The organism is Edaphosphingomonas haloaromaticamans, from assembly GCF_001853345.1.
Classification (GTDB): domain Bacteria; phylum Pseudomonadota; class Alphaproteobacteria; order Sphingomonadales; family Sphingomonadaceae; genus Sphingomonas_E; species Sphingomonas_E fennica.
This window is the reverse complement of sequence record NZ_MIPT01000001.1, coordinates 1,296,214-1,337,148: the sequence shown is the minus strand read 5'-3', so window position 1 is coordinate 1,337,148 and position 40,935 is coordinate 1,296,214. Positions and strand designations below refer to the sequence as shown.

General features: G+C 67.8%; 36 protein-coding genes, 1 tRNA gene, 1 pseudogene and 1 riboswitch. Of the genes and pseudogenes, 19 read left to right on the top strand and 19 right to left on the bottom strand.

Features of this window, described 5'->3' with window-relative positions:
• From BHE75_RS06205 to BHE75_RS06180, 6 genes are all read left to right on the top strand, one after another.
• The coding region (locus BHE75_RS06205; RefSeq protein WP_191225153.1) for an autotransporter family protein at positions 1-1,017 on the top strand (1,017 nt) is incomplete at its 5' end.
• A 351-nt stretch (positions 1,018-1,368) separates the two neighbouring features.
• Positions 1,369-2,271 (top strand): ATP-grasp domain-containing protein, encoded by a 903-nt coding sequence (locus tag BHE75_RS06200; protein ID WP_070933138.1) that lies wholly within the window; start codon positions 1,369-1,371, stop codon positions 2,269-2,271.
• Positions 2,271-3,287 (top strand): LLM class flavin-dependent oxidoreductase, encoded by a 1,017-nt coding sequence (locus tag BHE75_RS06195; RefSeq protein ID WP_070933135.1) that lies wholly within the window; start codon positions 2,271-2,273, stop codon positions 3,285-3,287. The genes BHE75_RS06200 and BHE75_RS06195 overlap by 1 nt, the downstream gene beginning before the upstream one ends.
• Before the next feature lie 47 nt (positions 3,288-3,334).
• The gene (locus BHE75_RS06190) at positions 3,335-4,015 is read left to right on the top strand and encodes a methionine ABC transporter ATP-binding protein (RefSeq protein WP_302622700.1); all 681 of its coding nucleotides are present in this window, start codon (positions 3,335-3,337) and stop codon (positions 4,013-4,015) included.
• Entirely contained in the window at positions 4,012-4,677 is a 666-nt protein-coding gene (locus BHE75_RS06185) for a methionine ABC transporter permease (RefSeq protein WP_070933132.1), read from the top strand. The genes BHE75_RS06190 and BHE75_RS06185 overlap by 4 nt, the downstream gene beginning before the upstream one ends.
• Before the next feature lie 14 nt (positions 4,678-4,691).
• Positions 4,692-5,486: a MetQ/NlpA family ABC transporter substrate-binding protein gene (locus tag BHE75_RS06180; RefSeq protein WP_070933130.1), complete on the top strand. Its 795-nt coding sequence runs from the start codon at positions 4,692-4,694 to the stop codon at positions 5,484-5,486.
• A 439-nt stretch (positions 5,487-5,925) separates the two neighbouring features.
• Here the strand turns inward: BHE75_RS06180 and BHE75_RS06175 are convergent.
• A tRNA-Ala gene (locus BHE75_RS06175) sits at positions 5,926-6,001 on the bottom strand.
• Positions 6,002-6,098: 97 nt separating this feature from the next.
• Positions 6,099-6,416: a TIGR02300 family protein gene (locus BHE75_RS06170; protein WP_015459819.1), complete on the bottom strand. Its 318-nt coding sequence runs from the start codon at positions 6,414-6,416 to the stop codon at positions 6,099-6,101.
• Positions 6,417-6,529: 113 nt separating this feature from the next.
• On the opposite strand from BHE75_RS06170, the gene aroA reads away from it, so the two are divergent.
• The 4 genes from aroA (at position 6,530) to rpsA (ending at position 11,410) form a co-directional block, all read left to right on the top strand.
• Entirely contained in the window at positions 6,530-7,906 is a 1,377-nt protein-coding gene (gene aroA, locus BHE75_RS06165; RefSeq protein WP_070933128.1) for a 3-phosphoshikimate 1-carboxyvinyltransferase, read from the top strand.
• A gap of 14 nt (positions 7,907-7,920) precedes the next feature.
• Positions 7,921-8,892, top strand: coding sequence for a proline iminopeptidase-family hydrolase (locus BHE75_RS06160; protein ID WP_254684373.1), 972 nt, complete (start codon positions 7,921-7,923; stop codon positions 8,890-8,892).
• Positions 8,889-9,533 (top strand): (d)CMP kinase, encoded by a 645-nt coding sequence (cmk, locus tag BHE75_RS06155; RefSeq protein WP_070933126.1) that lies wholly within the window; start codon positions 8,889-8,891, stop codon positions 9,531-9,533. Before BHE75_RS06160 ends, cmk begins: the two co-directional genes overlap by 4 nt.
• Before the next feature lie 176 nt (positions 9,534-9,709).
• Positions 9,710-11,410, top strand: a complete 1,701-nt coding sequence (rpsA, locus tag BHE75_RS06150; protein ID WP_070933124.1) for a 30S ribosomal protein S1 — start codon at positions 9,710-9,712, stop codon at positions 11,408-11,410.
• A 107-nt stretch (positions 11,411-11,517) separates the two neighbouring features.
• Here rpsA and BHE75_RS06145 read toward each other — a convergent pair whose 3' ends face one another.
• The gene (locus BHE75_RS06145) at positions 11,518-11,889 is read right to left on the bottom strand and encodes a c-type cytochrome (RefSeq protein WP_254684372.1); all 372 of its coding nucleotides are present in this window, start codon (positions 11,887-11,889) and stop codon (positions 11,518-11,520) included.
• A gap of 246 nt (positions 11,890-12,135) precedes the next feature.
• On the opposite strand from BHE75_RS06145, the gene BHE75_RS06140 reads away from it, so the two are divergent.
• A complete protein-coding gene (locus tag BHE75_RS06140; RefSeq protein WP_015459813.1) occupies positions 12,136-12,414 on the top strand; it encodes an integration host factor subunit beta in 279 nt (92 codons plus the stop codon).
• Positions 12,415-12,862: 448 nt separating this feature from the next.
• On the opposite strand, the gene BHE75_RS06135 is transcribed toward BHE75_RS06140, so the two are convergent.
• On the bottom strand, positions 12,863-14,191 hold the full coding sequence (locus BHE75_RS06135) for an acetyl-CoA hydrolase/transferase family protein (RefSeq protein ID WP_070933120.1): 1,329 nt from the start codon (positions 14,189-14,191) through the stop codon (positions 12,863-12,865).
• A gap of 153 nt (positions 14,192-14,344) precedes the next feature.
• Here BHE75_RS06135 and BHE75_RS06130 point away from each other — a divergent pair, with 153 nt between their 5' ends.
• Both BHE75_RS06130 and BHE75_RS06125 read left to right on the top strand, forming a co-directional pair.
• Positions 14,345-15,970: an acyl-CoA dehydrogenase family protein gene (locus tag BHE75_RS06130; RefSeq protein ID WP_070933118.1), complete on the top strand. Its 1,626-nt coding sequence runs from the start codon at positions 14,345-14,347 to the stop codon at positions 15,968-15,970.
• A gap of 106 nt (positions 15,971-16,076) precedes the next feature.
• A complete protein-coding gene (locus tag BHE75_RS06125) occupies positions 16,077-16,928 on the top strand; it encodes an ABC transporter substrate-binding protein (protein WP_070933115.1) in 852 nt (283 codons plus the stop codon).
• Between the two features lie 166 nt (positions 16,929-17,094).
• Here the strand turns inward: BHE75_RS06125 and cobO are convergent, their stop codons facing one another.
• From cobO to BHE75_RS06060, 13 genes are all read right to left on the bottom strand, one after another.
• Positions 17,095-17,697, bottom strand: coding sequence for a cob(I)yrinic acid a,c-diamide adenosyltransferase (gene cobO / locus BHE75_RS06120; protein ID WP_070933113.1), 603 nt, complete (start codon positions 17,695-17,697; stop codon positions 17,095-17,097).
• 6 nt (positions 17,698-17,703) lie between these two features.
• Complete coding sequence (gene cobN, locus BHE75_RS06115) at positions 17,704-21,438, bottom strand: cobaltochelatase subunit CobN (RefSeq protein ID WP_070933111.1); 3,735 nt, start codon at positions 21,436-21,438, stop codon at positions 17,704-17,706.
• Positions 21,438-22,472, bottom strand: coding sequence for a cobalamin biosynthesis protein CobW (cobW, locus tag BHE75_RS06110; protein WP_070933109.1), 1,035 nt, complete (start codon positions 22,470-22,472; stop codon positions 21,438-21,440). Before cobW ends, cobN begins: the two co-directional genes overlap by 1 nt.
• Positions 22,469-23,527: a HoxN/HupN/NixA family nickel/cobalt transporter gene (locus tag BHE75_RS06105; protein WP_070933107.1), complete on the bottom strand. Its 1,059-nt coding sequence runs from the start codon at positions 23,525-23,527 to the stop codon at positions 22,469-22,471. The genes cobW and BHE75_RS06105 overlap by 4 nt, the downstream gene beginning before the upstream one ends.
• Positions 23,524-25,026, bottom strand: a complete 1,503-nt coding sequence (locus BHE75_RS06100; protein WP_070933105.1) for a PepSY domain-containing protein — start codon at positions 25,024-25,026, stop codon at positions 23,524-23,526. Before BHE75_RS06100 ends, BHE75_RS06105 begins: the two co-directional genes overlap by 4 nt.
• 14 nt (positions 25,027-25,040) lie before the next feature.
• Entirely contained in the window at positions 25,041-27,020 is a 1,980-nt protein-coding gene (locus BHE75_RS06095; RefSeq protein ID WP_070933103.1) for a TonB-dependent receptor plug domain-containing protein, read from the bottom strand.
• A gap of 173 nt (positions 27,021-27,193) precedes the next feature.
• A riboswitch (cobalamin riboswitch) is annotated at positions 27,194-27,439 on the bottom strand.
• Positions 27,440-27,540: 101 nt separating this feature from the next.
• Positions 27,541-27,963 carry a hypothetical protein gene (locus BHE75_RS06090; protein WP_070933101.1) on the bottom strand — a complete coding sequence of 141 codons (423 nt, stop codon included), beginning with the start codon at positions 27,961-27,963 and terminating at the stop codon, positions 27,541-27,543.
• Positions 27,960-28,871, bottom strand: a complete 912-nt coding sequence (locus BHE75_RS06085) for a sterol desaturase family protein (protein ID WP_015459802.1) — start codon at positions 28,869-28,871, stop codon at positions 27,960-27,962. The genes BHE75_RS06090 and BHE75_RS06085 overlap by 4 nt, the downstream gene beginning before the upstream one ends.
• Positions 28,872-28,895: 24 nt before the next feature.
• Positions 28,896-29,585: a TetR/AcrR family transcriptional regulator gene (locus tag BHE75_RS06080; RefSeq protein WP_015459801.1), complete on the bottom strand. Its 690-nt coding sequence runs from the start codon at positions 29,583-29,585 to the stop codon at positions 28,896-28,898.
• Positions 29,586-29,715: 130 nt separating this feature from the next.
• On the bottom strand, positions 29,716-30,903 hold the full coding sequence (locus BHE75_RS06075) for a tyrosine-protein phosphatase (RefSeq protein ID WP_070933100.1): 1,188 nt from the start codon (positions 30,901-30,903) through the stop codon (positions 29,716-29,718).
• Between the two features lie 21 nt (positions 30,904-30,924).
• The gene (locus BHE75_RS06070; RefSeq protein ID WP_070933098.1) at positions 30,925-31,701 is read right to left on the bottom strand and encodes an SDR family NAD(P)-dependent oxidoreductase; all 777 of its coding nucleotides are present in this window, start codon (positions 31,699-31,701) and stop codon (positions 30,925-30,927) included.
• Positions 31,702-31,846: 145 nt separating this feature from the next.
• On the bottom strand, positions 31,847-32,899 hold the full coding sequence (locus BHE75_RS23100) for a metallophosphoesterase family protein (RefSeq protein WP_084652958.1): 1,053 nt from the start codon (positions 32,897-32,899) through the stop codon (positions 31,847-31,849).
• Positions 32,900-32,910: 11 nt separating this feature from the next.
• Entirely contained in the window at positions 32,911-35,073 is a 2,163-nt protein-coding gene (locus tag BHE75_RS06060; RefSeq protein ID WP_254684371.1) for a TonB-dependent receptor, read from the bottom strand.
• A 196-nt stretch (positions 35,074-35,269) separates the two neighbouring features.
• Here BHE75_RS06060 and BHE75_RS06055 point away from each other — a divergent pair, with 196 nt between their 5' ends.
• Positions 35,270-35,905 (top strand): TetR/AcrR family transcriptional regulator, encoded by a 636-nt coding sequence (locus BHE75_RS06055; RefSeq protein WP_070933093.1) that lies wholly within the window; start codon positions 35,270-35,272, stop codon positions 35,903-35,905.
• Positions 35,905-36,354 carry a 3'-5' exoribonuclease gene (locus tag BHE75_RS06050; protein WP_015459795.1) on the top strand — a complete coding sequence of 150 codons (450 nt, stop codon included), beginning with the start codon at positions 35,905-35,907 and terminating at the stop codon, positions 36,352-36,354. Before BHE75_RS06055 ends, BHE75_RS06050 begins: the two co-directional genes overlap by 1 nt.
• Before the next feature lie 89 nt (positions 36,355-36,443).
• On the opposite strand, the gene BHE75_RS06045 is transcribed toward BHE75_RS06050, so the two are convergent.
• Positions 36,444-36,719 carry an HU family DNA-binding protein gene (locus BHE75_RS06045; RefSeq protein ID WP_015459794.1) on the bottom strand — a complete coding sequence of 92 codons (276 nt, stop codon included), beginning with the start codon at positions 36,717-36,719 and terminating at the stop codon, positions 36,444-36,446.
• 199 nt (positions 36,720-36,918) lie between these two features.
• Between BHE75_RS06045 and BHE75_RS06040 the strand changes: the two genes are divergently transcribed.
• From BHE75_RS06040 to BHE75_RS06025, 4 genes are read left to right on the top strand one after another with little or no spacing between them, the layout of a single operon-like run.
• On the top strand, positions 36,919-38,481 hold the full coding sequence (locus BHE75_RS06040; protein ID WP_070933091.1) for a peptide ABC transporter substrate-binding protein: 1,563 nt from the start codon (positions 36,919-36,921) through the stop codon (positions 38,479-38,481).
• Complete coding sequence (locus BHE75_RS06035) at positions 38,478-39,941, top strand: ABC transporter substrate-binding protein (RefSeq protein WP_070933090.1); 1,464 nt, start codon at positions 38,478-38,480, stop codon at positions 39,939-39,941. Before BHE75_RS06040 ends, BHE75_RS06035 begins: the two co-directional genes overlap by 4 nt.
• Before the next feature lie 60 nt (positions 39,942-40,001).
• The gene (locus BHE75_RS06030; protein WP_070933088.1) at positions 40,002-40,430 is read left to right on the top strand and encodes a DUF4112 domain-containing protein; all 429 of its coding nucleotides are present in this window, start codon (positions 40,002-40,004) and stop codon (positions 40,428-40,430) included.
• Between the two features lie 7 nt (positions 40,431-40,437).
• Positions 40,438-40,686, top strand: coding sequence for a hypothetical protein (locus BHE75_RS06025; protein WP_070933086.1), 249 nt, complete (start codon positions 40,438-40,440; stop codon positions 40,684-40,686).
• 4 nt (positions 40,687-40,690) lie between these two features.
• Here the strand turns inward: BHE75_RS06025 and BHE75_RS24395 are convergent.
• Positions 40,691-40,935: pseudogene (locus tag BHE75_RS24395) on the bottom strand (ribonuclease T2 family protein); the annotation flags it as partial.

Here is a 40,935-nt window from a genome sequence, read left to right as displayed (position 1 = left end):
CCCACCCCGACCCCAACGCCGACACCGCACTATCGGCAGGAAACCTCGGTCTACGCCGCGGCACCGGCGATGATGGCGATTTACGGACGACAGATTCTCGACACGCTGCACGAACGCGTCGGCGAGGAAGAACAGATCCGCGGCAATCCCGCGCTCGCCGATTCCGATAAATGGGCCAACGGCCTCTGGGGCCGGGTGATCCTGCGCCATGGCAAGTCCGATGGCGATCCGCTCGGCGTCTATGGCGACGGACCGTCCTACAAGTCCGATCTCGCCGCCTTCCAGATCGGCTTCGACGTCTATCGCGAACAGCAGAAACGCGACGACGGCACCGAGGCCGATCGCGATCATGCCGGCATCCTCGCCACCTATGGAACCATGGATGCCGATGTCGATCACAACCTGCTCGAACAGCGGTTCCGCGCCGGCAAGGTGAAGATGACCAACTATTCCATCGGCGCCTACTGGACGCACTTCGAGCCCGACGGCGCCTATCTCGATGCCGTCGTCCAGGCGACCTGGTACAATATGAAGCTGCGGTCATTGCGCCTGCCCGCCATCAAGACCGACGGCTTCGGCTTCGCCGCGTCGCTCGAGGGCGGCTATCCCATCCGCTTTGATGAGGATTGGCGGCTCGAGCCCCAGGCCCAGCTCATCTATCAGGCGCTCAGCATCGATAGCTTCGATGATCCCGGCGCCCACGTCCGCTTCCACGATCTCGATTCCCTTACCGGGCGGATCGGCCTCCGGCTCGCCAATTCGGGCGATCTGCAAGGCTGGCTGCGGGGCAATATCTGGCACGAGTTCCTCGGCAATTCGAAAACCGAATTCTCGTCTGCCGATGGCTTTGTTCCCTTCCGATCCGATCCGCCCGTCACCTGGTGGCAGATCGGCCTCGGCACCAGCCTGCTCGTCGATCCGAAGCTCACCATCTTCGGCCAGGGCAGCTACGAATCCGCCTTCGATGGCGACAGCCACGCCTGGCAGGGCAAGATCGGCGTCAGAATCAATTGGTGATGGCCCGCGGATGCGGGTCGGGAGGCCACTTTCGCCCTCGGGCCGGCGCCTGGGCCAGCCCGGCTCGCCATGTGCAGCGCTGATGGCCAAGCCCGTGGGTCACTCGAGCGCCGATTTCCCATGAAGCCACCACGGTTTCGCCCTTTTGCTTTACCTGATGCGCCAGATGGCGCGGATTCACTTCAGGCACCCTATCGGAGGACCCTCGCCCGCGACGGAGGGCGATAGAATTTCTTGATTGCCTACCAATATGATTAAAAATAGGTGCAACTCCTCCACCCGACGAGGCCAGTTTCGCATGGCATTCCCACCGCTGTCCGGCCAGGCAGCCAAGCCCGCATCGACGGCTGCATGACCGACCTCACCATCGTTTACGAACATGACCAATGGTTCGAGCCGCTTTTCGCGGCCCTGCAGCGGCGCGGCCTCCCTTATTCGGCGATGCGCGCGGGCGGGAGCTTCGACCCCAACTGCCCGGCGCCGTCGCGGGTCGTGCTGAACAGAATCGCGATGTCCGCCATTCTCCGCAGCGCGGAGCAGCCGATCTTCTGGGGATTGGCATTGTTCGACGCCTGGGAAAGGGCCGGCGCTCACGTGCTCAATGGCACCGCCACCCTGGCGGTCGATACATCCAAGGCGCGCCAGCTCTCGCTAATCGCATCGCTCGGGCTGGCCATCCCCCGCACGCGCACCGTTCATCGCGTCGCTGATGTGGCGCAAGCGGCGGAAGCGATTGGATTTCCCCTCGTGGTGAAGGCCAATATCGGCGGAGCCGGGGCAGGAATCGCGCGCTTCGACGATCGGGACGCTCTCCGCGCGGCCATTGCGGACCGGACGCTTCCCGGCAGCATCGACGGGACGCTTCTGGTGCAGGACTACGTGCCTGCGCGCGATGGCAGGATCATGCGGATCGAGACGCTGGACCGATCCTATCTCTATGCCCTCGACATTGCCGGCGCCGGTGCTTTCGATCTTTGCCCGGCGGATGCCTGCCAGCGTCCCGATGGCGCGATCCGGATGAATGCGGTCGAGCCCGTCGAACCGCTGCGCACCGCCGCCGAAGCCATTGCCCGCGCGGCGCATCTGGATGTCGGCGGGGTCGAGGTGATGATCGACGATCGCGACGGGACACCGCGTTTCTACGATATCAACGCGCTGTCCAATTTCGTTGCGAAGCCGCTGGATGTGCTGGGCTGGGACCCGCACGAGAAGCTCGTCGACAGGCTCGAGGCCTGGATCGCGGAATCCCGCTGATGCGCTATGGCTACTGGATGCCCGTATTCGGCGGCTGGCTTCGTAATATTCCCGATGAAGGGATGGAGGCCAGCTGGGATCATTGCCGCCGCTTGACGCAGGCATCCGAACGCTGGGGCTATGATCTTGCGTTGATCGCCGAACTCAATCTCAACGATATCAAGGGTATCGAACAACCCGCGCTCGATGCATGGTCGACGGCGGCAGCTCTTGCGGCGGTGACCGAGCGTATCGAGCTGATGGTTGCGGTCCGCCCCAATTTTCACCATCCGGCGCTTTTCGCGAAAGCCGCGGCCAATATCGATCATATCTCGGGCGGGCGGCTGGCGCTCAATGTCGTGTCGTCATGGTGGGCGGACGAGGCGCGCCAATATGGCCTGCAGTTCGACGAGCATGACGATCGCTATGCCCGCACCGAAGAATGGCTCACGGTCGTGGAAGGGCTTTGGACCGAGGATCGCTTCAGCTTCGAGGGCAGCCACTATCGCATGGAGAACGCCATCTGCATGCCCAAGCCGTTGGGCAGGCCGACAATATATGCAGGCGGCGAAAGCGATCGCGCCAAGGCGATGATTGCGCGGCAATGCCACGCCTATGTCATGCATGGCGATCCGGTATCCACGATCGCCCCCAAGATCGCGGATATGCGCGCGCGTCGCGCGAAGATCGGCGGCACGCCGATGAAGTTCGGCATGGCGGCCTACGCCATCGTTCGGGACAGCGAGGCGGAAGCCCTGCGCGAGCTGGAGCGCATCACGAACATGGGCAACTTGCCCGCCGGCTATGCCAATTTCGACCAGTGGCTGTCGGGCACGCAATTGGAGAGGGATCTGAAGCTCAGGGAATATGCGGTCTCCAATCGCGGCCTACGCCCCAATCTGGTCGGAACCCCGGAGCAGATCAGGGAACGGATCGCCGAATATGAACATGCGGGTGTCGATCTGCTGCTTCTCCAGATGAGCCCCCAGGCCGAGGAGATGGAACGCTTCGCCGCGCAGGTAATGGGTACGATATGATCCGCCTCGAAAATGTCGCGAAACGATTTGGCGACGGCACCGCCGCCTTGAGCGCGATCGACCTCGAAATTCCCCGTGGCGCGATCTTCGGCATCATTGGCCGGTCCGGCGCGGGCAAATCCACGCTGCTGCGCCTTATCAACGGGCTGGAGCATCCGAGCGAGGGCAATGTCCTTGTCGACGGGGCCTTGGTCTCGCGCTTGAGTGAAAGCGGATTGAGGAAGCTGCGCCGGCGTATCGGCATGATCTTCCAGTCGTTCGGGTTGCTGGCCAATCGGACGATCGCGGCGAATGTTGCCCTTCCCCTCGAACTGGATGGGGTGGCGCGATCGGACCGCGAGGCCCGTGTCGCCGAGCTTCTGGAGCGTGTCGGCATTGCCGACAAGGCATCCAGCTATCCCGCTGAACTTTCGGGAGGGCAGCGCCAGCGCGTCGGCATCGCGCGCGCGCTCGCGACCCGGCCGGAGATCCTGCTGTGCGATGAGGCGACGAGCGCGCTCGACCCGGAAACCACGCGATCGGTGCTGGCGCTGCTGGCGGATCTCAGCCGCGAAATGGGCCTGACCATCGTCCTTATTACCCATGAGATGGAAGTGATCCGGGCCATCTGCAGCCACGTCGCCGTGCTGGACCACGGGCATCTGGTCGAAGTGGGGCCGGTCGAGACGGTCTTCACCGCATCCACGCGGCAAGCGACGCTGGCTTTGCTCGGGGATGAGCGGAAATGATCGACTTCTTCCATAATATCGTCTGGGCCGATATCGGCCAGGCGACGTTCGATACGCTTCTCATGCTGGGCGGTTCGTTCGCCCTGACCCTGGTGCTGGGCATCCCCCTCGGCGTCCTGCTGTTCCTGACCGACCGTGGCCAGATCAGCCAGAATATCGCGGTGAACCGGCTGCTCGGCTTTTCCGTCAACATCCTGCGCTCGATCCCCTTCGTGATCCTGCTGATCATGATGATCCCGCTTACATTGGCCCTCGTCGGGACATCGCTCGGCGTCGCGGGAGCCATCCCGCCGCTGGTCGCAGGCGCGGCGCCCTTCTACGCCCGGCTGGTCGAGTCTGCCTTGCGGGAGATTCCGCGCTCCACGATCGAGGCCGTCCAGGCGATGGGGGCAACCCGCATCCAGATCATCACCAAGGTCTTGGTGCCCGAGGCGCTGCCCGGCATCGTATCCGGCGCGACGATTACGGCCATCGCGCTCGTTTCCTTCACCGCCATGGCGGGCGTGGTGGGAGCCGGCGGACTGGGAGATCTGGCGATCCGCTACGGCTATCAGCGGTTCCAGGGGGACGTCATGCTGGTGACCGTTGCGCTGTTGATCGTCCTCGTCCAGCTTATCCAGTTTGCCGGCGATCGGCTCGCCGGGGCCGTGGACCATCGCTGAGGGAGTTTTGTTCGATGCGTCGTCGATCGCTTGTCGCGCTCATGTCCGTGCTGCTGCTCGCCGCCTGCGGGGGGGCCAAGTCGTCCGATCCCGGAACGCTCAGTATCGCGGCGACGGCGGTCCCGCATGCCGAGATTCTGGAGCATGTGCGCCCCACGCTGGAGAAGCAGGGTCTCAAGCTCCAGATCCGGGTCTTCAACGACTATGTCCAGCCCAACCTCCAGGTCGATCAGGGGCAGATCGACGTCAACTATTTCCAGACCAGGCCCTACCTCGACGAATTCAACGCGGCGCGGCATACCAAGCTCGAACCCATTGCCGGCATCCATATCGAGCCGCTGGGCGCCTATTCCCGGAAATGGCGGGACCTCGCACAATTGCCGTCGGGCGCGACCGTCGCCATCCCCAATGAAGCGAGCAATGGCGGACGCGCGCTGCTCCTCCTGCAGAAGGCCGGGCTGATCCGCCTGAAACAGGTGGACAATCCGCTTTCGACCGTCCGCGACGTGGTCGAGAATCCACGCAACCTCCACTTCCGCGAACTGGAATCCGCAACCTTGCCCCGAATGCTCGGCGAGGTGGATCTGGCGCTGATCAACACCAATTACGCTCTCGATGCCAAGCTCAATCCCGTCCGGGACGCGCTGGCGATCGAGGATGGCAAATCGCCTTACGTGAACTTCGTCGTCGGCCGCCCAGGCAGCAGCAAGGACCCGCGCGTCGTCAAGCTGATCGCAGCTCTCAGAAGCGACGACGTGAAAGCCTATCTCGCCTCCAAATATCAAGGGGCCGTGCTTCCCGCCTTCTGACCCGCCAGGTTTGAACAAGGCCGCGATCCGACCATTCCGGACATGGACGGATCGCACCGATGCGCGGGCGGCTGGAGCGTCCGCAATGATCAACCGCCAGAGGCGATCTGCTTTGAGCAGAGCGTTGGCTGTAACGATTCGCTTTCGCATGACCGCAGCGACGGCGACCATGGCAGGTTTTTCGGCGGTGACCATCTGCCGATACTATACCTAAAGGTCGGGGTTGAAGCGCGCGGCGATCGGCGCCGGCGTGAAGAACTGCCGCCACCTGCGACCGGAGTATCTCCGGGAATTTATCGCCGGTGTGGAAAGATATTGGCGGCGGACATACAGGCATATGACCGCCTGCCTACGATACCGCATGATGCCAATGTGATTATATCAGCGGCCAAGCCCGCCGCCTGGGCATGAAAAAAGCGCGGCAAGCCGGGCTTTGAAATGGTGGAGCCGAGGGGGATCGAACCCCTGACCTTCGCAATGCCATTGCGACGCTCTCCCAGCTGAGCTACGGCCCCATCTCATTCATCCGCCGGTTGGGCCCGGCGGGGAGGCGCTCCTCTAAGCGGGCTCGCCTCCCCCTGCAAGATGCTTTTTTTACGAATATCGCATTTTTTAATTTTCGTCGTCGTCGCCACCCGTCGCGACGCCGATATCGTCGTCGCCGCCCAGATCGACGTCGTCGTCGGGGCTCGGCTCGGCATCCTCGTCGATGTCCAGATCCTCTTCGGACAGGTCGGCATCGACCTTCTCGGGATCATCCGCCTTCTTGGGCGCATCGAACGGCAGCGGCTGCTTGGACTTCAGGATGGGATCGGGTTCCCACGCCGTCCCGCATTCAATGCAGGTGACGGGATCTTCCTTGCCAAGATCGTAGAAGCGGGTGCCGCATTTCGGGCAGGTCCGCTTGGTGCCCCATTCAGGTTTCACCACGGCTATGAGACTCCACGGAAAGGAATTGGATAAACACCCCCGCGCCACCGGCACGCGAGCGAAACGCCGGGCGCCTTGCCATAGCGGGGAGCCGCTGTCAAAAGCCGCGTCCGATGAACGCCTCCTCCCCTTCCGTTCCGCCCGCATCCGCATCCTTCCACGCGCCGGGGCCGCTTGCCGGCGCCGTCCGCGTGCCGGGGGACAAATCGATCTCGCACCGTTCGCTGATGCTTTCCGCGCTGGCCGTGGGCGAAAGCGTGGTGGAAGGGCTGCTGGAGGGCGAGGATGTGATCGCCACCGCCGCCGCGATGCGGGCGATGGGCGCCGATATCGCACGGGGCGAGGACGGCCGCTGGCGCATCCACGGCGTCGGCGTGGGCGGGCTGCTCCAGCCGCGCGAGGCCCTCGACATGGGCAATTCCGGCACGTCCACCCGGCTGCTGCTGGGCCTCGTCGCCAGCCACCCGATCACCGCCACCTTCATCGGCGATGCCTCGCTGTCGAAGCGGCCGATGGGCCGCGTCACCGATCCGCTGGGGCTGATGGGCGCGGAATTCACCGCCAGCCCCGGCGCCGGCGGGAGCCAGTGCCTGCCGCTGATGGTGCGCGGCATCTGCCCGGCGGTGCCGATCGAATATCGCCTGCCGGTGGCATCGGCGCAGGTGAAGTCGGCCATATTGCTCGCCGGCCTCAACACGCCCGGCGAAACCCGCGTGATCGAGCCGGTGCCGACCCGCGACCATAGCGAGCGCATGCTGCGCGGCTTCGGCGCCGATCTTTCGGTGGAGGAGGACGGCCAGGGCGCCCGCATCATCTCCATCCGGGGCGAGGCGGAGCTGAAGCCGCAGGCGATCACCGTGCCGGGCGATCCTTCCTCCGCCGCCTTCCCCGTGGTCGCGGCGCTGCTGGTGCCGGGATCGGTGGTGACGGTGGAGAATGTGGGCCTCAACCCCACCCGCGCCGGCCTCTATCAGGTGCTCCGCGCCATGGGCGGCGACATCGCCTTCACCAATGAGCGCACCGTCGGCGGCGAGCCGGTGGCCGATCTCGTCGTCCGCCACTCCGCGCTTTCGGGGATCGACGTCCCGCCCGATGTCGTGCCGAGCATGGTGGACGAGTTCCCGGTGCTGTTCGTGGCGGCCGCCCTCGCCCGGGGCCGCACGGTGATGCGCGGGCTGGAGGAGCTCCGCGTCAAGGAATCGGATCGCATCCGGGTGATGGCCGAAGGGCTCGCCGCGATCGGCGCTCGGGTGGAAGAACTGGAGGATGGGCTGATCGTCGACGGCACCGGCGGCGATCCGCTTGCCGGCGGCGCCACCGTCGCCGCCCATCTCGATCACCGCATCGCCATGAGCTTCGCCGTGGCCGGACTGGTCGCGCGCAAACCCGTCGTCATCGACGATATGGCCCCCGTCGCCACCAGTTTCCCCGGCTTTGCCGCCATGCTAGCCCGTCTGGGTGCCGAGATTCGGCCCGCCCAGCGCGATTGAACCGGGATATGGAAATGGATCGCCGGACAACGCTGGCCATGGCCGGCGCCACCTTGCTCTCCCCGGCAACCGCGCTTGCCGAAACCGCGCCGCGCCTCGCGCCCGATCGGGAATTGATGGTCCCCGTTCCCGGCGGCCGCGCTTACGTGCGGATCAACGGCGATCTGGCGGGCGCCCGCCCCCCGGTCGTGATGGTCCATGGCGGCCCCGGCGGCTCGCACGGCGCCTTCCTGCCGGCCCTGCCGCTGGCGCGGGATCGCGCGGTGATCCTTTACGACCAGCTCGATTGCGGGCTTTCCGAAAAGCCGGGCGATCCCGCCAACTGGCAGGTCTCCCGCTTCGTGGAGGAACTGGAGGCGATCCGCGCCGCGCTGGGCGTCGATCGCTGGCATGTGCTGGGGCATAGCTGGGGGGGCACGGTCGCGCTGGAATATGCGGCGCGGCAACCGGAGGCGCTAGTCAGCCTGATCCTTCAGGGGCCGCTCATCTCCACCCGCGCCTGGATGGCGGATGCGGCGACGCTCCGCGCGAAGCTGCCGGCGGACGTGCAGGCCGCGCTCACCGCCTGCGAAGGCGCCAGCCCGCCCCCTGTCGCCGCCTGCACCGCCGCGGTCGATGCCTTCTATGCCCGTTTCTGGCGGCTGCGCCCGGCCCCGCAATGGGCGATCGACTATGAGCAGGCGCACGGGCTGAAGCTCGCTGCCAATCTCTATAATCACATGTGGGGTCCCAACGAATTCCGCGCGACCGGCACGCTCAAGGATTATGATGGCGAGCCGCTGCTGAAGCGCGTCGCCGCGCCCACCCTCTTCCTGATCGGCGATTCGGATGAGGTGACGCCCGAAACCGCGCGCCGCTTCACCGCGGAAATCCCCGGCGCCCGGCTGGAGATCATCGCCGGTGCCGCGCACCGCACCCAGTCCGACCAGCCGGAAGCCTATAATGCCGCGCTCTCCACCTGGCTCGCGGGGCACGACCCGAAATGATCATCGCCGTCGACGGACCCGCCGCATCGGGCAAGGGCACCATCGCCCGCGCGCTCGCCGCGCATTTCGGCCTCCCCTGCCTCGATACCGGGCTGCTTTACCGCGCGGTCGGCGTGCAGGTGCTGCGCGACGGCGGCGATCCGGAGAATGAGGCGGATGCGCTCGCCGCCTGCGCCTTCGACGACGCCCTCCTCGCCGATCCCGAGCTGAAGACGGAGATTGCCGGCGCCGCCGCCTCGCGCGTTTCAGCCATTCCGGCGGTGCGCGCGGCGCTGGTCGCCCGACAGCGCGCCTTCGCCGCCCAGCCCGGCGGCGCGGTGCTGGACGGGCGGGATATCGGCACGGTCATCGCGCCCGATGCCGATGCCAAGCTGTTCGTGAAGGCCACGCCCCATGTCCGCGCGCGCCGCCGGCATGACGAGCTGGTTCGGCTGGGGCATGACGATATCAGCTTCGACAGGGTGCTCGCCGATATCCGCGCGCGCGATCTTCGGGACAGCACCCGCGCCGCCGCGCCGCTCCGCCCGGCGGACGATGCCGCCTTGCTGGACACGAGCTATATGGATATAGACGCAGCCGTCGATCGGGCGATTTCGCTCGTGGAAGACCGGCTCGGGATCGGCCGCGCGGCCACCCGGTAGAGCGCGCATGGGGCACTGGCGGAACGACGCCGGGGCCTTTCTGCGCGCTTTCGGCTTTTCGCGGAAGAAGCGTCGGAAAGATGCTGCACGGGCATGGGGCTCGTGCGGCGGTTCGGCCAAAAGACCTCCGGAATCAACCGGATGGCCGGAAACCGTCAGTCAGGAAACACATACACATGGCCACTACGGCAAACCCCACCCGCGATGATTTCGCGGCGCTCCTCAACCAGACGCTCGGCGACGAGCAGGGCTTCGAGGGCCGCGTCGTCAAGGGCACCGTCACCGCGATCGAAAACGACATGGCCGTCATCGACGTCGGTCTGAAGTCGGAAGGTCGAGTCGCGCTGCGCGAATTCGCGCCGGCGCCGGGCCAGAAGGCCGATCTCAAGGTCGGTGACGAAGTCGAGGTCTATGTCGACCGCGTCGAGAATTCGATGGGCGAAGCGATGCTGTCGCGCGATCGCGCCCGCCGCGAAGCCGCGTGGGACAAGCTCGAGACCGAATTCGGCCAGGGCGCCCGCGTCGACGGCGTCATCTTCGGCCGCGTCAAGGGCGGCTTCACCGTCGACCTCAACGGCGCCGTGGCCTTCCTGCCGGGCAGCCAGGTCGATATCCGCCCCGTGCGCGACGTCACCCCGCTGATGGACATTCCGCAGCCCTTCCAGATCCTCAAGATGGATCGCCGCCGCGGCAACATCGTCGTGTCGCGCCGCGCCGTGCTGGAAGAGACCCGCGCCGAACAGCGCACGGGCCTGATCCAGTCGCTGCATGAAGGCCAGGTGATCGAGGGTGTCGTCAAGAACATCACCGATTACGGCGCCTTCGTGGATCTGGGCGGCATCGACGGCCTGCTCCACGTCACCGACCTCAGCTACAAGCGCGTCGGCCACCCGAGCGAGATGATCAACATCGGCGATACCGTCCGTGTCCAGATCATCCGCATCAATCGCGAAACCCAGCGCATCTCGCTCGGCATGAAGCAGCTCGAGAGCGATCCGTGGGAAGGCGCCGCCGCCAAGTATCCGATCGGCGCGAAGTTCACCGGCCGCGTGACCAACATCACCGAATATGGTGCCTTCGTCGAGCTGGAGCCGGGCATCGAGGGCCTCGTCCACGTCTCCGAAATGAGCTGGACCAAGAAGAACGTCCATCCGGGCAAGATCGTCTCCACCAGCCAGGAAGTGGACGTGGTCATCCTCGAGGTCGACGCCGACAAGCGCCGCATCTCGCTGGGCCTGAAGCAGGCGATCAGCAATCCGTGGGAAGCCTTCGCCGAGAAGCACCCGGTCGGCTCCACCGTTGAGGGCGAAGTCAAGAACGCCACCGAATTCGGCCTGTTCATCGGCCTGGATGGCGACGTGGACGGCATGGTCCACATGTCGGACATCGCCTGGGGCGTTTCGGGCGAGGAAGCCCTGGCTCTGCATCACAAGGGCGAGACGGTGCAGGCCGTCGTGCTCGACATCGATCCGGAGAAGGAGCGCATCTCGCTCGGCATGAAGCAGCTTGAGCGCGGCGGCGTCGTGGCCACCGGCGGCGACAAGCTCAACAAGAACGCGATCGTCACCGTCACCGTCCTCTCGGTCGGCGATGCGGGCCTCGACGTGCAGGCCGGCGACGACGGCGCGGTCGGCTTCATCAAGCGCGGCGATCTCGGCCGCGACCGCGACGAGCAGCGTCCGGAGCGCTTCCAGGTCGGCCAGAAGTTCGACGCGATGGTCACCGGCTTCGATCGTTCGAAGAAGCCGACCTTCTCGATCAAGGCGATGCAGATCGCCGAGGAGAAGCAGGCCGTGGCGCAGTATGGCTCGTCCGACTCGGGCGCGTCGCTGGGCGACATCCTCGGCGCGGCGCTGAACAAGGCGCGCGGCGAATAATCGCTCCGCCTTCACGGGCGAACGAAAAGAGGGCGCGGATCGCAAGGTCCGCGCCCTTTTTCTTGGTCCGGCAGCAGGAAGAGCGGGCGCGGCGCCGGCGCGTGCGCCTATTTCAGCGACAGCATATAATCCGCGAGCGCGGCGGCGACCGCCGGGTCCTTCTGGCCCGCATAGGCCATCCGGTTGCCGGGCGCGATCTTGCGCGGATCGGTGATGAAGGCGATCAGCGTCGCGCGCGTCCACGGCTGCTGTAGCTTCTGCAGGGCGGGGGAAAAGGTGTAACCCGTAAGGCTAGCGGGCTTTCTTCCGCCCACGCCCCACAGGTTCGGCCCCATCGGCGATGATGCGCCGGGCTGGGTCTTGTGGCAGGCGGCGCACATCGCGAAGGCCGGCGGGCGCGGCAAAGGCGCAGCAAAGGCCGGGATCGACAGGGTCGCGGCCAGCCCCGCCGCCAATGATTTCCGAAAGCCCATCCTCATCCCGCTTCCCTTTCCCGCAGTCCGGCCCCTGGTGGCGACAAGCGATCGATCCATACAAAGGACCGTCGCTTTCCTCTTCGTTTTGCTGCATAATGCCGGAGTCCGGCAACCGAAAGGCCGCCGGACCGTTGCGGGTGCGGCGATCGTTTCGAAGGCATGGGACCGTGGGGGTCTCCGGCCGGAAAACGAAACGGCGGCGTATTCGCGGCGCGGACGGTCCGTGGGCATCAACTTGGGGGGAGGCCAATGATCAGATCGGAACTCGTACAATTACTCTCTAAGGATAATCCGGGTCTTTCGGCTGCGGAAGTCGAACGGATAGTCAGCATCTTCTTCGAGGAGATCGCTGAACGACTGAAGGAAGACGGGCGCGTCGAGCTGCGCGGCTTCGGTGCCTTTTCCACGCGCGCGCGCGTTGCTCGCACCGGCCGCAACCCCCGCACTGGGGAATCGGTGAAGGTGGATGCCAAGCGCGTGCCCTATTTCAAGCCGGGCAAGGAGATGCGCGCGCGCCTCAATGTGTAGGCGCGTGCAAATTCCGGCTTGACCGCAAACGCGGCTTGCGGCCTTTGGGCGCAAGCCGCGGACGTGGCGAAATCGGTAGACGCAGCAGACTTAAACAAATTGAGTGCCCATGGGGAAACCCATGGCGTAGAACCGCTCAAATTCGGGGAAAGCTACGGCCGGCCCATGCCTGCCATGCCGATCCCGAGCCAAGCCCTCCCCGCCCCGGCGGGAAGGGAAGGTGTAGAGACTGGACGGGCGGCGCCTTCGGCTTCCTTCAAAGGGGCCATGGCGAAGGGACAGTCCGGACCACGAACGGCTCGGCCTCCAGGGCCTGCCGGCGGCGAAAGCCGAAGTGGTGCGAAAATCTGCTTTTCTTCGTGAAAGTGCGGGTTCGAGTCCCGCCGTCCGCACCAGCTTTCCCGCGAAAGCCTCCGATCGGAAAGCCACCGCAAAGCGGGCCCGGCGATCAGCCGAATATCAGCCCCTGTTCCCGCGCCGCGCGGGCCAGTTCCTCACGGAATTGCGGCGCCGCGATCGCGATCAGGGCACAGGCCCGCTCCTCGCTGGTCAGCCCGCGCAGATTGGCCACGCCATGTTCGGTCACGATATGGTGCACATCGTTGCGCGGCGTCGTCACCGGCCCGTCCAGCCGCGGCACGATGCGGGATGCCGTGCCCCTGGCCGCCGTCGCATGGCAGGCGATGATCGATCGCCCGCCCGGCGAGGCCGATGCCCCGCGCACGAAATCCAGCTGCCCGCCGGCCGCCGTATATTGCCGCCCGTCGAGAAATTCCGAACAGCAGGCCCCCGTCAGGTCCACCTGCAGCGTCGCGTTGATCGAGACCATCTTCGCATTGCGCGCGATCACCGCCGGATCGTTCACATAGCTTACGGGATAGGCTTCCAGATCGGGATTGCCGTCGATGAAGTCGTAGGTCGTCCGGTCGCCCATGGAAAAGGTGAAGATGCCCTTGCCGGGATGCAGCGTCTTGCGCGCATTGGTGATCGCGCCCCTGCGCATCAGCTCCACCGGCCCCGGCGTCAGCATCTCGGTATGCAGCCCCAGGTCGCGATGCCCGGCCAGCGCCTCGCACACCGCATCCGGCACCGCGCCGATGCCGAGCTGCAGCGTCGCTCCATCCTCCACCAGCCCGGCGATCAGCGCGCCGATCGCCCGGTCCTCGGGCCGCAGCGCGGCGCGCGGCGCCTCGATCAGCGGCGCCGCATGCTCGACGATCGCCGCCACCTGCGAAACATGCAGCCGCGAATCGCCGAAGGTGCGCGGCATGTGCGGATTGACCTCGACGATCACGCGCCCCACCCGATCCGCGACAGGCTTGGCATAATCGGTGTTGGTGCCGAAGCTGAACCAGCCTTCCGCATCCATCGGCGAAACGGTGCAGACCAGGCTGTCCACGCCCACCTCGTCGCACATCAGGCGCGGCACCTGCTGGAAGCTCGTCGGGATGAAGCGCACGCCGCGCCGTCCGGCCTCGGCCGCGCGCCTGTCGATCGCGCGCTCCACCGGCCCGTGGAACAGGCTGTAGGGCTGGATGCGATCGGCCAGTTCCTCGCGCAGCACGGTCTCCCCGGCGATCGCGGTCGACAGCAGGTAATAGAGGCGGATATCGCCCGCCAGCCCCTGCTCCGCCCGCCGGGCGAGCGCCGCCAGCAGCGCCGGCGGCTGGGATACGCCCATGCCCATCGCCAGCTTCGCGCCGGAAGGGATCAGGGCGGCGGCCGCCTTGGCGCTCAGCAGTTTTTCCCGATACGCCGCTTCGAACTCCGATGCCATGCGCCGTCCGCCATCCTCTGCCCGCCGCCCGGTCGCGGCCCGCCCTGCCTAACCGCCCGCTCCCCGGCCATCAATCGTCCCGGATTCGGCCTGCGCCGGATATCGGGCTATCGATAGGCCAGCCGCCACCACAGCCAAGGGACGCGCCGCGCCATGCCGATCCTCCGCCCGATTGCCGAGCTCGATACCCATGATGTGTTCAACCAGCCGCCGCCGTTCGAGGATGTGGACCTGTTCAGCGGCGATCGCGCGCTCGCCGAAGCCGTGGCGGATGCGGGCGGCACCCGGCATTTCGATCGGCTCGGCGCCCTCGGCCGCCGCGTCGGCTCGGCGGAGGTGATCGACTGGGGTGTCGAGGCCAATCGCAATCCGCCCGTGCTGGAAGGCTTCGATCGCTACGGCCGGCGGATAGACGAGGTGCGTTTCCACCCCGCTTATCATCAGCTTATGGCGCTCGGCATCGAAAGCGGCCTCTGTTCCGTGGCGTGGAACGGCACGCCCGCCGGCCATGTCGCCCATGCCGCGATCCTGTTCCTCACCGGCCAGGCGGATTCGGGCACGAGCTGCCCGATGACGATGACCTATGCCGCCGTCCCCGCGCTCATGGCCGAACCCGACGTCGCGGCCGAATGGGTGCCGCGCATCCTCGCCGGCCGCTATGACCCCGCCTCACGCCCCGCGCCGGAAAAGGCGGGCATCACCATCGGCATGGCGATGACGGAGAAGCAGGGCGGATCGGACGTGCGGGCCAACGCCACCCGCGCGGAGGCTGCGGGCGAGGATGGCTGGTATCGGCTCACCGGCCATAAATGGTTCTGCTCGGCGCCGATGTGCGATGCCTTCCTCACATTGGCGCAGGCGGAAGGCGACGGCCTCACCTGCTTCCTGATGCCGCGCTGGCTGCCGGATGGCGCGCGTAACGCCGGATTCCGGGTGATGCGCCTCAAGGACAAGCTGGGCGATCGCTCCAACGCCTCATCGGAAATCGAATATCATGGCGCGCTCGCCCGGCGGATCGGGCCGGAAGGGCGCGGCGTGGCCACCATCATCCGCATGGTGCAGCACACCCGCCTCGATTGCGTGGTCGGCTCCGCGCTCCAGATGCGCAGCGCTCTCGCTCATGCGCTCTGGCACTGCGCCCATCGTTCCGCCTTCCAGCGCCGGCTGATCGATCAGCCGGCCATGGCGGCCGTGCTGGCCGATCTCGCGGTGGAGAGCGAGGCCGCGACCGCGCTCGCCTTCCGCCTCGCCGCGGCCTTCGATGCGGACGATCCCCTCGCCCGCCTGCTCACCCCCATCGCCAAATATTGGATCTGCNAGCGCGCACCCGGCTTCGTCTATGAGGCGATGGAATGCCATGGCGGCGCCGGCTATGTCGAAACCGGGCCGATGCCCCGCCTCTTCCGTCAATCCCCGCTCAACGCGATCTGGGAAGGATCGGGCAACGTCATCGCGCTCGATGTGCTGCGCGCCATCGATCGCGAGCCGGAAAGCGTGGAGGCACTGCACGCCTTCCTCCACGCCGCCCGCGGCCACGACGCCGCTTATGATCGCTGGATCGACGGCATCGCCTTTTCCGGGCTCGACGAAGCCGGGGCGCGGCTGCAGGTGGAGCGCCTGGCGCTTGCCGCCCAGGCCGCATTGCTGATCGGTCGAGGCAACCCGGTGGCGGACGCCTTCTGCCGCCTCCGCCTGCACCCGCGCGGCATGGCCTACGGCGCCTTCGATGCCGCCATCGATGCGCGGTCGGTCCTCGATCGGGCGATGCCGGGCGGCTGAGGCGGATATCCAAGGGGTAGTGTGCGGTTACGCGAAGAAATCCTCACCCTGAACCCGGCAGCCTGATCCGATTCCCTCCCGCCGGGAATCGCCCTATGGGCAGCCGATGCATATGCTGTCCAAGGCGCTGGTTCTGCTGGCGGGCGCGATCGGCCTGGGGGCTGTGCCGGCCGGCGCGGCGGCGCCGCGGCGCATCGTCTCGCTCAATCTCTGCGCCGATCAATATCTGCTGGCGCTCGCCGATCCCGGCCAGATCGCGGCCCTCACCCAGTTTGCGCGCGATCCCGCCATGTCGGCCGCGGCCGGCAAGGTCGGCGATATCCGCCAGTCGACCGGATCGGCGGAGGAAGTTCTCGCCCTCCAGCCCGATCTGGTGATCGCCAGCCCTTCGCGGCGGCGGGAAACGGTGGCCATCCTCAAGGCCCGCAACCTCCCCATCCTCTCGCTGCCGTCCGCCCAAAGCTATGCGGATATCGTATCGCAGGTGCGGCAGGTGGCAGGCGCCATCGGCCATCCCGAACGGGGCGAGGCGCTCATCCACCGGATGGATCAGGCGCTCGCCCGTCTGCGGCCGGCGCCGGGCGCCCCGGTCGCGGCTTATTATCAGCGGCGCGGCTATCTCACCGGCAGCGGCACGCTGATCGACGATCTGATGACGCGCGCCGGCGCGGTCAATCTCGCCGGCAGGCTCGGCCGCCCCGCCCTCTCGCAGCTTTCGGTCGAGGAAATGGTCGCCGCCCGCCCCGATTATCTGATCGTCGATGGCGATGGCGCTGCAACCGATCTCGGCACCGAAATGCTCCATCACCCCGCGCTCGCCGCCATCCCGCGCGTCCAGCTGCCCATGGCCTGGACGGTGTGCGGCGGCCCCGCCTACGTCCTCGCCGCCGAAAGCCTGTCGCGGCAATTGTCGCCCTGGCCCTCCGCTCATTACGGCGATGTCCGATCCGGCAGGTGATCCCGCCTGCCCGGAAATCCCTCTAGGACCAGTCGACATTCAGATGATGGCGCGACGAAAATGGTGGTTTTCTGTGACCCGGAGCGCAGCCTACTCAAAGTAGGTGAGCACCGGAAGCGCAGGAAACCGCCATTTGCAGGCCGTCAGGGCTGAATGTCGATTGGTCCTAGAACTCGATGCCCGGCTGCGCCTTCACGCCGCTGCGGAAGGGATGCTTCACCAGCGCCATCTCGGTCACGAGGTCGGCCGCCTCCATCAGCGGCTCGGGCGCGTTGCGGCCGGTGACGATGACATGCTTCATCTCCGGCTTGGCGGCGAGCACTTCCAGCACTTCCTCCAGCGGCAGATAGTCGTAGCGCAGCACGATGTTCAGCTCGTCCGCCAGAACCATCTGATAGGCTGGATCAGCGATCATCCGCTTCACCTCCTCCCATGCCTGCCGGGCCACCGCGATGTCGCGCGCGCGGTCCTGCGTGTTCCAGGTGAAGCCTTCGCCCATCGGGCGGAATTCCACGCGATCGGGGAAGGCATCGAACACCGCTTTCTCACCCGTCGCCATCGCCCTCTTCACGAACTGGACGACGCCCACCTTCATGCCATGGCCGATCGCGCGCACCACCATGCCCAGGGCCGCCGTGGTCTTGCCCTTGCCCTTGCCGGTGTGGACGATCAGCAGGCCCTGCTCGCGGGTCTTGTTGGCCATGATCTTCTCATGCGCGGCCTGCTTCTTCTTCATCTTCTCGTTATGGCGCTCGTCCGATCGTTCCATGGCTCGTCACTCCTGAATTTGCGCCAGCAGCATGGCCGCGCTGTTCGATTTCGGTTTCCACAGGCCGCGATCCAGCGCCTCGGCCAGCCGGGACGCGGTTTCGCGCAGCGCCGCCGGATTGGCTTCCGCCATGAAGGCGCGCACGGCCTCGTCCTCGATGAAGGCGGCATGGACGGCGTCGAAATGATGGTCGCGCACGGCATGGGTGGTCGCGGCGAAGGCGAACAGATAGTCGATCGAGGCCGCGATCTCGAACGCGCCCTTATAGCCGTGCCGCATCACGCCCGCGATCCACTTGGGGTTGGTCAGCCGCGCGCGGACCACGCGGCCGATCTCATCCTCCAGCGTGCGCGTGCGGGGCGTTTCCGGGCGGCTATGGTCATTATGGTAGGATAAGGGCCGGCGGCCGGAAAGATGCTCGACGGCGGCGGCGATGCCGCCTTCGAACTGGTAATAATCGTCGCTGTCGAGCAGGTCGTGCTCGCGATTGTCCTGATTCTGGACGAGGGCATCGGCCTCCGCCAGCCGCGCGGCGAAAAGACCCTGTGCCTCCTCCCCCTCCACGCCGGCGCCATAGGCATGGCCCCCCCAGTCGAGATAGACGGCGGCCAGATCGGCGCGGTCGTGCCACAGCCGTTCGTCGATCATCGCCTGCAGGCCGGCGCCATAGGCCCCCGGCTTCGCGCCGAACACGCGATGGCCGGCGCGGCGCGCGGCGGTGGCCGGGTCCGCTCCCCGGTCGATCAGGGCGGCCGTCTCGGCGCGATGGCGCTGGGCGGCGGGATTATCCTCCGCCGGCTCGTCCAGCCCCATCACCAGCCGGGCGGCGCTGTCGATCAGGTCGATCTGCTCGGGAAAGGCATCGCGGAAGAAGCCCGATATGCGGAAGGTCACGTCCACGCGCGGGCGGCCCAGCTCCGCCAGCGCCATCGCCTCGAACCCGATCACCCGGCCCGATGCCCAGTCCCATTTCGGCCGCACCCCCATCAGCGCCAGCGCCTGGGCGATATCGTCGCCGCCGGTGCGCATATTGGCCGTGCCCCAGGCCGATATCGCCATGGCGCGGGGATATTCGCCCTCGCGCTGCAGATAATCGGCCACCAGCAGCTCGGCGGAACGCCGGCCCAGCTCCCAGGCGGCGGGCGTCGGCACGGCGCGGCTGTCGACCGAATAGAAGTTGCGCCCCGTCGGCAGCACGTCCGGCCGGCCCCGCGTCGGCGCACCGGAAGGCCCCGGCGGCACGAAACGCCCGCCGACCGCCGCCAGCAGCGCCGCCTTCTCGGCCGGCCCGCAGGCATCCACGCGCGGGCCAAGCATGTCCCGCACCTCGCTCAATACCGCGGCCGATGTTCCGCCCGGCGGCAACGCCGCGCCCTCCACCACGGCCACGGCCAGCATCTCCAGCCGCTCCACCGTATCGCCCGCCGTCCGCCACGGGTCGGCCGTCATCTCCTCCAGCAGGCCCGGCCGCGCGCCCGTCCAGCGATCGCCCAGCCGGCAGTCGAGCGGGTCGAAGCCCAGCCCCAGATCGTCCGCCAGCGCGCGGATCAGCGATGCCTGGCCCGGGCGGTCATAACCCCGTGGCCCCCGCGCCAGCGCCACCAGAAGATCGGTGCGCAGCCGCCCCTCCGGCGATCGGGTGAAGATATGCAGCCCGTCGCGGATCTGCATCTCTTTCAGTTCGCACAGATAATTGTCGATCGCGGCCAGCGCGTCCTCGTCGTCGCCCGCCGCGCCGGCATCCACGTCCAGCCCCTGCGATCGGGCAAGGTCGATGATCTCGCCGCGCAGCCGCTCGATCCGGCGCGGGTCCATGCCGGCGGCCAGATAATATTCGTCGACCAGCGCCTCCAGCCGCTTCAGCGGCCCGTGGCTTTCGGCGCGGGTCAGGGGCGGTGTCAGATGGTCGAGGATCACCGCGCCGATCCGCCGCTTCGCCTGCGTGCCCTCGCCCGGATCGTTGACGATGAAGGGGTAGATCTGCGGCACCGGCCCGGCGCACGCCTCGGGAAAGCAGGTTTCGTCCAGCGCCACCGCCTTGCCCGGCAGCCATTCCAGATTGCCATGCTTGCCCACATGCACCAGCACCTGCGCGCCGAAATGGCGATCCAGCCAGGCATGGAAGGCGAAATAGCCGTGCGGCGGCACCAGCGCAGGATCGTGATAGCTGGTCTTGGGATCGATATTATAGCCCCGCGCCGGCTGCACCGCGACCGCGACATTGCCGAAGCGGTGGATCGGCAGCCGGAACGCGCCGTCCCGCACGAAGGGATCGCCTTCGGGCTTCCCCCATCGCCCGGCCACGGCCGCCCGCACCGATTCCGGCAGGCGGGCGAAGGCGGCGGCATAATCCTCCAGGGGCAGCGCCACGTCCCCATTCCCGCCGAGCCCGCNCCTTTCGGGCGAATGGGGGTCGTTCGTCACGCCCGCCAGCATCAGCCGCATCAGCGAGGCGCCATCGGTGGGCGCGTCGCCGATCGCATGGCCGGCCTCGCCCAGTGCCGCCAGGATCGCCGCCGCGCTGGCCGGCGTATCCAGCCCCACGCCATTGCCGATCCGGCCGTCGCGATTGGGATAGTTGGCAAGCACCAGCGCGATCCGCCGCGCGCCCGGCGGCGTCCGCCGGAGCCGCGCCCAATTGGCCGCCAGATCGGCGACGAACGCCGCCCGCCCCGGCGCCACGCGCGGCACCACGATCGCGCATTCGGTGCGCGCGTCGAACCGGGCGGCCGCCTTGAAGGCGATGGCGCGGGTGATGATCCGCCCGTCCACCTCGGGCAGGGCGATGTTCATCGCCAGGTCGCGCGGCCCCAGCCCGCGCGGGCTTTCCGCCCAGGCGCTTTCCTCCACGCCCGCGAACACCGCCTGCAGTATCGGGCAGTCGGCCGCCTCCAGCACGGCGGGCACGCGGGTCTCGCCCGGCGCGGAGGCCGCGAAGGACGTGGTGTTGACGATCACGTCCGGCGCGATCTCCGCCAGCAGCCCGCCCAGCCACTGGACGGCGAAGGGCGCCCGCAGCGCGCGGACATGCACCGGCAGCACGTTCATCCCCCGCGCGGCGAAGGCGGCGATCAGCGCGTCCACCGCCTCCAGCGTGCCGGCGATCAGCAGCGCGCGATAGAAGACAATCATCGCCACCGGCCGCCCCGCCACCCAGCCGGCGCGGATATCGTCCAGCGTCGGCCGCGCGATCCCCGGCGCGTAGAGCCCGGCATCGGCAACCGGCACGGGATCGTCGGCGATGCCCGCATCGATCCCCGCCCCGGCGGCGGCGGCGCGCAGGAAGGCGGTGGCATTGGCCACGCCGCCCTCGCGCAGATATTCGGCCAGCCGGTCCAGCATATCGGGCGCCACGGTGGATGCCGCCGCCAGCGCCGGATCGGGATCGCTGCCGTTGGAAAGCGCCGCGAAGGCGATGCCCCTTTCGCGCGCGACGGCGGCGATCTCGTCGACGCCATAGGGCCAGTAGCTCTTGCCGCCGAGCAGGATGACGCAGACGAACCGCGCCTTCGCGATCACCTTCTCCACATAGAGATCGGCCGAATAGGGATGCCTGAGCTGGAGCAGGTTGGCGAGGCGGATGCGCAGCCCCCCATCCCCCAGCCGCGCTGCCGCCTGGGCGAAGCAGGCCAGCTCGCTGTCCGCCACTGTCAGCACCACGATATCGCCGGGCGACTGATCGAGGTCGATCGCCTCGTCGCCGTTCGATATCGTGCCCGGCGTGGCGGAAAGCAGGTGCATCAGCCGAGCACCCCGGCCAGTCCCGCCTCGATCGCGGCCCGGTCCATCCCCTTCTGGCCGATCACCACCAGTTGCGACGCCCGCGCCTCGCCCGGATGCCATGCCCGGTCGAAATGATGCTGGATGCGCGGCCCCACCGCCTGCACCACCAGCCGCGCCGCCTTGCCGGCCACGGCGATCATGCCCTTCACGCGCAATATGTCGTGCGCGGCGATCAGCGTTCCCAGCCGGTCCGCCAGCGCCGCGGCATCGGCCACGTCGCCGCCGCGCACCACGAAGCTGTCGAAATCGTCATGGTCATGATCCTCCTCGCCGTCATGGTGGGAGGGGCGCGTGTCGAGATCGTCCTCCGCCCCCGCGCCGATGCCCAGCAACACGGCCGCGTCAATCACGCCATGATCGGCGCGCACGATCCTGACACCGGCCCGCGTCTCGCCCGCCAGCGCCGCCTCGATCCCGGCCAGCGCGCCGGTCTCGACGAGATCGCACTTGTTCAGCACCACCATGTCCGCGCAGGCGAGCTGGTCCTCGAACAATTCCTCCAGCGGGCTGTCATGGTCGAGCGATTGGTCCGCCGCGCGCGCCGCCGCCAGCGCCGCCTCGTCGGCGGCGAAGCGGCCGGCCGCCACCGCATCGGCATCGATCAGCGCAATCACGCCGTCCACCGTCGCCCGCGTGCGAATGTCCGGCCACTGGAACGCCTTCACCAGCGGCTTGGGCAGCGCCAGGCCCGATGTCTCGATGATGATATGCTCTGGCGGGTTGGGGCGACTGAGCAGCCTGGTCATCGTCGGCAGGAAATCGTCCGCCACGGTGCAGCAGATGCAGCCATTGGCCAGCTCAACGATATCCTCTTCCGGGCAGGTCGCGTCGTTGCAGCCCTTCACCAGATCGCCGTCGACGCCGACATCGCCGAACTCGTTGATGATAAGCGCCAGCCGCCGGCCCCCGGCATTGGCGATCAAGTGGCGGATCAGCGTGGTCTTGCCCGCGCCCAGAAAGCCGGTGATGACGGTGGTGGGTATCCTGTTCATGCCTGCGTCTCCGGCAAGGGGGTGGGGATCGCCTGCGCCTCGATCGCGTCGAAGCCCTTCCAGCGATAGATGATCGCGCTCAGGCCCCAGCAGGCCACGAACAGGCCGATGATGAGGAAACCGAGCATGTTGAATTGTTCGGAAAGCGCCGCGGCCCCCGCCCAGGGTGCGCCGGTCAGTCCGAATTTCTCGGAAAGCAGCGCCGCCGTCTGGATGCCGCCGATCACCAGCGCGACCAACGCCGAAACCAGCGTGATCGTCATGTTGTAGTAAAGCTTGCGGATCGGCTTCACGAACGCCCATTCATAGGCGCCCAGCATGATCGCCCCGTCGGCGGTGTCGATCAGCGCCATGCCGACCGCGAACAGCACCGGCAGCACCAGCACCGTGCCCAGCGATATGCCGTCCGCCGCATGCGCGCCGGAAAGGCCCAGTATCGCCACCTCGGTCGCGGTATCGAACCCCAGCCCGAACAGGAAGCCCAGCGGCGCCATGTGCCAGCTCTTGCGGACGAGGCGGAACAGCGGGCGGAATATCCGCGCCAGCAGGCCGCGTCCGGCCAGCAGCATGTCGAGGTCCTCCTCCACATAGGCGCCACCGTTCCGCACCTGGCGGAACCGCTCCCACACGCTGCGCAGGATCACCAGGTTCATGATCGCGATGGCGAACAGAAAGCCCGCCGATATGATCGTGGCGATCACGCCCCCGGTCTCGCCCAGCGCCTCGAAATCGGCAAGCGTGCTGGCGGCGATCGCGATGGCGGTCGCCGCGATCAGCACGATCGCCGAATGGCCGATCGCGAACCACAGGCCCACCGCCACCGGCCGCTGCCCGTCCTGCATCAGCTTGCGGGTCACATTGTCGATCGCAGCGATATGATCGGCATCCACGGCATGGCGCAGGCCCAAACTGTAGGCGAGGAAGGCGGTGCCCAGCATCACCGAATTGCCGGCGAACACCGCCCAGGCCCAGATCCAGGCGGCGATGTTGGCGGCGATCAGCCCCGCGAACAGCAGGGTGATCCGCCGCCGGATGGGCGGGGAGGCGTTGGTCATGGCGTTGCTCCCTCGATGGCGATGATGCGTGCGCCGCGCTGGCGGCGCCTGCGGTTGCGGACCCTGCGGAAATCGCGGCCCACCGCGCGGAAGCCCATCCACGTCCCCGTGGCGCAGACGAGGGTGACGGCCGCCAGCAGCGGCAGCACCACGATGTCGCGGATCGGGCGGAGGCGCAGCGCCGGCAGATCCAGGCTGTGGAGGCCGTCCATCAGCCAGCGGAAGGCCCGGCCGTTGCCGTCGAAGGCCCGGATCAGCCGGCCGGTGGCGGGATCGATGTAGAGCCGCGTCCGCTCGGCATCGTCCAGCACCGCCCGCCACACCGGCAGCGTCACCGGATATTTGTGGGCGTAATAATAATCGTCCTCGCCGCGCATCAGCTCCAGCGCGGCCACCGGCGGCCCGTTCGCCAGCGCGGCCGCCAGCTCGTCCCGGGCCAGCGGCGCCGGCCGGCCGTCGCCGCCCAGCCGGATGCGGCGGCCATCGGCGAAGACGGCAGCAAGGTAAGTCCGTCCGCCAAGCGGCGCCGACTCCAACCGCACCGTGCCCGGCGGCAGGGCGGGCAGCCGGCCGATCGCGGCGGCCACATCGCCCCAGCGCATCAGCCCGGCCAGCCGCTCGCGCTCGGCAAATCCCGCCTCGCTCTCCAGGAAGCCCCAGGGGTTCATCGAAAGCAGCCCGCTCGTCACCCAGCTCAGCGTCAGCAGGCCGAAGAACAGGCCCGCCATGTGATGCCACCACCAGAGCCCGCGATAAGGCGATGCGATCCGGCCCCGCCGGTTGCGGCGCAGGCGGGCGATGCCCACCCACAAGCCCGTCACGGTCAGGAAACAGCCGGTGAAGGCGCTCCAGATCACCATCTGGGACCAGAGCGCCCCGTCCTGCCGCAGCAGTGTCGGGTAGAGCCAGTGCGGCACCGCCCCCAGCCAGCCCCAGAAGCGCTCGGCCCGGCTGGTCTGCTGCACCACCTCGCCCGATGCGGCCACATAGGCGGTGGCGCCGCCGGCATAATCGATGCGGTGCATCGGCTGGTGGCGGCGGAAGGTCTGCACCGTCCACTGGTCCATGCCCGTGGGCACCGCCGCCAGCGCATCCCCGCCGATGCCGTAATGGCGGCCGAAGGACCGGCCCACCGCCAGCGCCTCCGCTTCGGAAAGGCCATCGATCGGCCGGCCGGTCGCAAGGTCGATACTGGCCGGCATCGCCCGCATCTGCGCGATCGGCCGGCCGGGATCGATGGCGGGCGTGGCGCGCAGCACCGCCCGGCCCGCCATCATCTCCACCCGTGCGGCGGAAAGCGGCATGTCCGCCGGCAGTCCGGCATGGGCCAGCGTCGCCGCCGGCAGGTTCAGGGGGGCCAGCCCCCTGATCTGCTCGTCGGGCATCAGTCGGGGATAGTCCCAATAGAGCATGACGAAGCCGGACAGGCACCAGATCGTCATCACCAGCCCCACCGCCACGCCCAGCCAGCGGTGGAGGAACAGGATGGGTCGCAGCATCGCGCCCTCCCCGCTCAGAAGCTCAGGCCATAGCTTGCCCGCAGCGTGCGGGGCACGCCGCGCACGCCGTAGAGGAAGCGGCCGCTGCCATCGTCGCGCGGTGCCGTGCGATAGCCGCTCGTCGCATATTCCCTGTCGAACAGATTCTCGATGTTGATGCCCACGCGATGCCGGCGGGCGTCGCCGTCCGGGTAGAAATGCAGGCCGATGTCGACCAGCGCGTAATTGCCGTAGTTGCGGCGGCCGAAGCCCGGCAGCGTCGACCAGGCATCCCCCACCCAGTTCACGGTGACGTTGGCGCCGAACGGCAGCCCGGCCGGCGCATAGGCGATGGCGCCACTGGCGAACTGCTTGGGCGTCCGATCGCGCTGCCGGTCTGACCCGGCATCGCGCGACCGGGTATAGCTGTAGCTGGCGCTCAGCTGCCAGCCGTCGCCCAGCGCCGCGGCCGCCTGCGCATCCACGCCGCGCACCTTCACCCGCCCGTCGGAATTCATGAAGATGCCGTCGGGATAGGCCGGGTCGTCGTAGCTCACGTCGATCAGATTATCGATCCGCCGCGCGAACAGGCCCGCCTGCCAGCTGACCGCGCCGCCCGCGAACGGCAGCTTGCCGCCCAGCGTTGCGTTGACGTTCAGGCTCTCCTCGGGTGCCAGGTTGGGGTTACCCTTCTCGCAACAGGGATCGATCTGGTAGAGCTGCGAGGCATCGGGCAGCAGGAAGGATGTGCCCCCCACGCCTTCGACATAGAGATTGTCGCTGATGTCGAACCGGCCGGTGACGTTCCACACCGTCTTCTTCGCCCCGCCGGTCTCGTTGTAGCGCAGGCCCGCCGCCAGCCGCGCGCGGCGCGAAAGATCGTCCGTCGTGCGCACCTGGAAGATTCCGGCATGCACATTCTCGCGCGTCTTGCCGATCAGCAGCACATCGTCGCGGCCGTTGAACTTCTGGTAATCATAGCCGACCAGATATTCGAGGCCGCGATGCGGCCGCAGCTTCACCAGCGCGCTGGCGCCGTAATCGCGATATCCCCAGAAGGTGCCGGGCGGGAAGATGGTGATCGGCTCGCCCGTCGCCAGATCGTTGCGGATCTGCACATAGGCGGTCTTCCAGTCGTGATAATAGCCCTTCAGGAAGAACTGGATCGCATCGCTGCCGGTATAGTCCAGCCGGACGCTGGCGATCTCCTCGTTGCGATCGTTGCGGCTCTCGCGCACCAGCGTGGCGTTGGCGTTGTCAAGGTTCGCTTCGGTGTGCTGATATTGCAGGTTCAGGGCGATATCGCCGCCGAAATCATATTGATATTTGCCGCCAACGGACCAGACGTCATAGCCGCGCCTGCGGTCGGTGGCGCTGGGCTCCATCTCGGTGAACGGGCGATATCCCTCCGCCCGGTTGTGCGATGCATAGGCCACGAACCGGTGCCGGCCGATGCTGCCCCGCACATAGCCGTCCAGGCTGGTGCCCGCCCGGCTGTCGACGCTGCCGTTGGCCTGGCCGTTGAAGTCGTCGGTGAACGATCGGGTGACGACGTTGATCACGCCCGCCGCCGCCTGCGTGCCGTAGAACAGGCTCTCTCCGCCCTTCAGCACCTCCACCCGCTCGATCATGCTGGCGGGCAGCGTGTCGTTGGGCGATGTGCCGCCATAAAGCCGGTTGTTGATGCGGATGCCGTCGACGGTCCACAGCACGTCCTTGGTCCGCGATCCCTGCAAGGCCAGGTCGACATAGCTGAACGGCCCGCTCGCCGGGCGGATATAGAGGCCGGGCACGGATTGCAGCGCGGTCGCCACGTCCATGGCCCCGCTGTCGCGCACCTGCCGCTCGGTGACGACCCCGATCGCGCTGCCGTAGCGCGCAATCTCCTGCGGCAGGGTCTGCTCCAGCCCCGCGCCGGTGACGATGATGTCCTCCATATCCCCGGCGTGGGCGATCTGGCTGGAACAGGCGATGACGGCGGCAAGCGCCGCCCTGGAAACGAATTGGGAATACATTCGGGCAAGACCCCGTCCGGCGTCAGCGAACCTGACGGGAGCGTCCGCGTGAACGGCCGGCGCGCATGGCCGGCGGACGCCATTGGCGCCGGGCACGCGAACCGGTGCGGCCCCCGCCGCACGTGCGTCGCTCAGACGGAGTTCCGTGCCACGGCCAGCCCCTGGGCCACAGCAAGAGCGACCAGACGCCGGCAGGTCTCCTGGCTCGCGGGTCATCGCTTGATGCACGGCCTTCCCAGGCCTCGCATGATTTAGCGTCCGGCCCAGTGGCTGCCCGCCCCGGTCATCGGGGGCAGGCGATATGCATCGCGCTCGCCGCTTACAGTTGCAGGGACAGCCGCGGATTTGGGCAGCCGAGGCCGCCCGCACCGCATTCCCTATTAAGCCCCTCTCGGGGCACCGGCGCGATCATGAAGGCATCGTTTCGGATGCCTTCGCGCAGTTCCTTAGGAAAATATGAGGGAATGTCCAACCCTTTTCGGGTGGAGGGGAAGCGCTCCGGGCGCCGCCCCTTGCCCGTTCAGTTCCAGGCGTTCCACACCAGCGCCAGGAAGCCGGCACCGAAGGCGAGGTTCAGGATCGGCAGCCCCTTGAGCGCCTCCCGCGATTCCGGCCTGGCGAAGCGGCGGGCGACCATGCTGGGCGTCCACAGCAGCCACAGCTCGGCCGTGGCGACGGTGATCAGCGCGGCGATGCCCGCCCAATAGCCGTAATCGGCCATCACCATGTCACGCGCGCTGAGCGGCGCCACCGGCACCGCGCCGGTCATCATCAGGCCCACCGTCATCGGCACGGCCAGCACCAGCGGCAGCAGCAGCGCGGGATGGGCGATGAAGCCGGCCAGCCGGCTGCCCTCCAGCGCCGGCACCGAAAGGCGCAAACTCGCCAGCAGCGCGAAAAAGGCGATGACGGCCGCAATCGTCCAGGCGTCCGGCGGCGTCATTCCGCCGCCTCCAGCCCGGCCGCCGGCCGCATGCCCTTGCCCGGCCCGTCCGCCTCGAAGGTCTTGCCCGGCTTGCCGAACAGCACGTTCAGCCTGGTCCGCCAATCCGGCGCGGCGCGGAAATCGCGGGCGAGGTAGCGGAATTCATGCAGCAGGATCGTGCCGGGATTGTTCGAATTCACCGGCCGCGTCAGGCCGTAGACGGGCGGCGTATGATCTTCCAGCCGCTGATAGGTGCCGAACACATGGTCCCAGATGTTCAGAAGCCCGCCATAGTTGCGATCGATGTAGAGCGGGTTGCTGGCATGGTGCACGGCATGGTTGCTGGGCGTGCAGAACAGCCATTCGAACCAGGGCGCGAACCGGCCGACCCGCTCGGTATGGCAGAGCGACTGGAAGGCCGGCGCGCTCATCGCGATCAGCACCAGCACCAGCGGGTTGAAGCCCAGCAGCGCCAGCGGCCCCCAGGCGATGAAGCGATACACGGTCGAAAAGGGCGTGTGCCGCAGGTTGACGGTGAAGTCGTAGATCTCGGCCGAATGGTGGATCGAATGGTCCGCCCACAGGATGCGCACCTCATGGCCGATGCGGTGGAACCAGTAATAGCCGAATTCGCCGACGAGGAAGTAGATGGGCAGCGTCCACAGCTCCACCGGCACGCGCAGCGGCGTGATGTTGTAGAGCATGAACATTCCCGCGATCAGCAGCCCGTTCAGGATCACCGCCTCCAGGAGCGGGCCGAAGGGGAACAGCACGATATTGGCCAGCCCCTCGCCGCCCAGCGGCCGCTTGCCCTCGCGCCAGCGCAGGAAAATCTCCGATATCACGAAGAACAGCAGGAATATGCCCGCCCCCGTGCCATATATGGTGATGGCCTTCGCCACCGTCGTCGCCAGATCGCCTTCCATCCCTCTAACCCGCCTTCTTCTCGCTTATGCCGGTTGGTCCCCTGATGGCGCCGCCGTCATGGCGGTGATCGCATCGATCAGTCGCGCCACCTGATAATCGTAGAAATCGTCGAAATGCCCCGGCCGCTCGACCATCCCGATCATCGTGCGGATGGGTTCGCGCACGCGGGGGTCGATCTCCTCCACCGCCTCCGGCGCGATCCGATATCGCGCCGCGCGGTTGTGCAGTTCCAGGTTGATCCCACTCATGATGACGCCCCACACCCACAGCACGGCGCGGGAAAGCGCATCGCCCTCCAGCCCCAGCCGCCGGAGCGCCTCGACCAGCACCAGCGTGCGATCCAGCCACGCGATCGATGCCTGGCCGCCCTCCCAGGTCAGCATGGTGATGAGGGGAGGATGGTTGAGGAAGAAGGCGCGCACCGCGTGGCACCAGGCTGCGATCGCCTCGGCGGGCGTCGCATCCTCCGCCACCGGGATCACCAGCCCCTTCAGCACATGCTCGGTCAGCGCCTGCAGCAGATCGTTGCTGCTGCCGAAATAGGTGTAGATCGCCATCGGCGTCACGCCCAGCTCACGGGCCAGCGCGTTGAGCGAGAAGGGCGCGTCGGGTTGCCGCTCCATCAACTCGACCGCCGCGGCGAGGATCGCCTCGCGCGAATGCCGGGGCCGCCGCCCCCTGCGCGCATCGCCCTTCAAAGGCTGCGCCGTCATGGAATCATCGCCCGGATCATCTTTTCTCTATGCCATATATTATACGGCATACAAGATGATCCGGGATCACGAAAACGGCCATCCGACTGTTAATCGGATGGCCGTTTCGGGAAAGTCCGGCGGGATCAGATCAGGAAGGAAGGCCGGTAAGGTAACGCGCCTTCAGCGCCGCCACATCGGCGTCGCTCAGGCCCAGGCCGTTCTTCACATAAGCGTCGAACGAACCATAAGCCCGCTCCACCTCGTCGAACGCCGCCTGGAGATATTCGGGCCGCACGCCCAGCACCGGCTCCAGCTTCGCCCGATCGAGCCCGCCGGGCAGCGGCCCCGCCCCGGCCGCCTTGGCCAGCATGGCATAGGTCGCCTCATTCTTGGCGCGCAGATAATCGTTGCTGGCGAGATAATCGGCCATCACCGTCTCGCGCGGCACGCCGAGCAGGGTCAGGATCACCGCCGTCGCCCAGCCGGTGCGGTCCTTGCCGGCGGTGCAGTGGTAGAGCGTGGGGCCGGCCTCCGGCGCCTCCAGTTTCTCCAGCAACGCGCGGTAGGATGTCCGCGCGCTATCCAGCGACACGAAATCGCGATTGGCCGCCACCAGCATCTCGGCGCCCTTGCCGGCGGCGATCGCCTCGCCCGCCTTGCGCATGTCGCCGCCCAGCGTGCCCTTGCTGTCCGCCGCCACGTCCAGCACGATCGGCTCGGCGCCCGCCGGCAGGCGATCGGGCTCGCGCTGGCGCTCGCTCACGGTGCGCAGGTCGGCCACCAGGCGGATGCCGAGGCCGCCCTCCCCCATCGCCGCCAGATCGGCATCGCTCAACCTGTCGAGCTGGTCCGATCGGTAGATCAGCCCCATCTTCACCCAGCGGCCGTCGGCGGTGCGATAACCGCCTATGTCGCGCAGATTATGGGCCGTCGGCAGATGCAGCCCGCGATCGGCCACCACCAGCGGCGCGCCCTGATCGGGCACCAGCGCGAAGAACCAGCGCCGCCCCGGCTCGAGCCCGGAAACGCGCAGGTCGCCGTCCGCCCCGCCCTGCCCCACGGCCCTGTCGCGCGGGATCGCCGCCGGATCGTGCCCGGCATAGACGGTCACCTTGCCGGCCCCCGGCGCCGTCCAGCGCAGGTGATAGCCCCCATCCTCCTGCACCACGGCGGCGACGGTGAAGGGAATGACGCCGCTCTGCCGCTGGTCGGCGACGGCCGCCGGCCGCTCCGCCGCCGTGCCCGCGCAACCCGCGAGCGCCGGCAGCGCCGCCGCCAGCGCCAGCGCGATCGCCGCGCGGAATGCCCCCGCGCGCCTCGCCTGCTGATCCGTCATTCCCCTCTCCTCTTGCTTATTTCACACCCGCTGGGATGAGATATTGCCGCCGTCCACGACGATTTCGGCCGCCGTGACATAGCTTGCCTCGTCCGAAAGCAGGAAGCGCACGACGCGGCCGATCTCCTCCGGCTGGCCGACCCGGTCGAGCAGGATGCGGTTTTCGAACCAGCGTTCGGGCAGCGCATCGAGCGCCGGCTGCATCATCGGCGTGCGGATCTGCCCCGGCGAAACCGAATTGACGCGGATGCCGTCCCGCGCCAGCCGATCGGCCATCGACCGGACGAGCGAGAGGATGCCGCCCTTGGCCGCGCTGTAGATCGGGTTCATGGCATTGCCGAGCGTGGCGTTGATCGATGCGATCGCCACGATGGCCGATCCCGGTTGCGCCTTCAGATCGGCATGGATGGCCTGGGTGATGAAGGCCAGCGACCGCAGATGGATGGCGATGCCCTCGTCCCAGCTCTGCTGCGTCAGCCCGTCGATCGACGCGGTGTCGACCACGCCGGCGGCGTGCACCAGCCCCCCCGGCGCGCCGATGGCGGCGCGGCTGGCGTCCAGCGCCGGGCCGATGGCGCCCAGATCGCGCAGGTCGGCGGCGACCCCGATGGCGGCGACGCCATGGGCGGCGGTGATGGCGGCGGCGGCATCGACCGCCTTAGCGCCGTTGATGTCCCACAGGGCCACGGGGCGGCCCACGGCGGCCAGCGCCTGGGCGCAGGCGAGCCCGATGCCGGATGCGCCGCCGGTCACGATCACGGGGCTGGCGGGGGATCCCAGCGCGGGTGCAAGCGTCATTCAGTCATTCCTTCCAATTGCATGTCCTTTCATGGGTCGGCCGGTCCCCTTTTCTCCGGCGATGATGGCGGAGCCGGCGGGGCCTGTCGCGGGGGAAGGGGCGGATTTCATGGCCCTGATCCACCCGCCGGCCCTATCGCGATAGTCAGGGATTTGCGGGCGCCGCCTCGGCGGGAGCGGCCGCCCTGGCCGGCCCCTGCTTGTCGAAGAAGCCGTCCAGCCGGATGTTGACGATCCGGGGCTCCCCCTCCGCCACGGAAATCCACATCACATGATCCACCACGGCGGGATCGTCCCCGGCGGCGCCCGGCATGCCGCCGGTGGTGCCGAGCTGGATGTAGTCGCGGCCGTCGCGCCGGTCATAGGCATATTTGTGATAATGGCCGGCCAGCACCGTATAGGGCCGGTCCTTCAGCATCGCCTCGATCTCCCGGAAGGCGGGCGAATCCACCTTCCACGCGGGGCGGTGCATCAGCACGAAGGTCCAGCGCGGCTTCGGGTTCCGCGCCAGCGCCTCGCGCACCATCTTCACCTGATCGGCGCTGAACGCCACATTCTCCGATCCCTGGACCTTCTCCGCCAGCTCGGCCAGCGTGGGATCGCTGGCGAAAAGCCTGCGGGCCTCCGCGGGATCGCCCTGCAGCGCGTGGAACACCTTGCCCATCGCCTCCGCGCCATATTGCTGGAACAGCTTCAGCCGCGCGATCTTCGGCTGGGGCGGGTCCTCGGTATTCAGCACCAGGAACAGGGCGCCCTTGTAGGTGAAGCTGTAATAATCCGCGCCCAGCCGGCGCCGCCAGTCGGCGCGCATCACCTCGTTGGTCAGATCATGGTTGCCCGGCACGTAGAAGAAGGGGATGCCGAGCCGGCCGGTCGCCGCCTGCATCTCCGCCCATTCCGTGTCGATCTGGGCCTGATCCTCGGTATTGCCCTCGATCAGGTCGCCGATGTTGATCACGAAATCGGGGCGCAGCCTGTCCACCTCGGCCAGCGCGCCCTCGAACACGCCGGGCCGGTGCTTGCCGGTGCGATCGCCCACCACGACGAAGCGGAACTCGCCCGCGCCGCCGCCGAACGGGCGCTCGGTCCGCGCCACCTTGGCCGGACCGGGGCGATAATCCGCCGCCGGCCCCGCCGCGATCGAGACACCGGCGATCGAAAGCGCCGCCAGCCCCGCGAGAATGCGTGCATATCCCATCGCTATCCTCCTCAGAATTCGAAGCTGAGGTCGACGCCATAGGTGCGCGGTTCGCCGAACAGCGCGCCGGGGCGGCCGATGTTGAACTGCATCACATAATATTCCTTGTCGGTGAGGTTGCGGCCCCACAGGCCGATCCGCGCGCCCTTCACCCCCGGAATGTCGGAAAGCGTCAGCCGCGCGTTCAGCAGGCCATAGTCGCCGACGATATATTTGCCGTTGTCGATGGTGGCGTTGGTGAACTTGTCGCTCTGCATCGTGTAGTTCACGTTGGCCGAAAGCATGCCGATCGGCAGCGGCGGCAGATCGTAGCGCAGATCGGCCGCCAGCGTGTGCCTGGGCGCGTTGGTGAAGCGGTAGATATCGGAAATGTCATCGCCCGCCGCGTTGATGATCTCATCATATTTCGCGTCGAGATAGCCGTAATTCACCGTCACGCGCAGCGCGCGCACCGGCTGCAGGGTGATGTCCGCCTCGATGCCCTTCACCGTCGCCTTGCCGGCATTCAGCACGTCGGTGATGCGGACGTTGGTCGGGTCCGACTGGACGTTGATCTGGATGTCTTTGTATTTCGAAACGAAGCCCGCGATGTTGAGGCGCAGCCGGTTGTCGAGGAACTGGCCCTTCAGCCCGGCCTCGTAGGACCAGAGCGTTTCCGATCCGAAGCCGTCGTCGAACCGCGTGATCGAGCTGGCGCGGATGTTGTAGCCGCCGCTCTTATATCCCTTCACCGCCTTGGCGTAGACGTTCACGCCCTCGGCCGCGTCATAGGCGATCACGAAGCTCGGGCTGAAATCCTTGAACTTGCGGTCGCCGTCGCCCACGCCGGGGATGGGCGTGATCGGGCCGTCGTTCACCTGTGTTTGGCGCGTCAGCGTCGCGGCGCGCTGGTCCCAGCTCTGCCGGGCGCCCACGGTCAGGTGCAGCTTCCGGTCCAGCCATTCGGGCGTGAAGGTCGCCTGGCCGAACAGGGCGTAGGATTCATTGTCGATCGTCGCGCGGGTGAAGCTGCGCGTCAGCGTCGGCGGGCTGTAGCTGTTGCTGAAATTGCTGCCGCTTTCGGAGAAATAATAGAATCCGGCCACATATTCGAGGCCGCCGTCCAGCGCGTCGCCCACCAGTTGCAGCTCCTCGCTCCACTGGTCCTGCCTGGCGCGGCTCTGATTCTTCTGGAGGGGGAACGGCCCCAGCGCGCCGGTGAGGTAATCCTGGTTCTGGAAGTTATCGAGCTTGCGATAGCCGGTGATCGAACGCACCGTCAGCGCGTCGGATGCCTCCCATTCGGCGATCAGGCTGTGTCCCTGCGAGGTCACGTCATTGGGCAGCAGATCGCGCACCGCCGGGCTGCCCTCCTTCGGCCGCGGCACCGTCAGCGGGTGGAAGGGCGAAAGCGCGACATAGACGGGCGTGTCGTCGATCTGCGAACGATCATAGCTGTAGCGCAGGCTGATCGCATCGGTCGCTTCCCACAGCACGTCCGCGCGCATCGCCCAGCGATCCTTGTCGCCCCAGCGCTTCACGCCGGTGCCCGGATTGCGGATGAAGCCGTCCTGCTGGATGTTGGCGTAGGAAAGCCGCGCCGCCAGCCGATCGCCGATCGGCACGTTCACCGATCCCTTGAAGCGGCGATTGTCATAATTGCCCAGCGTCACCTGCCCCTTGAAGCCGAAGCTGCCGAGGTCGGGCTTGCGGGTGATGAAGTTGATCGCGCCGCCGGTGGCGTTGCGGCCGTAGAGCGTGCCCTGCGGCCCGCGCAGCACCTCCACGCGCTCCAGCTCGGCCACTTCCAGCGCCTGCCCCTGGCTGCGCGCGACATAGACGCCGTCCATATAGACGGCCACGCCGCCATCCTGGGTGATCTGGTCGTCGCTCAGCCCCACGCCGCGCATGAAGATCTGGGTGGTCGCCGCGCTGTTGGGATGGGGGGTGAGCTGGAGGTTGGGCACGTTGGCGCGCAGATCGACCAGGCCGGTGATCTGCTTGCTCTCCAGATCCCGCGCGGTGAAGGCCGCGATCGAGATCGGCGTGTCCTGGAGCGATTCCTCCCGCTTCTGCGCGGTGACGACGATATCCTCCACGCCGTCGGCCGGCGCCTCCTGCGCCATGGCCGGCGCCCAGGCCGCCGATGCCATCAGGGCGCACAGGCTGGACCGGATAAGCATTTGACAGAACATGTATTCCTCCCCCTTGGAGCTGGATTTCGCGATGCCGGCGGATGATTCCGCTTCCCTTCATGCGCCAGCTTTTCTACCTACACGTAGGTAGAATTGAAAGCCCCTAGAGGCGCTGAATGACGATCGCGCTACGGCCATCCTTCTTTCGGGCGGCCGCCATTGCGCCGGGCCGGGCACGGGGCCTAAAGGCGGGAACATGAAATCGATCAGGGAACCGGTCCGGCAGGCGCGCGGGGATGCCACCCGGCAATCGATCCTCGATGCGGCCGAGGTCGTCTTCGCCGAACAGGGCTATGCCGCCGCCCGGCTGGAGGATGTGGCGCTGGCCGTCGGCATCAGGCGCCCGTCGATCGTCTATCATTTCCCCGGCAAGCAGGAGCTTTATGACGCGGTGGAGGCGGATATCTTCGCCTCGATGCACGCTTATGTCGTCGCCCACACCGCCGGCGTCACCGATCCGATGGCGCGGCTGCTCGCGCTTCTCGATGCCTGGCTGGATTTCATGGTCGCGCGGCCCACCGCCGCCCGGATCATCCAGCGCCTGATCGCCGATGTCGGCCCGCGCGCCGGCAATCCGATCGAATTTTCCGAAACGGCGCTGCGCGATATCGAGGCGATCGTCGCCGCGGGCGTCGAGGCCGGCCATTTCCGCCCCGTCCCGGCGATGATGATCCTGAACGGCGTCGCCGCCGGCGCGATCTTCTATGTCTGCAACGCCCGGTTGCTGGGCGAAGGCCGCACCTACGATCCGGCCGATCCGGCGGAGCTTGCCCGCTTCCGCGCGCTAATCCACACCCTCGCCCGTGCCGCCGTCACCAGCGGGGCGGGCTGATGCGCTATTTCCTCGATACCGAATTCAACGGCTTCGGCGGCGCGCTGATCAGCATCGGCCTCGTCCCCGAATATGGCGACCAGGAATATTATGCCGTCCTGCCGCTGCCGGAGGAGGTGCACCCCTGGGTGGCCCGCAACGTCGTGCCCTATCTGGACAGCGTGCCGCAGGCGCTTGCCAACCATGTCGACGCGGCCACCGCCGCGCACGAGGTCGCGGCCTTCCTGGCGGGCGATCGCGATCCGCTGATCGTCGCCGACTGGCCGGAGGATATCGCGCTCTTCTGCCGCCTGCTGCTCACCGGCCCGGCGGAGATCGTCGATGTCGGCAGCCTCGGCTTCGAATTCCGCCGCAGCCCCGGCTTTTCGACCGCGATGAACAGCCGCGTGCCGCACAATGCGCTGCATGATGCCCGCGCGCTCAGGGATTTCGTGCTCGGCCACGAATAAGCCGGCCGGTCCTCCCCGATAAAAAGGCCACGATAAAAAAAGGGCGCCCCGATCGGGACGCCCCTTTCTGCTTCAGCCGTTAAGGCCGCTCAGGCGTTCAGCGCGTCGCGCAGCGCCTTCGCCGGCTGGAAGCCAAGCTTCTTCGAAGCGGCGATCTTCATCGTCTCGCCGGTGCGCGGGTTGCGGCCTTCGCGCTCCGGACGGGCCTGAACCTTGAACTTGCCGAAGCCCGGCAGCGACACTTCCTCGCCGGCGACAGCCGCATCGGTGATCGCCTGCAGGACCTGATCGACGATCGCCTTGGCCTGCGCCTTGGTCAGGCCCTGGGTCTTGGCGATGCCGTCGGCGAGATCGGTGCTGTTCATGATGTTCCTTTCTGCTGAATCCTGTCGCTCCGCTGCCCGAGTTTTTCGTGGATGTCATCCCCCCAAGTGCTGAATTTTCGCGGTTACGGGGCACTTTGGCCCACTCTTGATGGCAATGGTCGCGTTAACCTTCATTTTCGGGGGGCGGATGGCCTTCATGAAGGGGCGCGATTGGGCTAGTCCGGATGGGGTGACGGGATTGTCTGATCGGTGCGGCCGGCTGGCCTGGAGGTTCGCGGCCGTGGCGCTGCTGGCCCTGCCGCTGGCCTGCGGATCGCCGCGCAAGGCAGGCACGCCGCCCCCGGCCGACACCATCGTCCGCCTTTCCGATACCGAGGCGAAAAGCGTCGATCCGCACAAGGCGTCCGAACTGTCCTCGGTCCGCGTCGCCGCCGATCTGTTCGAAGGGCTTACCCGATTCGATGCCGCGGGCCAGCCCGAACCCGGCCTCGCCACCGGCTGGACGACATCGGCGGACGGCCTGGTCTGGCGCTTCCCGCTGCGCCCCGGCCTGCGTTTCTCCGACGGGGAACCGATCACGCCCGCCACCTTCGCGGCCGTCCACGCCCGCCTCGTCGATCCGCGCACGGCATCGCCCAACGCCCCGCTCTTCGCCGCCATCGCCGATGTCGCGGGCGAAGGGCGCACGGTCGTCATCCGCCTGCGCCACCCGTTCGCCGCGCTGCCCGCCCTGCTCGCCCATCCCGCCATGGCGGCGCTGCCCGTGCATCGCATCGCGGCGCTGGGCGATGGCTGGACGGCGGAACGGCCGCTCGTCACCTCCGGCGCCTATCGGATGACGGCATGGACGCTCAACGATGCGATGCGGCTGGAAGCCAATCCCGCTTGGCATGATGCCCCGCCGCCGATCCGCGCGGCCGAATGGCGGCCCGTGCCCGATCGGCTCACCGCGCTCCGCATGTTCCGGGCCGGCGCGGCCGATACCACCGCCGATTTCCCCTCCACCCGGCTGGACTGGATTCGCCGCGAGCTGCCGGGCGCCGCCCATGTCGCCCCCTATAACGGCAGCTATTATTTCGCCTTCAACCTCCGCCACCCGCCCTTCGACGACATCCGCGTCCGCCGCGCGCTCAACCTCGCGGTCGACCGCCGCTGGATCGCCGGCCCCCTGATGGCGATCGGCACGCCGCCGGCCTGGGGCGTCGTGCCCGCCGGGATCGATGGCCTGCCCGCTTATCATCCGGCCTGGGCGGACTGGCCGAAGGAACGGCGCATGGCCGCCGCGGCCGCGCTTCTGGCCGAAGCCGGCTATGGCCCGCGCCGCCCGCTGATCTTCGACATCCGCTTCAACAGCGATGCCGATCATCGCCGCGTCGCCATCGCGCTCGCCGCGATGTGGCGCCCGTTGGGGGTGGAGGCGCGGCTGCTCAACAGCGAGGCGACGCTCCATTTCTCGGCGATGCGGCGCGGCGATTTCACCCTCGCCCGCTCGGGCTGGATCGCCGATCTCGCCGCGCCCGAGAATTTTCTGGCCGTCCATCGATCCGATGCCGGGCCGATCAACTATTCCGGCTATGCCAATCCGCGCTACGATGCCGCTTATGACGCCGCCATCGCCGAACCCGATCCCGCCCGCCGCGCCCGCGCGATGCGGGCGGCCGAGGCCGTGTTGGTGGCGGACACGCCGGTGCTGCCGATCTATTTCTACGTCAGCCGCGCGCTGGTGGCGCCGCGCGTCGCCGGCTGGCGGGACAATCCGGCCAATGTGCATCCCACCCGCATGCTGGGGCTGAAGCGATGACAGCGCGCCTGCTTCCCGCCATCCTGCTTTTCGCGCTCGCGGCCTGTTCCGGCCGGGGGGGCGATGACGGCCCGATCGACGTCAGCGTCATCGGCGCGGAACCCGTGATCGTCGATCCCAACCAGAAGCCGCTTGCCGATGCCGATGCCGTGCTGGTCGGCGCGACGGCGCAGGGCCTGATCCGCTTCGACGGCACCGGCCAGATCGAGCCCGCCGCCGCGATCCGCTGGGACGTTTCGGACGACGGCCTCTATTACACCTTCCGCATCGACGATGCCGCCGGGATCAAGGCCGAGGACGTCGCCCGCCGCCTGCGCGTCGCCATCGCCCGGCCCAGCCGCAACCCGCTGAAGCCCGTGCTGGGCGCGATCGACGAGGTCGTCGCCGTCACGCCGGAAGTCGTCGAGATTCGCCTGGCCGCGCCGCGCCCCACCCTGCTCCAGCTCCTCGCCCAGCCGGAAATGGGGCTGATCCTGTCGCGGTCGCGCGGCGGCAGCGGCCCGCTTGCGATCGACGGGCGCGGCGCGGGCACGATCCTCCTCCGCCCCGCCGGGGCCGAGCAGGCCGGGGAGGAAGACGAGGAGGAGGACGCCGCCGATCGCGAGCGCATCCGGCTGCGCGGCGAACGCGCGGCGCTCGCGGTCGCCCGTTTCCAGGCCGGCGGCGCCCAGCCCGTCCTCGGCGGCCGCTATCAGGACCTCGCCGTCGCCCGCGCCGCCGGCCTTCCCGCCAATATCCTGCGCTTCGATCCCGTCGCCGGCCTGTTCGGATTGCAGATCGTCGAGGCCAGGGGCTTCCTCGCCACGCCGGAAATGCGCGGTGCGCTGTCGATGGCGGTCGACCGCGACCGGCTGGTCAACGCCTTCGCGGTCAAGGGCTGGCGCAGCGCGCTGACCCTGGTGCCGGGCGGCATCGCCGATCTTCCCGCCCCCACCGCGCCGGGCTGGGCGGATATACCGCTCGCCGGACGCCGCATCCTCGCCGCCGGCGCGGTCGGCGCCTGGCGCCAGCAGAATGGCGGCGCCGCCCCCCGCGTCCGCGTCGCCTTGCCGCCGGGACCGGGCTCGCGCCTGCTCTTCTCGCTGATCCGCGCCGACTGGCGGGCGATCGGGGTGGAGGCGGAGATGGTCGGCATGAAGGACGATGCCGATCTCCGGCTGGTGGACAGGGTGGCGCCCGCCGACAGCGGCTCCTGGTATCTGCGCGAATTTGCCTGCGATCGCGCGGCGCTCTGCAGCGAGGAGGCGGACCGGCTGATGGATGCCGCGCGCAAGGTGCCGGCGCTGGCCGAGCGCAACCTGACGCTGGCGGATGCCGATGCGCGGCTGGCGCGGGTGGTGCCGTTCATCCCGCTGGCCATGCCGCTGCGCTGGTCGCTGGTGGCGCCCGCGCTCGTCCAGTTCCAGGAAAATGCGCGCGGGGTCCATCCGCTCAACCATCTCCGCCCGGATCGCCGCTGAAAGGCCGCCGGGATGGAATCCCGGCCCCGCCCCCCTACATGCGTGGGACAGGAGAATTTGATGGCCATATCCCCGCCCCGTTTCGATGATGTCGCCGCGCTTGCCGGCATGGGCCGCGATCCCGCATCCGTGCGCGCCCGGATCGAGGCGATGGAGGCGCTGCTGGAACGGATCATCGTCATCCCCAGCGTCCGCCAGCCGGTGGGCCTCGATTTCATCGTCGGCCTCGTTCCGGTGGTGGGCGATGTCATCACCGCGATGATGGGCGCGTGGATCGTGTGGGAAGCGCGCAACCTCGGCATGTCTAAGTTCCAGCTCGCGCGGATGGCCGCCAATGTCGGCGTGGATACGCTGCTGGGCGCGGTGCCGATGGTCGGCGATGCGTTCGACTTCTTCTATCGTTCCAACAGCCGCAACCTGAAGATCATCAAGCGCCACCTGGAAAAGCATCATCCGGGCACCGTCACGATCGATATGCCCCGGCGCTGACCCGGCCATGGCGGATCGCCCCCACAGCGCCCCGCCGGATTCCGAAGGGCAGGCGCCGTGGGATCATGTCGTCCGCATGTGGGATCTCGCGGTCGCCCGGCAGGCGTCAGCGGTCGAAGGCGCGCTCTACGAAGCGGATGTCGAGGCCGATGGCGGCCCCGCCTGCATCGCCGGCCGCTGGACGGAAATCTACCGCCGCACCGATGACGGCTGGCGGATGCTGTCGGTAGGCGGCGGGCCGGACAGGAAGCGCTGAAAGCCTATCTGCCGCCGCCCCGCCAGATCCTGACGGTTTCCTTCGGCTTGGCCCCCTGCTCGGACGCGCGGCACCTCTTGGGCTTCAGGCCCATGTCCAGGCACAGCCGCACCTCGTCCAGCCAGCCGCCGCGCGTGGTGGCGATCCGCCACATCGATGCGTCGGTGCCGCGATTGGCGGCTGCCAGCGCCTCGGCCAGCTTGCGGGCGTTGAGCCCCGGCTGCCGCGAAAGCGCCGCCATGTCGGGGA

Bases quoted from the DNA above. Each gene is read 5' to 3' on its own strand.
- BHE75_RS06070 (WP_070933098.1), bottom strand. From the start codon at position 31,701: ATGACGCTTGCACCCGCGCTGGGATCCCCCGCCAGCCCCGTGATCGTG.
- BHE75_RS06045 (WP_015459794.1), bottom strand. From the start codon at position 36,719: ATGAACAGCACCGATCTCGCCGACGGCATCGCCAAGACCCAGGGCCTG.
- BHE75_RS06105 (WP_070933107.1), bottom strand. From the start codon at position 23,527: ATGACCAACGCCTCCCCGCCCATCCGGCGGCGGATCACCCTGCTGTTC.
- cmk (WP_070933126.1), top strand. From the start codon at position 8,889: ATGATCATCGCCGTCGACGGACCCGCCGCATCGGGCAAGGGCACCATC.
- BHE75_RS06135 (WP_070933120.1), bottom strand. From the start codon at position 14,191: ATGGCATCGGAGTTCGAAGCGGCGTATCGGGAAAAACTGCTGAGCGCC.
- BHE75_RS06025 (WP_070933086.1), top strand. From the start codon at position 40,438: ATGGCGGATCGCCCCCACAGCGCCCCGCCGGATTCCGAAGGGCAGGCG.
- BHE75_RS06160 (WP_254684373.1), top strand. From the start codon at position 7,921: ATGGATCGCCGGACAACGCTGGCCATGGCCGGCGCCACCTTGCTCTCC.
- BHE75_RS06055 (WP_070933093.1), top strand. From the start codon at position 35,270: ATGAAATCGATCAGGGAACCGGTCCGGCAGGCGCGCGGGGATGCCACC.
- BHE75_RS06180 (WP_070933130.1), top strand. From the start codon at position 4,692: ATGCGTCGTCGATCGCTTGTCGCGCTCATGTCCGTGCTGCTGCTCGCC.
- cobW (WP_070933109.1), bottom strand. From the start codon at position 22,472: ATGAACAGGATACCCACCACCGTCATCACCGGCTTTCTGGGCGCGGGC.
- BHE75_RS06125 (WP_070933115.1), top strand. From the start codon at position 16,077: ATGCATATGCTGTCCAAGGCGCTGGTTCTGCTGGCGGGCGCGATCGGC.
- BHE75_RS06200 (WP_070933138.1), top strand. From the start codon at position 1,369: ATGACCGACCTCACCATCGTTTACGAACATGACCAATGGTTCGAGCCG.
- BHE75_RS06030 (WP_070933088.1), top strand. From the start codon at position 40,002: ATGGCCATATCCCCGCCCCGTTTCGATGATGTCGCCGCGCTTGCCGGC.
- BHE75_RS06185 (WP_070933132.1), top strand. From the start codon at position 4,012: ATGATCGACTTCTTCCATAATATCGTCTGGGCCGATATCGGCCAGGCG.
- BHE75_RS06050 (WP_015459795.1), top strand. From the start codon at position 35,905: ATGCGCTATTTCCTCGATACCGAATTCAACGGCTTCGGCGGCGCGCTG.
- BHE75_RS06095 (WP_070933103.1), bottom strand. From the start codon at position 27,020: ATGTATTCCCAATTCGTTTCCAGGGCGGCGCTTGCCGCCGTCATCGCC.
- BHE75_RS06080 (WP_015459801.1), bottom strand. From the start codon at position 29,585: ATGACGGCGCAGCCTTTGAAGGGCGATGCGCGCAGGGGGCGGCGGCCC.
- aroA (WP_070933128.1), top strand. From the start codon at position 6,530: ATGAACGCCTCCTCCCCTTCCGTTCCGCCCGCATCCGCATCCTTCCAC.
- BHE75_RS06085 (WP_015459802.1), bottom strand. From the start codon at position 28,871: ATGGAAGGCGATCTGGCGACGACGGTGGCGAAGGCCATCACCATATAT.
- BHE75_RS06060 (WP_254684371.1), bottom strand. From the start codon at position 35,073: ATGTTCTGTCAAATGCTTATCCGGTCCAGCCTGTGCGCCCTGATGGCA.
- BHE75_RS06140 (WP_015459813.1), top strand. From the start codon at position 12,136: ATGATCAGATCGGAACTCGTACAATTACTCTCTAAGGATAATCCGGGT.
- BHE75_RS06145 (WP_254684372.1), bottom strand. From the start codon at position 11,889: ATGAGGATGGGCTTTCGGAAATCATTGGCGGCGGGGCTGGCCGCGACC.
- rpsA (WP_070933124.1), top strand. From the start codon at position 9,710: ATGGCCACTACGGCAAACCCCACCCGCGATGATTTCGCGGCGCTCCTC.
- cobO (WP_070933113.1), bottom strand. From the start codon at position 17,697: ATGGAACGATCGGACGAGCGCCATAACGAGAAGATGAAGAAGAAGCAG.
- BHE75_RS06035 (WP_070933090.1), top strand. From the start codon at position 38,478: ATGACAGCGCGCCTGCTTCCCGCCATCCTGCTTTTCGCGCTCGCGGCC.
- BHE75_RS06195 (WP_070933135.1), top strand. From the start codon at position 2,271: ATGCGCTATGGCTACTGGATGCCCGTATTCGGCGGCTGGCTTCGTAAT.
- BHE75_RS06100 (WP_070933105.1), bottom strand. From the start codon at position 25,026: ATGCTGCGACCCATCCTGTTCCTCCACCGCTGGCTGGGCGTGGCGGTG.
- BHE75_RS06075 (WP_070933100.1), bottom strand. From the start codon at position 30,903: ATGACGGATCAGCAGGCGAGGCGCGCGGGGGCATTCCGCGCGGCGATC.
- BHE75_RS23100 (WP_084652958.1), bottom strand. From the start codon at position 32,899: ATGGGATATGCACGCATTCTCGCGGGGCTGGCGGCGCTTTCGATCGCC.
- BHE75_RS06090 (WP_070933101.1), bottom strand. From the start codon at position 27,963: ATGACGCCGCCGGACGCCTGGACGATTGCGGCCGTCATCGCCTTTTTC.